We start from the raw sequence: 57,671 nt of genomic DNA, 5'->3' as shown, positions 1-57,671 counted from the left end.
GAGGGTGGGATTGATCCAGGCGACGTAGCGGCCGTGGTGATCGAATCCGAAATCCTGGTGCTTGAGGTTGCTGAGACTTCGGCCAAGCAGTGCTGCCGCAGAGAGCAGAACGATGGACATGACGACCTGACCGATGACGAGTACCTTCTGCGTGATGGAGCGGTTGCTGCCCACGGAACGATTGGCCCCACGGAGAGCTTCCGCCGGATCAGCATGGGATGTCATCCATGCGGGAGCAACGCCAAAGAGGATGCCGGTGAGTACCGAGATGCCGAGGGTGAAGAAAAGCACAGGCCATGATGGGGTGGAACTGATGGGGACGTAGTTATCCTTGCCGCCAACCTGGACGGCGAGATAGAGGATGAGGCGTGTTCCCCAGATGGCGACGGCTATGCCGCAGGCTCCGCCGATGACGGCAAGTGTGACCGTCTCAACCAGTGCTTTGCGAATGAGGCGTGCGCGAGAAGCACCCATCGCGACGCGGATCGCAATCTGGCCACGATCTTTGAGGCCGCGGGCGAGCATGAGATTGGCGAGGTTGCCGCAGGCTACAAGGAGAACGCAGGCGGCGGCAACAAAGAGGAGCCTGAGGCCATCCTTGTAATCATTGCGCATGGAGGTGACGCCGTCTCCACCTGGGATGAGGTGAAGCGTCTGCTTCTGCCAAAGCTGCAATTCACCGGGTTCCATCTCGGGTACATGGCTGCCAAGCCAGTCATGTAGCTCGACACGAAGTCTGGCTTCCAGCTTTTGCGGATCCGTGCCGGGGCGGACACGGCCGATGATGTCAAGATAGGCAGCGCGGGATTTCTTCATACGGGCCTGAGTGCCGGGAAGCGCCTGTTCTGAGGCGATGGGGAGCCAGAAATCGGGCATGCCCCAGCCGGAGAGCTTTGCGCCATAAAAGCCCGGCGGAGCCACACCAATGATGGTGAAGGCGTAGCCGTTGATCTGAAAGCTGGAACCAATGACGGAGGGATCAGCGCCATACTTCTGTTGCCAGACGCGATGGCTCATGACCGCGACGAGTGGCGCGCCTTCCTTGTCGTCCGAGTCGGACAAGAGACGACCGATCCATGGCTGAACGCCGAAGGTACGGAAGAAGTTTCCGGAGACGTACTGACCATTGTGTGTGTCGACAGGGGTGTGGGCTCCTGCACGGCGGACACCCAGCGGGGCGTTGCCTGCCTGCAATGCGGCGAGGTCTGTGAACTCCGGGCTGTGCCTGCGGAAGTAGTCATACGCTTCCCAAGAAAAGAGGGAGAAGTTGTTGTCGTCGCCCTGAGTGTAGCCACCCCAGTTGCAGCAGCGGATCTTGTCACCGACGCGCCAAAGCTCCTCGGGTTTGGCAACCGGCAGCGATTTCAGCATGACCTGGTGAACGAGCGTGAAGATCGCAGTGGTGGCGCCGATGCCCAAGGCAAGGGTCAGAATTGCAGTGGCGGTAAATCCTGGAGCCTTCCGAAGTTGGCGTAGGGCGTCGCGCAGATCTGTAAGCATGGGTCCTCTTGTCGATGGGCTGCACCCTGGAATACGTATGCGAGAGGTTGTGTGGTTCCAAAAAATTAAGAAAAGTGAAAAGTACGTATAGCGAAGTGTGCGCTTGTGCGATGGTCAGATTCGATTCGGGAACCTGGGGCACCGCGCTTCGCTTTGCTCAGGATGACGGTCTTCGACCGTACGAGCTTCGCTTTGCGAAGCTGGTGTGTGGGTTCTTTGGCTGAAAGTGTTTGGCAGTATTGCTGGCGTCAGCCTTTGTTGGGATTCTTCGCTTTGCTCAGAATGACGGCCTTTGGCCGTATGAGCTTCGCTGAAGCGATGGTTTTCGACCGTCCGAGCTTCGCTGGTGAAGTTTGCAAACGCAAGCAGAGAGGCCGGGCATTTGCCCGACCTCTCTCGTGTTTGGGTTGTGCTGCTTTGGTTTTGTTTTACGGGAGCTTGCCACCGACGAAGCTGCTGCCGTTACGGCTGTTGACCGGGCGGACTACGAAGACCACGTCGTCGCCAGACTTCAGCTTTGCGATCGTGGCTTCGAATTCCGGTAGCGTCGGGGTGGCGTGGCGGTTCACTTCGGTGATGATGTCGCCCTTTTGCAGCGGCAGGTCATCGGCGAAGGAGCCGGGTTTGATGTTGGTGATCATGACACCGCCGGAGATCTTAAGGCGGCTGAGGATCTCAGCGGGCACAGCCTGAACGGACATGCCGAACTTGTCCTGCGAGACGTTGGGTTTGGGCGGGGCGTTGGGGCTGCTGTCGTCGTCGGAGTCGCCGTCCATGGCTGCGGTGGTCTGGGCGCGGTCGCCGATGGTAACGGTGACGTTGCTTTCCTTACCGTCGCGCAGGTAGGTGAGACGTGCTGTCGAGCCGGGGTGGCGGGGCGAGACGTTGGAGACGAGATCGTCACCGTCCTTGACCGGGGTGCCGTCGATGGCGGTGATGACGTCCTGCGGCTTGATGCCAGCCTTGGCTGCCGGACCACCGGGGGTGACGGTGGAGACCAGGACGCCGCCCTTGGAGAAGCCGTAGATGCGGCTGACCGCGGAGGAGATGCCAGGCTGGAAGCTGATGCCGATAGAGCCACGAACCACCTTATGCTCTGGCGAGATGAGGTTGTTGTAGACGTTGATGACGGTGTTGGACGGAACCGCGAAGCCCACACCGACGGAGCCCATCGACTGCGTGTAAATGGCCGTGTTCACACCGACGACGGAGCCGGACATGTCAAGCAGCGGACCGCCGGAGTTGCCGGGATTGATGGCTGCGTCGGTCTGGATGAACTTCTGGAACTGGCTGCCTGCGCCGGATGGGTCGGTGCGGTTTTTGGCGGAGACGATGCCGGCGGTGACGGTCTGCGAGAGGGAGAAGGGGCTGCCGATGGCGAGCACCCAGTCGCCGACCTGTGCGCCGTCGGAGTTGCCGAGCTTCACGGTGGGCAAGGAGTTGGGGACATCGATCTTGATGACGGCGATGTCGGTTTCCTTGTCGACACCGATGACGCGGGCGGGGTGGCCGGGGTCGTTTTCGGGGTCGGTGGTCAGCTTGACGTAGATGCGGTCGGCCTTATCGACGACATGGTTGTTCGTGACGATGTAGCCGTGCGAATCGACGATGAAGCCGGAGCCGAGGGCATGGCGTTCGGCACCCATTGGGCCTGCCTGATCGTCATCGTCATCTCCACCATCGCCCTGGCCCTGGCCGTTGCCACCGAAGAAGCGGTTGAAGAAGTCCTGCATGTCGTTCTGCTGCTGGTCGTCATCGCCCTGGCCGCCGCGGCGGTTTCCGCGACGGTTGCGCGGATTGGTGACCTGCTTGGGCAGCGATTCGGTATTGATGTTGACGACCGCAGGACCCACTTCCTTGGCGATCTTGGTGAACTGATTCGGCTCCGCAACCATGCCGGGGATTTTCAGCGGCGTTGCGTCGGAGGTGTCGTTCTTCTTCTGCTGCATTGCGCCGTGAACGGTGCCGGTCATCACTGAGCCAGCGATGACGCCGACAGAGAGCGTTCCGAGCAGCACGAACGACGTCGCAAGCCGGTTGTTGCGAATCCGTTCTGAAAGGGTCTGGTTCGATGCCATGAAAGGGTATTCCTCGTTCTTCCTTGGAGCGTACGTGTCGCGGATGCGGCACCTCAGCGGATTAGACGCCTCCGCATAGAAATTGTATGCGCGAAGAGGGGTGTTATGCAGCGTTGGCTTCGGGTTGCTCAGAGACTGGTTGTGATGACAGCAATTCGCTGGCGATGAGGCTGATGAGGATGAGCGTCGCGCCGAGGCCGGAGCGGAGGGTAAGTCGCTCTCCGAAAAATATCAGCGCGGTCAGCAGAGCGAAGGCTGGTTCGAGTGCGAGGAGTAATGCAGTGTGGCTGGCGGCGAGATGCTGCTGCGCCCACGACTGGATGTAAAATGCTGCGGCCGTGGCGACCAAAGAACAGAGCAGGAGGGCGAATACGAGGTAGCCGGTCCAGTGCAGATGGGGATGTTCGACGAGCGGTGTGACGATGGCCAGGAAGACGGTGGCAAAGCCTATCTGCAGGGTGGCGAGATGGGATGTGGGGATCTTCTTTGCGAGATGCGCGAGGGAGAGAAGATGGCCGGAGAAGGCGAAGGCGCAGAGGAGACTGAGGATGTCGCCGATGCGGAAGCCGTGGGTGAACTCGGTGAGCGGGAGGTTTGCAGGTGTAGTGAGAAGGACGATGCCGATGAAGGCTCCGCATGCGCCGAGGAGGGGTGTTGCGGCTTCCCAGGAGGTTGGAGTTGCGTGAGGGGAATGCGGGTCCCCTTCGCTTCGCTCAGGATGACGACCTTCGACCGTATGAGCTTCGCTGGAGTGACGGTCTTGGGTTGCAGGTGCTTCGCTTTGCGAAGCTGGTGTGTGGGTTCTTTGGCTGAAAGTGTTTGGCAGTATTGCTGGCGTCAGCCTTTGTTGGGATTCTTCGCTTCGCTCAGAATGACGACCTTCGGTCGTTTGAGCTTCGCGGGGGCGGCGGTTTTCAGTCGGTTGAGCTTCGCTTGAGCGACGGTCTCTGGTTGCAGGTGCTTCGCTTGTGGGGCGGAGGGCGGGGATGAGGCAGAGGATTGGGACGATGACTACGACGAGACCGGTGAGGAAGGCGGAGTGTGTGGCCGTGGTGGTCATAAGGCCCGCGGTCTGCAGAGCGTAGCCCGTGGCGAGGAAGAATCCGGCGATGGCTCCGGCGGCGATGGTGGTGCGGGACATCCGGCGGAATTCGTGACGGTAAAAGATGGCCAGTGCCGCGAAGGCGAGTGCCATGCGGATGAGGACGAAGAGGAGCGGTGAGCAATCGCGCAAGGCGTCGTGGACGATGCCAAAGGTGGCTCCCCAGACGGCGACGACTGCAAGCAAAAGTCCGTGGGCCAGCAGCGATTGGCGACGAGCGCTGCTCAAGGCTGGGTCTCCGTGTCGCAGTCGGCGAGATTTGTACCGGCGTAGCCGCAGAGGTCGAGCAGAACGAGAAGGACTCGGCGGAGGGCGAGGTCGCGGCCCCGGGTGTCGTGCCATTCGTTGGTGGTGTGGACGCCTCCGGCGAGGCCACCCGCGCCGATGGCGACTGCTTCGCGGCCGAGGGAGAGCGGAATGTTGGCGTCGGTGGAGCCGAGTCGTTCTTCGGTGCGGAGGCGCAGGTGGCGGTCGGCGGCGTGGATGCTGGCGAGGAGTCGCGAGTTGGGTGCGAGTTCGCCGGCAGGGCGGTCGCCGATGAGTGTGATGGCGGCTTTGAGGGTGTTGCGGTGGGAGCGCGGGATGGAGAGCATGGCGTCTTCGACGGCGCGGTACAGGCGGACCTCCAGCGAGAGGATCTGGCTGGCGTCGGTGGAGCGGATGTCGAAGGTGGCGGAGGCGGATTGCGGGACGGAGGTGACCGATGTGCCGCCGCGGATCTCGCCGATGTTCAGCGTGGTGCGGGGGCGTGCGGGAAGCTTCAGAACGGCGAGTTCGCTAATGGCCTGCGCGAGGATGACGATGGGGTTGGGCAGCGCGGAGTCTGTCCATGCGTGGCCGCCGGGGCCGGTGATTTCGACACGGAAGCGGCGGCTGCCAAGGGCTCGGGGGACGACAGTTTCGTTGCCCGCGCCTTCGAGTGCGAGCGATCCACAGATGCGTGATGCGAAGGGTGACGTGTGGAAGAGATGACGCATGCCGCGGAGGTCGCCCTCGGCTTCTTCGCCGGTGTTGGCGGCGAAGAGAATGTTGGCGGCGGGGTCGATGTCCGCGTGGCGCATGGCGGCGGCAATAGCGAGGAGTGCGGCGAGTCCTGCTCCGTTGTCCGAAATGCCGGGGCCGATGAGGAGCGATTCGTCTTCGCGGATGTCGAGTTCGGTTTCCGCGGCGAAGACGGTGTCGAGATGCGCTGAGAGCAGCACGACGGGGGAAGCGCCGTCGTTTTCGTGGAGCAAACCGAGCGCGTTGCCTGCTTCGTCGATGTGGACGTTGGCGAGGCCGAGCTCGTTCATGCGGTCGACGAACCATGCGGCGCGTGTGGCTTCACCAAACGGTGGTGCGGGGATGGCAACGCACTCCTTCTGCCATGCGCGGATGCGCGGTTCGTGCAGATGGAACCAGCCGAAGGCGCGATGCACGGCGCGATCCTGCGCGATTTGCGCGATGCGGGCGAGGGGGAGGAGTTCGCGGTCGCGAAGAATCATGTGGTGGCCCCCTCTGTGGTTGGATGATCGCGATAGACCACCTGCATCATGTGCAGGCCCTGCGGCGGTGCGGTGACTCCGGCGGCGCCACGTTGCTTTGCGGCGAGGATGGCGGAGATGCTGTCAGCGGGAATGCGGCTTGCGCCGATTTCAACACAGGTGCCGACGATGTTGCGCACCATGTGATGCAGGAAGCCGGTGCCGGTGACGCGGTAGATGAGCAAGTTGTCTTGTTGCAGCCATTCCGAGGCGAAGATGGTGCGGATATTGTTCAGCGGCTCGCCGGATTCTTCGGCACGACGCGTGCGGTCAGGGTCGCGAGCGGCGAAGGAAGAGAAGTCGTGCGTGCCGATGAGTGCTGTTGCGGCCTGTTGCATGGGTTCCAGTTGCAGCGGCCAGCGGCAGTCCCATGCGAAACGCGCGATGTGCGGCAGGCAGATGCGTTCTTCGCGACTGCCGGGTGTGCGGCGCGGGAAGACGCGGTACTCATAGGTTTTGTTGAGGACCCCCGCGCGGGCGTGGAAGCCAGGTGCCGCTTCGCAGGTGAGGATGCGGATGGCAGAGGGAAGCCGCCGGTTCAACGCGCGGTGAAGGCGATCTGCGGGGACGTCGGCTGTTAAGGTGAGGGAGACGGTCTGACCGAAGGCGTGGACGCCGGTGTCAGTGCGACCGGAGCCCTGGGGCAAGGTCTCTTCGCCGATGGTTTCGCGGATGACTCTGGCGAGGGTGCCCTGGATGGTTCGGCGTTCTGGCTGGATCTGCCAGCCGAAAAAATCTGTACCGTCGTAAGCCAGCGTGAGCCGGAAGGTGTGTGTGGCGGCTTCAGGCTGGGGCGTGGGATCGGACATGGCAAGGGGTCCGCGGGAACATTGCGGATGTTTCGAACGTACCATGCACGACCATGCCGTGTGGCGTGGCCGGTGGTTGGTATACTTTGACTTCCGAAGGGAACACGGGCGCACAGGTAGCCTGCAAACGGGATCAGACAGGCAATCCAATGGGATTGAATTGATCTGATAACCGGTTGCATGGAAGAAAGGTGCGTCCGAACGGGTTCGGTGAACGTCTTCCTTAGGAAAGACTTTTCCTCACAGTTGTTGGAGAACACAGGCGTGAAAGCAGGAACATTGCAGGGAGCGGCCGGAGTTGCGCTGCTTTTCATGGGAACACTTGGCCAGGATGTGGCGTTGGCGCAGGCTGGACAACAGCAGGCCCCCCCGGCGGGTGTGCCGGCAAACGCTGCCACGACACCAGCCGCCCCCCAGGCGCAGCAGATAACCACGACTGGCACACCGGGCATTCCGCAGGCTCCTGAACCGGCGCATCCGGGACCGTTGTTTCTGCGTGAGACGGGCAAGGATTACAGCAACCTGAAGAGCCATTGGAAGAATCCGATTGCGCCTTACACGGCTACGGATTACAATGCTCCACGGCTTAGCAACACGCCGCACCTGAATGACCTGCTGCGTGACGGGAAGGTGTACCTGAGCCTTTCCGACGCGGTGCTGCTGGCGCTGGAAAATAACTTCGACATTGAGATTGCCCGTATCAACCTGGACATTGCAGATACCGATATCCTGCGCGCCAAGGCAGGAAGTACGCTGCGCGGTGTGTCCACCGGCCTGGTGACGAATACGCTGGGCGGAACCTCATCCACCGTAACGGGTGGTGGTGGTCCTGGCGGTACGACAACTTCGTCGGGTGGTTCCGGTACCGGTGCTTCCGGCCTTGTGCTTTCGACCAATGGCGGCGGTCCTGTGCCGCTGAACCGTGACCCTCTGGTGACGGGCACGCTGCAGTACGAGAGCGCGATCGCACCCGGTGGTACGAGCATCTTCAATCCGAATTCCACGACGACCGATACTGCGACGTATAACTTCGGCTACCAGCAGGGATTCCTGACCGGCACGCAGCTCAATGTGAGTTTCACAAACTCGCGTGTGACTTCGACTTCGTTCCTGAGCGCTTACACGCCGCAGTTCAACTCGAACTTCAAGGCAACTGTGACGCAGAACCTGCTGCAGGGCTTTGGCCCCTGGATCCAGGGGCGCTTCGTGGTCCAGGCGAAGATTAATCGTCGCATCACGGATTCGGCCTTCCGTCAGCAATTGATCTATACCATCACGCAGGTGGAGAGCATCTACTGGAACCTGGTGAGTGCGTATGAAGACGTACAGGCGAAGACGCGCGCACTGGAACAGTCCACGAAACTGGCAGCCGATAATCGCCGCCAGCTTGAGATTGGAACGCTGGCACCGCTGGATGTGGTGAACAGCGATCAGGCTGTGAGCACAGATCGTCAATCGCTGGTGACCTCGCAGTCAAACCTGGAGTATCAGCAACTGGTGATGAAGCAGGCGATTGTGCGTGATCTTAACGATCCGCAGCTTGCAACCGCTCCGGTGGTTCCAACGGACCGCGTCAGCCTGGATCGTCTGCCGGAAGAAGATACGCCGATAGAAGACCTGGTGAAGCAGGCTTACGTGAACAATCCATCGATTGAGCAGGCCGTGCTCAACATGCAGACCAATAAAATCACAATTCGCGCAGAAAAGAATGGTCTGCTGCCGACGCTGAATGCGTATGCCTTCTACGGCGGCACGGGTATTGCCGGTACGGCAAATCCTGCCAGCTCTGCATGTACGAACAATCCCACGCTGCCGAACTGCGGTCTTGGTAACTATGGCGCGTATGGGACAGCGTTCTCTGGCGCATTCAACAATAGCGCTCCCGATCGGGGCGTGGGTGCAACGCTGAGCATTCCTATCCGCAACCGTCCGGCGCAGGCTGATCAGGCGCGTTCGCAGATGGAATATCGCCAGGCACAGATGCGTTTGCAGCAGCTGTACACTCAGACGCGCATCCAGGTGATCAACGGTCAGTACGCGTTGACCAATGATCGCGCCTCCGTAGTGGCTGCGCAGGCCACGCGCGACTACCAGGCACAGGCGTTGGAAGCAGAACAGAAGCGCTTCCGGCTGGGTGCATCGACGACTGCCAATGTGTTGCAGCAGGAACGTAACCTGGCAACGGCAGAGAATACATTGATTACAGCAACGGCTGTGTATGCGCGTGACCGCGCATCGCTGCAGCAACTGCTGGCTAATACGCTGGAGCGCTACAACATCAACCTGGAGCAGGCTGCTTCCGGCACGATGAGCAATGCGCCGGTGATTCCCGGATTGACGGCACCAAAGGATCCGGAAGCGCCGAAGCCGCTGACCAACACGCCACCACCGTTGCCACCGTTCCAGACGCCGCAACAGAAGTAGCGTACACAACACCAAATGCAGAAGAGGCAGAGGACATAACGTCCTTTGCCTCTTCTGCATTTGCGCGCAAAGTACACTGGATACGATGTCTGAAATCGTTGCAAACGCGCTTTCCTCCTCGTCTTCGTCGTATCTGCGCTCCGCTATGCATCAGCCCGTGCAATGGCTTCCATGGGGGCCGGAGGCTTTTGAACGTGCACTGGCGGAGGACAAGCCGGTGTTGCTGGATGTGGGTGCGGTGTGGTGCCACTGGTGCCATGTGATGGACCGCGAATCATATGAAGATGCGGAGACCGCGGCGCTCATCAACGAGCACTTCATTGCGGTGAAGGTGGACCGTGATGAACGGCCGGATGTGGACACGCGTTATCAGGCGGCGGTGGCTGCAATCAGCGGCCAGGGCGGATGGCCGCTTACGGCGTTTCTTACGCCGGATGGGCGGCCTTACTTTGGCGGCACGTATTTTCCGCCGGAAGAGCGCTACGGACGCCCTTCGTTTCGGCGTGTGTTGATGACGATGGCAGCTTCGTATCAGAACCAGCGCGACGATGTTTTTGAGTCTGCATCAAGTGTGATGGAGGCGATTGAACAGGGCGAAACGTTCTCCGGCGCGATGAGCAATCTGGAACGCGATGGGGCAGGGATTGCATTGCTGCATCGCATGGTGGATTCAGCGTTGAAGCTATTTGATCCGGTGCATGGCGGCTTTGGATCGGAGCCAAAGTTTCTTCATCCTGGAGCGCTTTCGATGCTGACGGATGCGGCGTCGCGCGGTGAAGCGAATGCAGCGCAGAGTGCCGAAGCGGTGCTGACGACCCTGAAGAAGATGGCGCGCGGTGGTATCTACGATCAGCTTGGAGGCGGGTTCCATCGGTACTCAGTGGATGAGAGATGGATCGTGCCGCACTTCGAGAAGATGAGTTATGACAACTCCGAAATGCTTAGGAGTTACTGCCATGCCTTTCAGACGTTTGCGGATGCGGAGTGTGCGGCAGCGGCGCGCGGCATTGTGCAGTGGATGGATGAATGGCTGTGCGACCGTGAGCATGGTGGGTTTTATGCTTCGCAGGATGCAGACCAGTCATTGGATGATGATGGCAACTACTTCACATGGTCGCGCGCAGAGGCTGCGGAAGTTCTAACGCCGGAAGAATTGAAATTCGCTGAAGTGTATTACGACATTGGCGCGGTGGGCGATATGCATCACGATTCTTCGCGCAATGTGTTGTTCCGTCCGATGACGCTGGAGAAGGCTGCGGAACATGCGGGTGTGGATGCGGCGCTGGCGCCGATGATGTTGAAGATGGTGCGCGCGAAGCTGTACCAGGCGCGGTTGAAGCGGCCTATGCCGTTGATTGATCGCACGCTGTACACGGGATGGAACGCGATGTGCATCTCCGCGTTTGTGACCGCGGGGCGCGCGTTGCAGATGCCGAAGGCGATTGCGTTTGCGAAGAAGTCGCTGGATCGCGTGCTGGCTGCTGCGCTGCAGGATGGTGCGGTTTCGCATGTGGTGGCGTATGCCGAGTCAGCGCAGAGTGCGCAGCGTGTGCCGGGTGTGCTGGATGATGCTGTCTTCCTTGCGCACGCTTGCCTGGATGTGTGGGAGACGTGTGGAGAGCAGGCGTATTACGTTGCTGCCGAGCAGATTGCGGAGACGCTGTTGCGGCGCTTCTATGACGGTCGCGGTGGCGGATTCTATGACACGCCATCAGATGCGGCGGAATTGATTGGTGCGCTGATCACGCGGCGTAAACCGATTCAGGATGCGCCTACGCCTGCTGGTAATCCTGCGGCTGCGATGTTGTTGTTGCGTCTGCATGAGTTGAGCGGGAAGCAGATGTATCGTGACAATGCGCTGGAGACGCTGGAGACTTTCGCGGGCATTGTGGAGCACTTCGGTTTGTATGCCGCGACGTTTGCGCTGGCGCTGGGGCGGCTTTCGCGTCCGCCGGTGCAGGTGGTGATTGTGGGCGATGGAGAGGAAGCCGCGCGGTTGGAGTTGATTGCGCTGGCGCCGTTTGCGGTGAATCGTGCGGTGATTCGCGTGAAGCGGGAGCAGATGGATGCGTTGCCGCCTGCGTTGATGGAGACGGTGGCGAAGATGCCTCGTGAGGATGGTGTGTATGCGTTGGTTTGCAGCGGTATGACTTGTCATCCGCCGATACGTGATGTGGAGGAGTTTGTTACGGCGCTCAACGCTTAGTGGTTCGTATCGGAGTGAGGTTCCCCGTGGCATCGTAGTGGACAGAGAAGAATGCAGGTCCTTCCGCTCCGCTTCGCTTCGCTTCGCTTCGGTCAGGATGACGGTCTTCGACCGTATGAGCTTCGCTTTGCGAAGCTGGTGTTGGGTTCTTTGGCTGAAAGCGTTTGGCAGTATTGCTGGAGTTAGCCTTTGTTGGGATTCTTCGCTTTGCTCAGAATGACGGCCTTTGGCCGTAGGAGCTTTGCTGGTTTGGTCAGGATGACGGTCTTCGACCGTATGAGCTTCGCTGGTTCGCTCAAGATGACGGTCTACGACCGTATGAGCTTCGCTGCGATAGAAGAATGAGGCTTGTGTGTTGTGAGCCTGTAAACGAAAGAGGCCGGGTGATATTCACCCGGCCTCTTTCGTTTACTTTGTTGTACGAGTTACTGCCAGCCGCCACCGAGTGCCTGGTAGAGCGTGACCAGTGATGTTGCCTCGTTCTGCTGCGCGCTGATGAGGTTCAACTGCGCGGAGAAGAGTGTGGAATCGTTGGTCAGCACTTCCAGATAGGTTGCGGCGCCTGCCTGATAACGAACGCGTGCGAGACGGGTTGCGTCCTGTGCCGCGGCTACGAGCTTCTGCTGTTCCTCGCGCGTGGAACGCGTCTTGTTGACCGCGATCAGCGCGTTGGAGGTGTCGCGGAAGGCGGTGAGGATGGTCTTCTGATAGGTGAGGACCAACTCTTCCTTCTGTTGTTTCGAAAGCTCATACTGCCCGCGGATTTTGCCACCTGCGAAGATAGGCTGCGCGAGCGAGCCGATGCCGTAGATGGTGCGACCAGAGGGATCGAAGAGATTCGAGAAGCTATCTCCGCCGAGACCTGCGGAGAAACTGAGGGAGAGCGACGGGAAGAATGCCGCTTTGGCTACGCCGACGTTTGCGTTGGCTGCCTTCAGTTGAGCCTCAGCCTGCTGGATATCCGGACGGCGTTCCAGCAGCTGCGAAGGAACACCTACGGGAAGATCCTGCGGCACAGGCGCGAGTGCAGACGCGTCTGTGTGCGTGACCGGACCGGGAGTCTGGCCCAGCAGAAGACGCATCGCGTTCTCCTGTTGTTCACGCTGCTGTTCCAGTGCCGGGATGGCAGAGGAAGCAGTGTAGAGGAGCTGTTCCGCCTGACGAAGATCCGAGAGCGGCGCGCGGCCACCGTCGGTCAACGTGCGTGTGAGTCGAACAGAATCCTGTCGCGCCTTCAGCGTGTTCCGCGCGACGAGAAGTTGCTCGTCGAGAGCGCGCAGCGTGAAATACGTGGTGGCCACCTGACTGACGAGCGAGATGCGAACGGCTGCACGTGCCCAGTCCTGCGCGATCAGTTGATCACGCGAGGCCTCTGTCTGCTTGCGATAGAGACCCCAGAAGTCAGGAATCCACGCAGCGGAGAGATTGAGGCTGCCTGCAGTGAGCGGGGAGCCAATCTGATCGCTGAGCGAATCCGGTAACTCCGCACCAAGACCGGAACCGCCACCGTTGAGAGTGGGGAACTGGCCTGCGCGTGTGATTTTCACCTGCGATTGTGCTTCCAATACTTTCTGCGCTGCGATGCGAAGATCGTAGTTGGCGGCGAGTGCCTGTTGAATGTACTGCTGCAGTTCCGGCTCACGGAAAATCTCGCTCCACTTGCGATCACCGATGGATTGGGTGGGATCGCTGGAGACGGCTGCTTCATCCGCGCCGCGGAATGCCGGTGGTGCCGGCACCTGCGGGCGTGTGTATTTGGGACCGACGTTGCAACCGCTGATGGCAATGAGCGCCAGAGCTGCGATGCCGGCTTTCGATGCCGTGTTGAGAACGGAGTACGTGTTCATCAATGGCCTCCTTCCGAGTTGGCTGCGGCCCTCGGATCGAAGTCCGTGTTGGAGTCCATGGAGGTTCCTTTACCGCCTTTGCGGAAGCGATGCGTGATGTATTCGACCACGGAGAAGGTGACGGGCACCATGAGGATGCCGATGATGGACGACAGCAACATGCCGCCGATCACCACGGTTCCCAGGATGCGTCGCGATACCGCGCCCGACCCCGTTGCTGTCCACAAGGGAAGGCAACCGAAGACGAAGGCGAAGCTGGTCATCAGAATGGGACGGAAGCGAAGTCTTGCAGCTTCCAGTGCGGAGTCTGCGATGGACTTGCCTTCTTTGTAGCTGATGACGGCGAATTCCACGATCAGGATGGCGTTCTTTGCCGAGAGACCGATCAACATAATCAGACCGATGGTGGCAAAGATGTCGTTCTCCATGGAACGCACGCTGAGCGCAAGATACGCACCCAGAATGGCGACCGGTGTGGAGAGCAGAACGCTGAAGGGAAGGCTCCAGCTTTCATACAACGCCGCGAGGATGAGGAAGACGAAGAGCAGTGACAGACCGAAGACGACCCATGCAGGCACGCCTTGCGCCGCCTTCTGTTCCTGGTAGCTCATGCCGGTGTAGTCATAGCCCATGCCGGTTGGCATGGATTGCTGGAAGGTTTCTTCCAGTGCTTTTCGCACCTGTCCTGAGCTGTAGCCTGGAGCGCCGGTGACGTTCAACTGTGCGCCAGGGTGTTCGTTAAAGCGGAGAACAAACTCCGGTCCATTGATCTGTTTTACGTGGACCAGCGATGCAAGTGGTACCTGGCCTCCGTTTGCGCTGCGCACATAGAACTGATTGATGTTGTCAATCTTCGTACGCGATGAGCCTTCGGCTTCCACGTAAGTCTGCCACTGGCGACCGAAGCGGTTGAAGTAGTTGACCAGGTAGCCGCCCATGAAGGTGGACATGGTGTTATAGACACTGCCCAGATCCACCTGCTGCTGGATGACCTTTTCGCGATCGACTTCGGCGTAGAGCTGCGGTACGGCAGGCAGGTACGAGGGGATGGCCGCGGCAATCTCAGGACGTTTCTTCAGCGCACCAAGATAGGCGTAAAGGTTCTGGGTGAGGAAATTAGGATCATCCTTGCCAGACTGATCCTCCACCACCATGGTGACACCACCCGAGGTTCCGATACCGGGAATGGCGGGTGGCGGGAAGCTGAATGCCAATCCAGCCGGATTGCCCATCAGCTTCTGTCCGACGGAAGCCTGAATCGCCTCGATCTGCTCTTCCTTGGTCTTTCGATCGTCCCAGGGTTTGAGAGAGACGAAGAAGAAGGCGCTGTTGGTGCTTTGTACCTGCGTTAGCAGGCTGAAGCCGTTGACGGCGACTACACCACCGATACCAGGCGTTTCAAGAAGAGCCTTCGTGATCTGCTGCGCGGCTTCGTCCGTTTTCTGGAGACTGGTGGCATCCGGTAACTGCAGTGCAGCGAAGAGATACCCCTGATCTTCCTGAGGGATGAATCCGGTGGGCAGGCGTGAACCCATGAAGACGGCGACCACGGCGATGATGGCAAGCGCAATCATGGAGAGGCCGGATTTGTGGATCAGGATGCGGGATGTACCCACATACTTGTCGGTGGTGTGGCCAAATACACGGTTGAACCAGGTGAAGAAACGACCGAGCAGACCCGGCTTCTTCTCTTTGTTCTTCGGCTTCAGCAGCAGGGCAGACAGCGCGGGCGAAAGCGTAAGCGCGTTGAATGCCGAGATGAGAACCGAGATGGCAATGGTGACGGCGAACTGCTGATACAGTCGCCCCGTGATGCCGGGGATGAAGGCCGTGGGGATGAACACCGCTGCGAGGATGAGAGCAATGGCGACGACGGGACCGCCTACCTCTTCCATCGCCTTGATGGTTGCATCCGTTGGTGACAATCCCTGCTCGATATGATGTTCGACGGCTTCGACCACGATGATGGCGTCGTCGACGACAAGACCGATGGCGAGCACCAGACCGAAGAGCGACAACGTATTAATGCTGAAGCCGAGCAGGGGGAAGAGCACGAACGTACCGATAAGTGAGACTGGGACGGCGAGCAATGGAATCAGCGTGGCACGCCAGCCCTGCAGGAAGATGAATACCACCAGGATGACCAATGCAAGAGCGATACCAAGCGTAAGAACGATTTCGTGAATACCTGCGCTGACGGCCTTGGTGGTATCCAGGGGTACATCGTACTTAATGCCTGGGGGGAAGGTCTTCTGCAGTTCGTCCAGGCGCTTGCGCACCTGCTCTGCCACCTGTACCGCGTTCGAACCGGGGAGCTGGTAGATACCCATCATACCGGCGGGGGCGCCGTTGTAGCGTGCGGAAAGGCTGTAGAGCTGCTGTCCGAGCTCAACGCGCGCGACGTCTCGCAGATGCAGCACCGATCCGTCAGGATTGGCACGCACCACGATATTTTCGAATTCCTTTTCATCCACCAAGCGGCCCTGGGTCCGTACGGTGTAGGTGAACTGCTGTCCGTTAGGAACAGGTTCTCCACCAATCTGCCCCGCCGGGTTTACGGTGTTCTGAGTTCCCAGGGCAGTGATGACATCTGTCGCGGTGACGCCAAGGTTTGCAAGTTTGCTGGGATCGACCCAGATACGCATGGCGTACTGGCCACCAAAGACCTGTACGCGGCTTACGCCGGGCACACGCGCAATTTCGTCCTGCACGTTGATGATGGCGTAGTTGGTGAGGAACTCCTGATCGTACTTCTTGTCGTTTGAGTTAATGCCGACGAGCATCAGGGGCGACGTAAGCGCCTTCTGCACCGTGAGGCCCGCCGTGTTTACCTGTGCGGGAAGCTGTGCCTGTGCCTGTGAGACGCGAAGCTGCGACAGGATCTGATCTGTGTCTGCATTCGTCTTGACGTCGAAGTCTACGAAGACCTGCGTCTGGCCGTTGTTTGCGTTGACCGAATACATGTACAGCATGTTGTCCACGCCGTTCATCTGCTGCTCGAGCGGTGTGGCAACGGCCTGTGACAGGGTTTTCGCATCGGCGCCTGGATAGGTGGCCTGCACCAGAATTTCAGGCGGAACGATGTCAGGGTATTGCGACGTGGGCAATGTCAGCATGGAAACCACACCAACAATGACCGTAACAATGGCGATCACAATGGCGACAATGGGTCGCCGAATGAAGAATTTTGACACGAACTTACCTCGCTTCCGCGGGTGTTGCGCTCGCAGGAGCCAGGGCGTGCGGCGCGACGGGCGCACCTTCGCTCAGCTTCTGCAGATTGTCCACGATGACGCGGCTTCCCGGGGCCAGGCCGGAGTTCACGATCCAGTTGGTTCCAGACTCGGAACCAAGCTGCACCGTTACGGCGTGTGCCTTGTTGCCCGTGTCCACGATGAACACCTGCTTCATGCCCTGCACATCCGTCACTGCCGTTTGCGGCACGGTGATGGTATTGTTGCGGAGCTGTGTGGTCGCAGAGACGCGACCGAACTGGCCGGGGCGCAGGACATTGTTGGGATTCGGGAAGACGGCAGCGATGCGGATGGCGCCTGTCTGCTGATTCATCTGACGATCAATGAAGGCGATCTTGCCCTTGTGCGCATACGTGTCGCCGTTGGCAAGTGTCAGTGTCAGCGGAACATTGGCCGCGCTCTTGAGCAGATCGGAATCATTGGAACCAGTGCGACCGATGAGCGCGAGGTATTCGCTATCGCTGAGCGAGAAATACACCTTGATGGGATCAAGCTGCGAGACGGAAGTGAGTGCGGTTTGCGGTGAGACGAGATTGCCGATCTGCGTGACGGCCTGACCAGCAACACCGGAGATGAGCGAACGCACCTTTGTGAAGCCGAGGTTAATCTGCGCTGTCTCTTCCGTGGCGTGTGCCGTTGCGATCTGCGCCTGTGCCGCCTTTACATTGGCATCGGCCTGCGCCATTGTCTGGACTTCCTGGTCCAGCTGGCTCTGTGCAATCGCCTTCTGTTCCGCGAGTGGCGTGTCGCGCGTGACGTTGATCTCTGCGAGCTTCAACGCAGACTTTGCCTGGCCGAGTGCAGCTTCTGCCTGTGCGACCTGGCCTTTGGCCTGATCAACTGCTGCCTGAAATGTGCGTGGGTCAATCTCAAACAGGACCTGGCCCTTGCTGACGACAGAACCTTCGCGGTAGTTCTGACGGATGAGGTAACCCGTCACCTGTGGCTGGATCTGCGCGTTCACAAAACCATCCAGTGTGCCGACCCACTGGTTGTTTAAAGCAACGTCGGACGGCTGTACCGTAACCACCGACACAGGCAGTGCGCCCATCGGTTGCTGTGGGGCGTGTTTGCTTTCACAGCCTGTTGCCAGCAGAACGATGCCTGCTCCGGCAAAGAGAAAAGCCGCACGGGAAACGGTCTGTGCGAGGGGAGTGCGTTGGTTCACGCGGCGGACGGCCGGCATGGTCATGAATGCTCCTTGGCGAAAGATCCTGCGCCTGGACGTTCTCACAGAAAACATACGCGCATGTATCTTTCACATACGATGATGCGTCCAATAGCGGGGATTCAATAAGTTGCCTGCGAGAAAAGTTACTCCCGAACATCGTACGCAAGAACGAGCCGTACGGACACGGAAAGATTTGATGGTTGCGGCCCGGCGCGTCTTTGCGCGCGATGGGTTTGAAGTGGCTCGTTTGCAGGATATCGCGCAGGAGGCAGGTAAGACACGCGGTGCTCTTTATGACCACTTTGCAGATAAAGAAGATCTTTTTTTTGCTTTGATCGAAGAGAACGTTGAAGCGGATGGAGAATTCTACCGGACGCGTCTTACACCTGAGTCATCACGAGAAGAACGTGTGGCTGCCCTTGTGGATCACATGGAAGCGATGTTGTGTGATCGCAAACGCGTGATGCTGTACCTGGAATTCAAAATGTATGCGATTCGGCATCCGCATAAACAGCAGCGGCTGGCAGAACTGCATGAAGCGCTTTGTGTGAAGGGCATGGACTCGAAGCTGCAGCTGGTGCCGGAACTGTTTGAACCGAATTCACAAAGGCGACGCGCTGTGATTGCAGCATTTGGTGCTGTGCTGGATGGCCTTGCACTGAACCTTTATTTCGATCCCGGGGCGCTGTCGCCAGAAGAAGTGCGCAAGCGCATTGAGCAGATCGTGCGCGAACGCGTTGCCTAGTGCGCTTTGTAGGCCTTGATGGCGATGGCAACAGGATGTGGTCCGGCGGGCAACATGGTGAACAGCTCAGGACCGCGCGAGGCTCGTGTGCGAATCACGGCGACGTCTGCACCGCGCGAGTCGGCTACGAGCAATACAGGCTGTCCCGGCGACATGGCCATAGCATCCGGGCCGGGGCCGGTGTGGATGCTGTTAGACATGCGGCCATCGTCGATGGAATAGAGGCTGACGGAGTCTGATCCGTTGGCAGCAACCCATAACGAACTGTTGTCCGCACCGACCATGCCGTGTGTTGGTTGTGTGCCGATGAGGTAGGTGGCGCCTACTTCGTTCGTATACGTTGAGATTTCACTGATGCTGTCCGAGCCGTAGTTGCTGACGAAGATCTCACCGCTATCAGGCTTCAGGGCAATGTGTCCGGGCTGTTTGCCAACACGCAGCCGCGCCAGCAGATGGTCCTGCATGGATGCGGGATCCTGCCTGGCTTCCCACGAACCCGGTGCGGAGGAAAGGCTTACGGCCAGGACTTCATCGTTGCCGGGGCAGGTGATGAATGCCTTGGAGGAGTCGCCGAGGATGGCGATGTCGGATGCGCCGATGCATTTGCCGTAGGTGGAACGAAGCTGCAAGGGATTGTCTTCGCCGATGGCATAGACGGAGACAGAACCCGCTCCACGATTGGCTACAAGCAGCGAACGATTGTCAGGTGAGACACGCACGGTGGCGGGCTGAATGCCCGCGGCCACTGTTGCAATACTGCGATGGGTCGTGAGGTCGATGACACTGACGGAGTTGGAGTCCGCATTGGTGACATAGGCGCGCTTGCCGGTTGGATCAACTTCGATGCCGGTAGGGCCGCGCTGCACGCCGATGGTGGCGGCGATGGAGTTGTTGTCCGCGTTGATGGCGGTGACGGTGCTGCTGCCGGAGTTGGTGACGTAGACTTCGTTGCGCGCCGGGTTCACGGCAATGGCGCTGGGCGACGCGCCTACCTGCAATGTTCGGTCGGCACGAAAGTTCACCAGATCGAGAACGGTGACGGTGCCAGCAGCGTTGTTGGCGACGTAAGCGTATTCGCGATAGTTGTCCGCGAGCTGCGGGAAACGCATGCGGCGGCAACCGGCTGCAAGTAACAGCAGCGGCAGGGAAGCAAGAGCGATGGAGCGGCTTACCTTCACGTTACGATTGCTTCCGGTTCACGGCTGACCAGCGTGCCGCAAGCCAGATGACAACCGCAATGTTGCAGAAGGCGACAAGAAGATACGCGGCCCAGAGGAAGTGGATGCTGTTGACAGTGGGTTCCATGCTTATGCCTCCAGTGCTTCCATGGCTGCGCGTTCGGCGATTTGCTGTTCGCGACGGACGATGGCATAACGCGCCCAGATGAGGGTGCATCCCCAGAAGAACCACGCCACCATGTTCCAGAGAAAAGCAGGCCACATGCTGGGATCCAGAGAACCTTCGCCTGTGAGCACAGGTGCTGGGTGCTGGGTCCGCCACCAGCGGATGCTCATGAAGACGATGGGGACGTCGATGCCAGCGAATACGCTGAGGACCGCGGCAATGACGGGCCCCTGGCCGCCGGACGAAAAGCTGCGAACGAGGAGATAGCTGACGTAGAGCAGGAACAGCATGAGCGCGCTCGTGAGGCGGGCATCCCATGCCCACCAGATGCCCCATACCGGGCGTCCCCACAACATGCCGGTCGCAAGTCCGAGACCGACGTAAAGCACTGTGATTTCTGCCGTCGCGATGGCAAGCGCATCCAACTTCAGAGCGAGGGGATGGTTCTTACGACGTGCCAACAGATAACCGATGGACGCGACCATATTTACGTATGGGAATATCTCGGCGGAGATATTGATAGGGACGTGCCAGTAAAAAATACGGTAAATCGATCCCATCGTGGCTTCCACGGGGGCAACGAATACCGCTTCGTAGAAACCCCACGCAAGCAGGGCCACGCTCAGACCGCACAACATCCAGAAAAGGCGCTTCATGATCGTCTTACAGTCTATCGCGAAGGAGCCGGAGCGAACGCAGTGTCGCGGCGATTCCGCAGCGTTCGCTCTTTATTCGGCGTGGAGAACCGTTTCGAAGAGGAGGAGGCAGGCGGTGGTGAAGATGACGTCGAACCCGAAGATGAGGCGAACCCACATGCCGGGTTCGAAATCGCCGGTGATCACCGCGGTGGTTGCCTGCGTGACGCCGAGCAGTGCCGGGATGGAGATGGGAAAGAGGATGGCCGGCAACATCAGAGCACGGTTGCGGCTGCGCAGGCCCAGCGCGGCAAAGAACGTGCCGTTGGACACGATGGCCCATGTGCCCAGTGGCAGGATCAGCCAGAACCACCTGAGTTCGCCCAGCGGATGCAGGTTGTAAAAGACGATGAAGACCGGCGCGAGAACGGCTTCAATGAAAGCAACGAAGAGGAAGTTTGCCAGCGCCTTGCCAAGGAAGAGTGCAGACGGCGGTGCGGCGCTCATGCGGTGCGCATCCATCACCTGATTGCGGCGTTCGCGCTCCCAGGAGATGTTCAGCGAGGTGGTTGCGGCGAAGAGCAGGCCTACCCACAGGAGGCCGCCGCTCATCTGTCGTGCCATGGCGGGATAGCCAGTTGGGTCAAAGGCCATGGCGAAGGCTACGGCAATGAGCAGCGTGAAGAAGAGCATACCCGCGACGGCTTCGCGGCTGCGCCACTCGAGTCGCAGGTCTTTCTTGAGGTGGAGCCAGACGGTGCGAAGGTAGATCATGCTTCCACTTTCATGTTGCAGGAGCAGGTCGCGCTGTCGCGCGATACCCATGTAAGCTTCGCGCACATGGGGCACCCGGATTTGTGGCAGAGGGTCACTCGACGGTGACTCCGTCTTTGGTCAGGTCGGCGACTTCTGCTTCTGCGGCGCGAAGGTAGTCGGCGGGTGCGAGAAGGAGTTGCAGGCCGCGCGTGCCTGCGGAGACGCTGACGGTGTCGAAGAGTTCGATGGATTCGTCAACGAATGCTCGGTACGCTTTCTTTGCGCCCATGACGGTGACACCACCACGGATGTAGCCGGTGAGCGGTTCAACATCCTTCAACGACGCGAGTTCGGCCTTCTTGGCTTCTGCTGCTACGGAGAGTTTCTTCAGGTCGAGTTCGCTGTTGCCGGGAACGACGCCGAAGACGTATTCACCGTCATTCAGGCGGCAGAGAAGTGTCTTGAAGACCTGCTCCACGGGCATGTCGATCTTGCGCGCTACGGTGCCTGCGGTAAGGTCGTCGGGGTTGACCTCATACTCGCGGGTTTCATAGCGGATGTTGAGTTTGTCCAGCAGCCGCGCGGCGTTCGTCTTCATGCAGCCGCCTCATTCTCCGGCGTCACAATACTGCCGTGGCGCATGTGGATGACGGAATCGGCGGCGTGGGCCACAAGTTCGAACTGGTGCGTGGTGACGATGACGGTGCGCTTGCGACCGCCGGCCAGCGGCCATGTGCGGAAGTCCAATAGCAGCGTGACAAGTTCCTTTGCGCCTGTGACGTCCATGTTGCTGAAGGGTTCATCGAGGAGCAGAAGTTCGGGATCGCTGACGAGTGCGCGCGCCATGGATACTCGCTGGCGCATGCCCTGGGAGAACTGCGATACAGAACGCGTGAGAAACGGATCGATGCCGACTGCGCGCAACGCCATCTCCGGCGAACCGACACAATCGCAGGTGGCGCCGGGGTTCTGCAGACGCAGGAAGTAACGGAGGTTTTCCATGGCCGTGAGCTCTTCATAGAGCATCGGCGCGTGGCTCATGTAGGCCATGCGATGACGCTCGTGGAAGGGCGTTCCGCCAAGTGTTTGTACGGTTCCCGATGTGGGTGTGATGAGTCCGGCCAGTGTTCGGAGGAGCGTGGATTTGCCTGCGCCGTTGGGGCCGAGGAGGACGTGGAAGCCGCCTTCGGTAAAGGTGCAGGAGACACGCTTGAGCGCGGCGAAGCTGCCGTAGAGCCGGGAGAGGTTGGTGACCTCGGCTGCCAGATTGGGAATGGACTGCATCAGCTTTAAGTATAAAGTGCGGAATCCGCTTGAGCTTGTACTGGAGTATCGCTAGAGTGTTGGCCATGCCAGAAAATAAGCCTTCACTCGATCCTCGGATCGTACTTCCGCCTCCACGTCTTCATTGGGGCTGGGTACTTGCGCTATCTATCCTTACCCGCAGCTACTTTAATTCGATCTGGATGGTCGTTCAGGCAAACTGGGTCCGTAAGGTAACAGGGCGACAGGATGCATTTATCTGGTCCATTGTGAATGTCGCCGTGATACCGGTGGTGCTTCTTATCGCGGTGATGGTGGGAGCCACCATTGGCATCATGTCGCGAGGGCAAGATGTTGGGGACACCCATATGCTTTCAACGGCCGTCAGTGTATTCGCAGTCATTGCCGTGCTAGGCAGCTACACCATGGCGGCGTTCAAGCTGCGCAGTGCGCTTCAAGAGGCAACCGTTGGGCTTGCATTTGGCGGTGTGATGACATTTCTCTTTAGCGGAACGTACTTTCAGTACTTCCTGTATGACTACGTAGTGCCAGATGCTGAAGAGCTTTATGGGGCTCTTCCTTCTCCGCCCGCGTATGTGTCGCCACCTACGGTATAACGCTATTTCAAGGGTGCAACCAGCGCAGCGGCGGAGGCTGCGTTTGGCATCGCTGCCGGTTGTGCGCCCGGCTTGGCTCCGTTGGGGGCGGGGGCGTACTTGCTGGCGCACTTGGCCTGGAGTTCGGTGGCCTGGAAGACGCCGTCGCGGCCCAGGTGGCCCATAGCGAGGGCCTGGGCGTCGTCCTTGAAGGTGTCTGGTGGGGGCTCCGTGCCCTCGTAGTTCACAGAGAGTTCCTTGCCCTGTTCCAGCAGGACGAACTGAGCGTGCGTGCCCACGCGCTGGATGGAGCCGGGCTTCACGTTACCGGCCACGCGCAGGTTGCGCTTGAAGGCCTTGTTGCCCATTGTCTGGAGTTCGCTGATGGTGCAGTAGTAGCTGGTCGCCTTGCTGTCGCGAGCACCCGCAATGGCGAGGAACAGGACAGCCCCGACGATGACGACGGTGGCGACGATGACCTTGACGGAGGAACGACCGGACTGGGACATAAGCTACCTCAGATTCTACTCCTGCACCTGCGGGCGGTGCTACGGTTACCGGACTGAGGAAGGCTGTGTCTGGCCGGCATTGACGATATACTTCGCCTTACAGCTATGCCGAAGAATGGCATCTGGGCAGGAGACACATCCATGAGCACATCGACGAACGGGCACAAGCATAACGGGAACGATTACACCGTTCCAAAGCCGCGCGAGCAATGGATTGTGAACCGCAAGGCCGAAGCCGCCAGGACCGGCGACTGGAACATGAGCCAGATGCACTTCGCTCGTCTCGGGATGATCACCGAGGAAATGGCCTATGTGGCGCACAAGGAGAAGCTGGAGGCCGAGTTCATCCGGCAGGAGATCGCCAAGGGAACGATGATTATCCCGGCGAATATCAACCATACAGAGCTGGAGCCGATGTGCATTGGCGTGGGTTCGCTGTGCAAGATCAACGCCAATATCGGCAATAGCGCCATCACCAGCAATGTGGATGAGGAACTGCGCAAGCTGCATACCGCGGTGCATTATGGCGCGGATACGGTCATGGACCTGTCGACCGGTGGCGACATCCCGATGATCCGCGAGGCCATTCTGCGGCATTCTCCGGTGCCGATTGGAACGGTGCCGTTGTACGAGGCGCTGAGCCGTGTCAAGCGTGTTGAGGACCTCAACATCGACATCTACATGGAGGTACTGGAAGAGCAGGCGCAGCAAGGTGTGGACTACTTCACGATCCATGCAGGGGTGCTGATCCAGTACGTGCCGATGGTGTCGAAGCGCATCACCGGCATCGTGTCGCGTGGCGGCGCAATCATGGCGCAGTGGATGACGAGCAATCACAAGCAGAACTTCCTGTACGAGAACATCGAGCGCATCCACAAGTTGATGGCGAAGTACGACGTCAGCTACTCCTTTGGTGACGGTCTGCGTCCCGGATGCGTGGCAGATGCCAGCGACGAAGCGCAGTTTGCCGAGCTGGCGACGCTGGGCGAGTTGACGCGCAGTGCGTGGAAGCACGATGTGCAGGTGATGATCGAAGGCCCCGGACATGTGCCGATGGACAAGATCAAGGAGCAGGTGGACAAGGAAGTGGAGCTTTGCGACGGCGCTCCGTTTTACGTGCTTGGGCCGCTGGTTACGGACATTGCTCCGGGTTATGACCACATCACCAGTGCGATTGGCGCGGCGATGATCGGTTGGCATGGCGCGGCGATGCTTTGCTATGTGACGCCGAAGGAACATCTCGGTCTGCCGAATGAGAAGGACGTGAAGGACGGCATCATTGCATACAAGATTGCGGCTCATGCGGCAGACATTGCGCGGCATCGTCCGGGCGCGCGCGATCGTGACGATGCGATCTCGCACGCTCGCTACACGTTCGATTGGGACGCGCAGTTTGACCTGTCGCTTGACCCTGAAACCGCTCGCGGGATGCACGATGAGACGCTGCCGGATGACTACTACAAGGAAGCCGCGTTCTGCAGCATGTGCGGTCCGAAGTTCTGCTCGATGAACTGGTCTTCGAAGGTCGACAAGTACAACGAGGAAGTTCATGGGCTAAAGAAGCCGGAACTGACCCAGATCATGACGGAGCAACTGGTTTCTTTGCGCGGCTAGTTCTCTAGATATTCAGGGGGGTACCCCTTGTTTTCTCTGAGCTCCTATTTCTATTAGGTCTATGGGTTTTGTGTCGCTAAAATCGTCTGCCTGTGGGGGTAGGGGTAAATCGTCTTTTTAAATGTGTTAGGGCCGCGCTTTGCGCGGCCCTTTTCTTTCCTGTTTCTGTTTGGTGATTTGGTGGAAAATACCATGCCAAGTCTCTTTGGTTTGTTGGAGTTGGGTGGTTTGAGGGCCTTGACAGCACTTCGTGCCGTTCTCGACGAGCGGCCAGCCATGGTCGTTCCGTGGGCGCGCGGGGGTTGATTCATGCTCCTGTTTGTCTTTTTGGCCGCGCGGTTTTCTTGGTTTGGGTTTCTTATGGCACGGCTGAAGCCGTGCCCCTCCAAAGAAGACGCGCTTTGCGTGTATGAGCTTCGCCTTGCGAAGCTGGGTTTGGAGTTGGGGCTGGAAGCTTGTTGCGGTCTTGGCGGGATGAGGGTTCGTCGGGATTCTTCGCTTTGCTCAGAATGACGCTCTTTTGACCGTATGAGCTTCGCTGGACGCACGTTATGCGTTGGATCGCTCCCTTTGGAGCGATGCCCAGGTTAGCTTCGCGAACCTGGGGCACCCGGCACCCGGTTTGGTGGCTGGTGGTTGGTTGGGTTTCCTGGTGCTTTGTAGAGGGTGTGGAAGAATGCAGGTCCTTCAGCTACGCTTCGCTTCGTTCAGGATGACGGTCTTTCGACCGTATGAGCTTCGCTGGGGATGGTCTTTGACCGTTGGAGCTTCACTGACTGTCTTTGGACCGTGGGCGCTTCGCTGGACGGTCTTTTGAGTGTTGGAGCTCTGCTGGAAGGCCTTCGATCTCGTTCTTTACTTTTGTTTTGATTTGCGGGCTTCGGCCTTGGTGCGGGTGATTTCTTCCATGCGCTGGCCGAGTTGGCGTTCACGGCCCTGGTCGGTGGGCCGGTAATAGCGGCGGTCTTCGAGGCCTTCGGGGAGGCATTGCATGTCAGCGACCTTGCCCGGGAGGTCGTGGGCGTACTGGTAGTCCCTGCCGTAGTTCAGGTTCTTGAGCAGGCGCGTGGGGGCGTTGCGCAGGTGCAGCGGGACGGGTTGTGCGCCGGTGGCGTTTACGTCTGCGGCGGTCTCGTTGAAGGCGACGTAGACGGCGTTGGATTTGGGTGCGAGCGCGAGGTAGACGACGGCCTGCGCGAGTGCGAGTTCGCCTTCGGGGGACCCCAGGAGGTGCATTGCCTGTTGCGCTGACAAGGTGAGGTTCAGCGCTTCTGGCGCGGCTAATCCGATGTCTTCTACTGCCATGCGCACGACGCGGCGTGCGACGTACATGGGGTCTTCGCCTGCGGCTAACATGCGACGGAGCCAGTAGAGCGAGGCGTCGACGTCGGAGTTGCGCACGCTTTTGTGGAGGGCGCTGATGAGGTCGTAGTGCTGCTCGCCGTTCTTGTCGTAGAGGAGCGTGCGCTGTTGCAGCGCGTCGCCGACGGCTTCGCGGGTGAGCGTGGTTTCGCCGCGGCCGATGAGGAGCGATGCGGCGGTTTCGAGCGCGTTGAGGGCGTAGCGGGCGTCGCCGTTGGAGAAGGAGGCGATGGCTTCGAGTGCGCCTTCGGCTGCGGTGAGCTGGAGGCTGGCGAGGCCGCGATCTTCGTCGATGAGGGCGCGCTGGAGGAGTTCTACGATCTCGCTGTCGGGGATGGATTGCAGAACGTAGACGCGGCAGCGGGAGAGCAGCGCGGCGTTGACTTCAAAGGATGGATTTTCGGTGGTTGCTCCGATGAGGCGGATGGCGCCACGTTCGACGAAGGGCAGGAAGGCGTCCTGCTGGGCCTTGTTGAAGCGATGGATCTCGTCGACGAAGAGGATGGTGCGAGAACCGGAGGCGGCGGCGCGTTCCGCGTCGGCCATGACCTGCTTGATTTCCTTGATGCCGGCGGTAACGGCGGAGAACTCAATGAAGGTGGCGGAGGTGGCACGCGCGATGATTTTGGCGAGGGTGGTTTTGCCGGTGCCGGGCGGGCCCCAGAAGATCATGGAGCCGGGTTCGCCGCGTTCGATGGCGAGACGCAGGGGCTTGCCCGGGCCGATGAGGTGCTTCTGGCCTGCGAACTCGTCGAGGTTGCGCGGGCGCATACGCTCTGGTAGCGGTATATCGCGGCGGTTGAGCGGTGTTGCTGGTTCGAGATTGGCGAAGAGACTGCTCATCGGAAGTTCCTTTGTTGGGATGCTTCGTAGAGCAGAAGGGAACCTGCGACGGCGGCGTTGAGGCTCTCCGTGGGACCGGTGGTGGCTAAGGTGATCTGCCTGTCGCAGAGGGCGAGCATTTTCTCTGACACGCCCGCACCTTCGTTGCCGATGACGAGGGCGATGGTGCCTCGGAGATCGGTAGCGTGGGCAGCTTCGCCGTCTTTGGCTACGGCGGCCAGGAGTTGGGTGTCTACGGCTTTTAATGCCTGGATCAACGTGTTATCGCAACGAGGTAGCGGGATGCGGAAGGCGGCACCTGCGGCGGCGCGGAGGCATTTGCCGTTCCAGGGATCGGCGGTGCCGGGCGTGAGTGCGACGGCGGAGGCTCCGAAGGCTTCGGCGGAGCGGATCAGGGTGCCGAGATTGCCGGGGTCCTGCAGGCCGTCCGCGATGAGGAGCAGGTCGCCGGTGCGTGGGGCATAGGGAAGTTCGGGGCGTTCGAGCAGTGCTGCTGCGCCCTGCGCGTTTTCGGTTTCGGTGGCGCTCTGGAAGGCGTCGGGCGAGAGGAGGAGGATTTCGCGGGCGGCGTCTTCAGGAAGGTCGCGCAGGAGGTGCGCGTGGTCTTCGCGGAGGTAGAGGGTGTCGAGCTGCAGGCCGCTCGTGATGGCCTCGCGGATGAGATGGAAGCCTTCGATGCCGATGTGATCGGACTTGCGCGTGGTCAGCGCGGCGCGGAGGGCTTTGACGCGGGCGTTGGTGCGGCTTGTGATTCGTTCGGGCATTGCTCTGGTAAGTGTAGCGGGGCTTGCGCTCTGGCATTTCCGCAAGGGAGAGGGATGCAGGTCCTTCAGCTTCGCTTTGCTTCGTTCAGGATGACGACCTTTGGTCGTTTGATCGCACTTTGTGCGATACCCAGGTTAGCTTCGCGAACCTGGGGCACCCGGTTTTGGGGCTGGAAGGGTTGTACGGTTGTGGTGAGGTAGAGTTCCTCGGGATTCTTCGCTTCGCTCAGAATGACGGCTTTGGCTGTATGAGATTCGATGGATGACGGGATTCGTTTAAGGTCGGCTGGGTCAGGAACTGATTGTTGGGGGATTAAGTTGTTGTGGCTGCTTGCGTTCCGGTGTGGTTTGGGCGATGCTGCGGTTGAGGTTCTTCGCGGGATCCTGGGAGTGTGCATGTCGGCAGAAGTGTTGCGGATTCATCCGGATGAACCAGAGGCTGAGCTGGTGGGCTATGTGGCGCAGTGTGTGGAGCGTGGGCAGGTGGTGGCGCTGCCGACGGATACTTTCTACGGTCTGGCCGTAGACCCGGTGAATCTGCGTGCGGTGGAACAGATTTACGAGTTGAAGAGCCGCGCGAAGCATAAGCCGCTGTCGCTGCTGATTGGAAGCATGGCGCAGGGATATGAGCTGGCGCGGGGACTGGACAGCGCGTTTGACAGGCTGGCGGAACGGTTCTGGCCCGGGCCGCTGACGATCATTGTGAAGGCGGGGTCCAAGCTGCCGCTGCGGGTGACCGCGCACACCGGCAATGTGGCGATCCGCGTGCCGGAAGCGCCGATTGCGCGTGCGGTGGTGGAGCACCTGGGATTGCCGATTACGGCGACGTCGGCGAACCTGGCAGGGCATCCGGAATGCACACATGCGCGATGCGTGCGGGAGCAGTTGGGCGATAAAATTCCGCTGATTGTGGATGGCGGGCCGACGGCGCGGACGGTGCCGACGACGATTGTGGATCTGAGCGGCGGCGGGAACTCGTGGATGATTCTGCGTGAGGGTGCGATTCCCACCCATGAGATTGCGCTGGCTTTGCAGCACTAACACGAAAGGCACATGGCACGACGACACGGAAGACGGCAGGGCAGCAGCGGACATCCGTTCCGAACGCTGCTGGTGGTGATCGCGCTGATCGCCGCGGTGTGGTTTGCCAGTTTGTATATGCGCATTGACCGCGTGGCGCAGGAAGATCAGGCAGCGCCCTCGGATGCGATTGCGGTCTTTGGAGCGGCGCAGTATGTGGGGCATCCGTCGCCGGTGTACCATGCGCGGCTGGACCATGTGGTGAGTTTGTATAACCACGGAATGGCGCCTTACATTGTGACGCTGGGCGGGACCGCGGATAAGAAGAACGGACTCAGCGAAGGTGATGTGGGGCGAAATTATCTGCTGGCCAATGGCGTGCCGTATGACCACATTATTGCGGAGACGGAGTCGCTGGATAGTGGGCAGCAGGTGGATCAGCTGGCGCGTATTGCACGTGAGAATGGATGGAAGCGCGTGATTGTGGTGAGCGATGGGACGCATCTGTTCCGCATACGGGCGCTGTGCGAACGAGAGGGGCTGGATGTGTTGACTTCGCCGCGGGCGCCGTATGGAAATTTGTCTGCGTGGGGACACTTCCGGCGGATTGGGCATGAGATGTTGAGTTATACGTTCCTTCGGCTGCATGTGGAGGCTGGATGGGCGAAACGATGGATGGAAGGGAAGGAAGAGGCGTAAATGTTGTTCTTCCGGCGTCTGTTCGATGACGATTTGAGGATGACTTCGTCTCTCGGTTGAGGAATGCAATACAGGCATCTGCAAAGGTGCCGGGGTTGTGGCCTTGTTTCCGTTACAATCTGAAGATGGCGGGGCCGCAGTGCTCCCGAAGCAGGAGCAGCGTTTGGTTTCACTTCCACGTCAGGTATTTCGCGTAAGCGCGGCTGGTCTGAGCGCAATTGCGGTGTTGGCCGTTGCCGGTTGCGGCAATAACTATCGGCCAGTTGTCAGTGCGATCAATCCGGTTGGGCCTTCAACCCAGCCGCAGGTATATGCCACGGCGGTCGCCGATCCGGGCAACGGTAACGATGGCCTTGCCACGGTGATTAACGTCTTTGGTGAGACGGTGGCCGCAACGGCGGCTGTCGCTCCGAGTCCGCTGTACTTTACCGTGGATTCCGGCGGCCAGGCGTACGTTCTGCATAGCGGCAATTCTGTTATCGACTCATTTAGTGCTGCGGAAGGCCTGATGACGACGACGGTGAAACATTCGTCGCTGGCGCAGGGCGTGAACCCGCTGCAGATCACCACGAACGGTACCGCAGGGCCGGTGTTCATCATTGAGCCGTCAGTGGACAAGGTGGCTGTGATGTCGGCGGGAACGCCACCGACGATCCGGCAGGAACTGCCTGTTCCGGCGAATCCGGTGTACACGATTGCAAATCCCTCGGCAACGCGCGTGTATACGCTGAGCCAGGGCGACACCCCGGGTACGAGCCTGGGCTGGGCCTCGGCGATTGAAGCGGGTACGGGGACTTCGAATAATGCTGTTTCCGCAACACTTCAGGTTGGCGTCAGCCCGGTTTACGGCGTGATGACTCCTGATGCACGCCGTGCCTTTGTTCTGAACCAGGGCAGCGGCACCGTGACCGTGATCAACACGGTGGGCAATAACCTTGATAAGACCATTACGGTGGGATCGAACCCGTTGTGGGCTGACGTGGCTCCTGCAATTAATGAAATTGCTGTTCTGAACCAGGGCACTGGGACGTCAGCCGGCTCACTGAGCATCATTAACGTGGCACTCTGCAGCCAGATCGCGCTGCCGGGCAACGCTGCTTGCGATCCTAATAATCCGGCGGATGCTGTAAATTTCGGCCAGGTACTGGCGACGGTTCCCGTGGGAATCAAGCCGGTGCAGGTGGCGATTCTGTCCGATCTGAGCAAGGCTTACGTGGCGAACTCCGACGGTACGGTTACAGTGGTGGACATGAACACCATGGTGGCTACCAAGACGATCACCGTGGGCGGTAAGCTGAACTGGATTCAGGCTGTCGCGGGTAATCCTACCGGCAAGGTGCTGGTGACCGCAGCCGATACGCAGGTATTGACCATGATCCGCACCGATACGGACGTTGTGACGTCGACCATCCAGCTGCAGGGTAAGGGTATTGGAGTTCGCGTTTCGCAGTAGTTTGATTGTTGGATTTTTGGTGAGAGGGGGCCTTCGGGTCCCCTTTTGCTTTTGGGTTTCCTGATGCGTTGTAGAGGATGTGGAGGAATGCAGGTCCTTCGGCTCCACTTCGTTTCGCTCAGGATGACGGTCTTCGACCGTATGAGCTTCGCTGGGTTCGTGCTTTGCACGAATACCCCAGGTTAGCTTCGCGAACCCGGGCACCCGGTTTTGTGGCTGCTGGTTCGTTTTGGGTTTCCTGATGCGTTGTAGAGGGTTGAGAGGAATACAGGTCCTTCGGCTTTACTTCGTTTCGCTCAGGATGACGGTCTTTGACCGGGGAGCTTCGCTGGTTCGTGCTTTGCACGAATACCCAGGTTAGCTTCGCGAACCTGGGGCACCCGGTTTTGTGGCTGGAAGCTTCCAGAGGCCATGGCAGGATGAGAGTCTGTCGGGATTCTTCGCTGCGCTCAGAATGACCGTCACGTGTATTTGCTTTGTGGGCAATACGCGTGAGAGCTTTTGGCTGTCTTGTGTTGCTTATGCGCCGATCATGAGGATGGGCAGCGTGGGATTGTTGGCTCCGCCCTCTTCTTCCATCGTGACGCCGAAGGTGCCTGCGACGACGCCCTTGGGGATGTCAGGCAGGACGACGCTGGCGTAGCCGCGTTCGTCGGGACGGAAGGTGCCGGCGGGGATGGGTGTGCGACCGTCGCCTACAGGGATGAGCCAGAGTTCGTAGACTTTGCCTGCGGGCAACTGGTCAAGATTGGCACCCTGGAAGATGAGCGAGCCTGTTTCCGATACGTAGGTGACGCGGGCGTTGGAGATGGGCTGCGAGCTTTGCTTCGTGAGTTGGAAGCGCTGGGCGGCGCTGTTGCGCAGGACGTCCAGCGCGCGCAAGGACTTGTCCGACTCCGATGCGATGTGTGCCGCCTTCGCATTGGCAGCGGCAGTGGTCCCCTGAAGTATTTCGGCCTTATGCCACATGGTCCATGTGCTGACGGCGAGCCCCACAGCCAAAGCCCATCCTACCCAGGGCAGAAGTGTGGCGAGGAGGCCGCGTTGCGGTTCTTCTGCCTGGAAGGAGCGGAAGGGAAACGAGGTTTCCGGCGAAGGTGTGTAGCTGTCGTCACGGATAGGGCTGAGGCGATCAGGCGCGGGTTCCGGTGCGAAGATCGGCTCTGTGGCAATGGCGTGCTGCGCCGTGGCGCGGTCGGCGACGGAATGAACCGCAGACTTCTTGCCGCGCGCGACCTGTTTCAGCAGGCGCTGACGGCAGAGTGCGGGCGGTGTGTGCTGTTCCGGTGTCAGGGACAGCAGGATGAGGTCGCCGCGGACGTTGGCCAGTTCCTTGCGGGCTTCGGGCGAATGCTGCAGAAATTCCTGAAGGCGGGTTTGCTCTTCCGGCACCAGCAGTTGCAGGGCGTACAGGTAGAGGTCTTCCGCGGTGACGGGTGGTTGCCGGGTCATACCTGCATCGCCTTTCTGAGCTGAAGGAGGCCTGTGCGGATGCGCGTCTTGACGGTGGCCGCGGGTTCGCCTGTGAGTTCTGCAATCTCAGTGTGGGTGAGGCCATCGAAAAAGGCCATGTCGAGCGCTTTGCGCTGGTCGAGCGGCAGACGCAGCAGGGCGGCATGGGTGCGTTCAAGTGTGGCGCTGCGCTCCGATTCTTCGGAGAGACGGACTGCGGAGGGCAGTTGGAATTCCTGCACCTGCGGGTCGGTTTTTTTGCGGCGCAGCGTGTCCAGCGAGCGGTGGCGTGCTGCTACAGCGAGCGATCCGCCCAGCGATGCGGTTACGTCCTGAAATGATTCCGATTGATTCCAGAGATGCAGGAAGACTTCGTGCAGAACGTCTTCAGCAGCCGAAGGATCGCGCAGAACGCGGAGAGCGACCGAGTAAACGAGTTTGGAGTAGCGGTCGAAGAGTTGCGCCATGGCAGCTTCATCGCCGCGCTGAATGCCACGCAGGAGGAAGTTGTCGTCGCTGGCTGGCAGCACTTCGCTTTCGCGGACGAAGGAACGCGCGAAGGGTTCCGCGGGATTGGGTCGCGGTGTGATATTGCCGAAAGAGAATTCTGATGGCGCCATGGGTATGGATGAAGTCAGCGCGTCCTCAGGCGGTGTGCGTTTCCAGAACTGGATGCGAATCCGCAAAGGCGACCTGACCTCCCGTTGAGTTTAACCCGCAGGTGCGGGCTTTGTGCAATCTGCGAGGATGGGAAAGGAGGCTGAAAGATGGCAAAGGTTCGTTTGGATAAGGCATTGGTGGAGCGTGGGCTGGCTCCTTCGCGAGAACGTGCCGCGAGTCTTATCCTGGCCGGCCGCGTGCTGGTGGACGAGCAGAAACAGACCAAGGCGGGGTTTGCGATGGCCGAGGATGCGGCGATTCGTATTCTGGGCGAGGAGATGCCGTATGTCAGCCGCGGTGGATTGAAGCTGCGCGGTGCGCTGGATCACTGGAAGATGGAGCTTGCGGGGCGTCTGTGCGTGGACATTGGCGCCTCTACTGGCGGCTTTACGGATTGTATGTTGCAGGCGGGTGCAGTTGCGGTTCTTGCCGTGGATACGGGGTATGGGCAGCTTGCGATGTCGTTGCGTAATGATGCGCGCGTGAAGCTGCTGGAACGCACGAATGCGCGGCTGCTGGAGCCGGGTGTGTTGTTGCGAGAGGCTTCTTCGCTGTCGGCTGATGTTGCGCCGAGTTTTTTCTGCATGGATGTTTCGTTTATCTCTGCGTCGCTGGTGATTGGGCCGGTGGTGGCTTCGTTGACGAAACCGGAGTCGCGCTGGGTAGGCGAGTGCGTGGTGCTGGTGAAGCCGCAGTTTGAAGCCGGACGCGAATGGGTGGGCAAGGGCGGCATTGTGCGCGATCCGCAGGCGTATGGCATTGCAACGGAGCGCGTGAAAGAGGCGATTCGTGTGGCAGGTGGCGAGACGGTGGAGGTGATTGATTCGCCGATTACAGGGATGGAAGGGAACCGGGAGTTTTTGTTGTATGCGCGGTTTGCGTGAGGTGGCTTCGGGGACACATTCTTGTGAGGGAGAAGAATGCAGGTCCTTCAGCTCCGCTCCGCCTCGTTCAGGATGACGGTCTTTGACCGTATGAGCTTTGCTGGGTTCGTGCTTCGCACGAATACCCAGGTTAGCTTCGCGAACCTGGGGCACCCGGTTTTGTGGCTGGAAGGCTTGTGGCGACCTTGGCAGGATGAGGGTTCGTCGGGATTCTTCGCTTTGCTCAGAATGACAAGCCTTGTTTGTACGATCTGCGTTTGTACGATCTGCGGGGAATGACGGATTTTGTTTGTCTGAGTTTTGATGACAACGACGAACTTTGTATGAGTCGGGCTTTCGCGGAGCCGGTTGGGGGCAAGTACACTAAACAGGCATGCAGCACGTTGCCATTATTTCGAAGCCGCAGAAACCGGAACTCGCAACTTTGTTGCCGGAACTTATTTACTTTCTCAAAGAGCGTGGCTTTGAAGCGCATCTGGATGAGACCAGCGCGGCGTATGTGAAGGAACATGGCATGGCGCGGAACACCATGGCGGGTTGTTGTCCGTCGCTGGTGATTGTGCTGGGTGGGGATGGGACGCTGCTGTCCGCGGCACGGGCGTTTGCGAAAACGGATACGCCGATCCTGAGCGCGAATCTTGGTTCGTTAGGTTTCCTAACGGAAGTTCCGCTGTCGGAAATCTATAAGACATTTGATGCCTGGCAGGAGGGTTCCTGCTCCGTGGACCAGCGAAGCATGATGCATGCGGAGCTGTGGCGCGATGACGAGGTGTACCAGGCGTGGGACGCGCTGAATGATGTGGTGATCAGCAAGGGCGCGATTGCGCGTATGGGCGATTACTCCATCCAGATTGGCGGTCAGAGTGTGGCGCGGTTTCGCGCGGATGGTGTGATCGTTTCCACGCCGACGGGGTCGACCGCATATAGCCTGGCGGCGGATGGGCCGATTGTGATGGGCAGCGTGGAGGCGATGGTGGTAACGCCGATCTGTCCGCACCTGCTGACGCTGCGGCCGATTGTGACACCGGCGGATACGGAGATTCGCATCTCCGTTGTGGGGATTGCGGACCAGACGTTTCTCACAGTGGATGGGCAGGAAGCTGTGGAGCTGAAGGTGGCAGACGAGGTGCATTGCCGCCGTTCGCAGTATTCGGTGCGGCTGGTGCGGCTGGGCGAGCATGGTTTGTTCAATGTGCTGCGATCGAAGTTGAAGTGGGGCGAGCGGTAAGAGTTTCCCTCTGGGGCTAAAGACCCATTCTCCTTGTCTGCTTTTTATGGCAGGGCTGAAGCCTCTGCCCCTCAAAGAAGACGACCTTCGGTCGTTTGATCGCGTCTTTGACGCGATGCCCAGGTTAGCTTCGCGAACCTGGGGCACCCGGTTTTGTGGCTGCTGGTTCGTTTTTGGGTTTCCTGATGCGTTGTAGAGGGTTGAGAGGAATGCAGGTCCTTCGGCTTCACTTTGTTTCGCTCAGGATGACGGTCTTTGACCGTGGGAGCCGTACGTTCTGCATGACGGGCGTTGGCGTGGTTGCTGCTGTCGTGGCAGGATGTAGCATCAGTGCAGACGCGAATTTCTTTGTACGCCTCGCGTATTTTCCTTTCGAGTTTAGCCTTTCATGCTGAAGAGTTCCCGCAGTCTTGTTGCCGCCGCAGTGCTTGCGTGCGGTGTGTCCCAGCTTCATGCGCAGAAGACGCCGATCCAGATCACGGCTGATCTGACGGAGGGCGTTCGCCACCTGTATCACGCGGAGATTGATATTCCGGTGAAGCCGGATTCGACGGTGGACCTGATCACGCCGAAGTGGATTCCGGGAACACATGCGCCGGGTGGGCCGCTTGGCTCGATCACGGGCGTGGTGTTTACGGGCAGTGGCGAGACGCTGAAGTGGCGTCGCGATGATGTGGAGCTGGCCGAATTTCACGTGACGGTGCCGAAGGGCGTGACGTCGATCCATGCGCATCTGGACTGCATTATTCCGGGGCGCGTGACGTCGAAGATGAGCGTGCTGGAGTGGGAGCACCTGATGCTGTATCCGGCGCATGTGCCGGTCAAAGAGATTGCGATTCAGCCGTCGGTGACGGTGCCCGCGGGATGGGGAACGGGCACGGCGCTGAAGCCGGTGGGTACTGTTCCTACACCGAAGACAACGGGCGTTCTGGAAGGTGCGCACACGCCGCCTGCGGATGCAGTAACGACGAAGTATGACGTGACGAACGTGGAGCAGTTGGAAGATTCGCCGGTGATCACGGGCAAATACTTCCATGAGTTCGCGCTGGCTCCGGAGATTTCGCCGAAGCACTTTCTTGACGTGGTAGCGGATGAGCCGGAGGACGCGAAGATGCGTCCGGAGACGCTGGCGGAGATTGGGAACCTGGTTCGTGAAGCGGATGCGAATTATGGTTCGCATCATTACAACGAGTACCACTTTTTGCTGACGCTTTCGGATCGCGCGGGTGGCGAGGGGCTGGAGCATGGCCAGTCTTCCGACAACGGTGTAGGCGAGAAGGGATTTGCGGATGACGTGCATCAGTTGGCCGAGGCCGACCTGCTGGCGCATGAGTTTACGCATTCGTGGAACGGCAAGTATCGGCGTCCTGCGCGGCTGTATCAACCGGATTTTGCCACGGCGCAACAGGGCGACCTGATGTGGGTGTACGAGGGCATGACACAGTACTGGGGCAATGTGCTGGCGGCGCGCGCGGGGCTGAAAAATGCTGAGGGATATCGCGATCTGCTGGCGATGTCGGCTGCGTCGTTGGATTACAAGCGCGGCCGCAACTGGCGTTCGACCGAAGATACGGCGATTGCGGGAAGCCTGATTCGCGGCGGCAATCCGCAGTGGATGAACTGGCGTCGTGGGCAGGACTATTACCAGGAAGGCGAGCTGGTCTGGCTGGATGCGGATACGCTGATCCGCAAGCTGACGGATAACAAGAAGTCGCTGACGGATTTTGCGAAGATATTCCTGGGCAAGGGCGGCAACACGGGGCCGCTGATTGTCGGGTATGAGTTCCCTGAGATTGTTGCCGATCTGAACCAGGTGGTGAAGTACGACTGGGACAAGTTCCTGCGCGACCGCATTAACGGCGTGAACCCTCAGGTGGATCTGGACGGCATTGAACGCGGTGGCTACAAGCTGGTGTATCAGGATCATCCGAGCAAGGGTGAGCGGATGTTGTCGAGCAGCCGTCGCGGTGGTTTGAATGTCTGGTATTCACTGGGTATTCGCATTATCGGCGAGGGCGTGATCGGCGATGTGTTGTGGGATGGGCCTGCGGACCGCGCGAAGCTGGGGCCGGGAGAGAAGATTGTCAGCGTGAATGGGCTGGCGTTCTCCGGCGATGCTCTGAAGTCGGCGATTGTGAAGGCGAAGACTGATTCTGCGCCGATTCACCTGCTGGTGCAGCAGGAGGATACGATTCGTCCCGTGGATGTGGACTATCACGATGGCGAGCGTTATGCCGTGCTGGTGCGACAGGAAGGCACGCCGGATTATCTGGGCGACATTCTGAAGCCGTTGACGACACCACAGACTGCAGCCAAGTAGCGCATAGACAGTAGGGGCCCGTTCGCGAGATTCGCGGGCGGGTCCTTTTCTGTTGGGCGCCGGCGCAGGTTTTCGTCTGCTGGCGGTTGTTCGTGTGGTGATGTGACATAATCGCAACTTCCTGCTGTGAAGTGCGTTCTAACGTATACGGGCAGGCCGTAATGGTTGAGGGGCCGCAAGCCCGGCGGAGTTTGAGTTATGCAGTGGAACCTTGCCGCACGTACTTTGGGATCGCTCGCTTTGGCGGCGGTCCTTGCCGCGCCTGTCGCGGGATTTGCCCAGTCTGAAACCGCTTCAACCGTTACGCAGAACGGGAAGTTGAGCGATGCGCAGGTGGAAGCGAATGTTTTGAAGGCATTTGCCGCGGATAACAATCTGGCGAACCAGTCGATTAATTCCTCCACCGTTTTCGGAACAGTGACGTTGACCGGAACCGTGACGGATGAAGCTTCGCGTGCTGCGGCGGAGCAGGTAGCCGCGCATGTGGACGGTGTGAAAAAGGTGGTCAGCCAGTTGACCGTGGGTGCCCCGGCTACCGCGGCTGCTGACCCTGCCGACGCGAACATGCTGCCATCGGATGGCTCGTCGATCCCTGCGGCACAGGGCCAGATCATTGCTGCGCAGCATCCGCAGACGGACCCGGCGAATGGAAATCAAACTCCTCAGCAACAGGGGGATGTCCAGTCGCAGGATGGACAGCAGGCATCTTCGCAGATGCCGGATAGCGACCCGAACAGTTATCCGTTGCCGGGGCAGGAGAATGCTCCGCAGCAGGCGCCGCAGCATCGTTTGTACTATCGCGATTATCAGCGGCAGATGGCGCAACAGCAGCAGGGTGGATCGCAACAGCAGGGTTATGCGCAAGGCCAGCCTGGCGGTGTGCAGGTGATGGTGCCGGATGGAACGGTGCTGCCGGTGCGTATCAATCGCTGGCTCTCCAGCGGCAATGCGCAGCCGGGATCGACGTTTGACGCGTTTGTGACCAGCGATATTCTGGCCGGTGGGCAGATTGCAATTCCTCGCGGCGCGACCGTTGAAGGAACGGTGGTGGATGCTAAGGGTGCGGGTGTGCTGAAGGGACGCGGCGAATTGACGCTGCAACTGACGGCGCTGAACCTGGGCGGGCAGCGGATTCCGTTGCAGAGCCAGCCATTTGTAATCAATGGACGTGATAAGGGCCTGCAGTCGGTCAATTCGACGCTGATCGGTGGCGCTGTTGGTGCGTTATTTGGCGCGGCGATCGGCGGTGGAACTGGCGCAGCCATTGGCGCGGGTGTTGGTGGAGCGGCTGGTCTGGGTACGTCGGCGGCTTCCGGTGGCGGCAATGCGAATGTTCCGGCGGAGGCGGTGTTGCAGTTCCGGCTGACGTCGCCGGTGCAACTGGTGACCGTGTCAGAGGCCGAAATGCAGCGGCTGGGCGGCTATGCGGGACCGGCGGGTGCGTATCCGCAGGGGCCTGGGCCGTATGCACGGCCGTATCCAGCAGTGCGTGTCTATGCGTATCCGGGATACCCGTATGGGTACTATCGTCGCGGATATTGGGGACCGCGACCGTACTGGTACTAAGTCTGGTTCATGAGAAAGGGCCGCAGCGAAGGATGCTGCGGCCCTTTCTGTGTCTTCGCTCGGCTATACTTTCGTAAGCGTTCGTCCGGGAGGACGGAGGCATGCGCGCGTTTGTACCTGTACGCGCAACACATCCTGATTCACTCTTTGAAGGGTTTCCGTCGAAAGCCAATGATTCGTTCTCTGCAGAAGGATAACCGTGTAACAAAGGCGATTTTCGCCGTAATCATCGGCGTCGCCACGCTTTCGATGGTGCTCTACCTGGTGCCGGGTCTGTATGACGGCATCTCCGGCACGCCACAGGGCGTGTATGCTTCGGTGCGCAAGCCGGGTTTCTTTGGCCGTTTTAGCGATGCGACGGAGATCAAAGCCACCGAAGTGTCGCAGGTGGCGCAGAACCTGGCGCAGCAGCAGAACCTGCCCGCGCAGTATCTGCCGTTCCTGATGCCGCGTTTTGAGGCGCAGGCACAGCAGCTGCTGATTGCACAGGCAATTGAAGATCGCGAGGCCGACCGCCTTGGCCTGAGCGCGAGCCCGGCTGATGTGCAGAAGGAATTGCAGACAGGTCAGCTTGGCCAGTTCTTCTTTCCGGATGGCAAGTTCATTGGCGACGACAAGTATCGCGAGTTTGTGACGACACGCCTTGGCTTTGCGAGCATTGCGGAGTTCGAGGAAAAGATCCGCCAGGAGCTGACCGGACGCAAGCTGCAGGAGTTTGTGACGGCAGGCGCGGTGGTGAGCGACAATGCGGTGCGCGAAATGGTGCGCAAGCAGGACGCGAAGGTGAAGTTCGACTACGTGACGGTTTCGTCCGCGGACATTGCCAAGACGGTAAACCCGATCGACAGCGACTTGGAGAAATGGTTCAACGCGAACAAGGCGCGCTATGCGACGGCTGTTGCGGAGAAGCGGCAGATTCAGTACATCCCTGTGACGCTGGCGAACCTGCCGGGCGGCAAGCCGCAGGTGACCGATGCCGATGTGCAGGCCTACTACAACGCGCACAAGGCTGACTATCACGTAGACCAGCAGGTGAAGGTGCGCCACATCCTGATCTCGGCTCCGCAGGGCGACGCGAAGGCGGATGCAGCGGCGAAGGCCAAGGCTCAGGGGATTCTGGATAAGATCCATGCGGGTGGCGACTTTGCGAAGCTGGCGAAAGAGAACTCGGACGATCCTGGCTCGAAGGAGCAGGGCGGCGAACTGGGTTATGTGAAGTCCAATGGCCAGATGGTGAAGCCGTTCCAGGATGCCGCAATGGCACTGAAGGCGGGTGAGACCTCCGGGCTGGTGCACACGACGTTTGGCTATCACATCATTCAGGCCGAAGCGCGCGACGAAGCACATGACAAACCGTTGAGCGAGGTTGCGGGTGAGATTCGTCCGATTCTGGAACAGCAGAATGGAGCGAAGGCACTGCAGGCGCTGACCGGACAGATTGCCAATCAGGCTGCGAAGGACGGCATGGACAAGACCGCTGCCGCGCACAACCTGAAGGTGACGACGTCGAACTGGTTGACCAGCAGCGATACCATTCCGGGCTTGCCGGACAGCGCGCAGATGATGCAGGCGGCATTCACGGGCAAGAAGGGTGATTCGCCGCGTTTCGCACCTGCGGGTGAGGGCACGTATGTTGTCTTCCAGACTGCCGATGTGCAGGCCGCGCATGCGCCCACGTTCGCGGAGTGGAAGGACAAGCTGCTGAACGACTATCGCAGTGAGCAGGTACCGCAGATGTTGCAGGCGAAGCTGCAGAAGCTGAGCGATCAGGCGAAGCTGCTGGGTGATCTGCATGCGGCTGCGAAGGAAATGGGTCTGCCGGTGAAGTCGTCGGACCTGGTCGGCCGCACGGGCAATGTGCCGGATGTGGGGCCGATGAGCGGTGGCGCTGCAGTGGTGTTTGACCTGGCGAAGGGCGGCATCAGTGCTCCCATTGCAAATGGTGAAACCGGCGTGGTGGCGCAGGTGACGGACAAGCAGGAGCCCTCGGCTGAGGACATTGCGAAGTCGTTCCCGGCGCAGCGTGACAAGCTGATTGAACAGCAGCGCGCGGAACTGTTTGGCGTGTACATGCAGACGCTGATCGATGAGTACACGAAGAAGGGCGCTGTGAAGATTCATCAGAAGCCCACACAGCCGAGCCTGCCGATTGGTGGATAAGGTTCTTCAAGAACAAAGGCCGGACTCATCACGAGTCCGGCCTTTTTCTTTTGGCCATCTCAACTTTCGTCATCCTCTCAATGCTCGTCATCCTGAGCGGAGCAACGCGTAGTCGAAGGACCTGCATTCTTTTCCTGCACTACGATTTCGCTGGGAAAATGAAGATCTCGCTTTGTGAAGGTGGAATGGCTTCCATGGGGGCATTGCAGAGGGTTGAGGGGAATGCAGGTCCTTCGACTGCACTCCGCTACGCTTCGTTTCGCTCAGGATGACGAACTTCGTTCGTATGAGCTCCGCTTGTGGATTCACCGGATAACGAAGTCTGTTCGTTTGAGCTTTGCTGTTTAGGATGACGAACTGGGTGCGTTTGAGCTTGGTTGCCGCGTCGTTGCACCGTAAAATCGCATCACACATCACGGACATGATTTCTGAGCGACTTTCCGGCGTTTTGCTGCACGTGACCTCTCTGCCTTCTCAGGGTGGCATTGGCGATTTCGGCCCCGCGGCCTATGCATTTGTCGACTTTCTTGCCGCGGCAAAACAGAGGCTGTGGCAGGTGTTGCCGCTGAATCCTGTGGGGTATGGCAATTCGCCGTATTCCGCGGTGTCGGCATTTGCGGGGAACCCACTGCTGATCAGCCTTGAGCATCTGCAACGCGATGGATGGCTGTATGCCGGTGAAGCGGATGGTTTGGCGGGTGCGCATGGGCCAGTGGACTTTGCGCGTGCACATGCCGATAAGCTGCCGCTGATTGAACGTGCTGCGAAGAGGTTTCTCAAGCGTTGCAGCGCAGCGGATTGCCAGGCGTTTGAGGCATTCCGTGAGAACAGCAGCAGCTGGCTATTGGACTACGCGCGCTTTACGATTCTGCGGCAACGGTTCGATTACCGGCACTGGAACGAATGGCCTGGGGAACTTGCCGCGCATGATGAGGCCGTGCTGCAGAAGTTTGACGAAGAGAACCACGAGGCAATGCAGATTGTGTTCGCGGTGCAGTTTCTTTTCATGAAGCAGTGGGAGACGCTGCGCGCATTCTGCACCAGTCGCGATATTCGCGTGATGGGCGACCTGGCGATCTTTGTGTCGTATGACTCGGCGGATGTGTGGGCGAACAAGGAAGTCTTCGACCTGGACGAGCAGTACAAGCCGATTGCCGTGTCAGGCGTTCCGCCGGATTATTTTTCTGAGACGGGGCAGCGGTGGGGCAATCCGCTGTATCGGTGGCGCTACCTGGAACAGCAGGGATTCCAATGGTGGATTGATCGTGTGAAGCGGCAGATGGAGTTGTATGACCTGCTGCGGCTGGATCACTTCCGCGGATTTGAGGCGTACTGGCGCATTCCCGCGGAAGAAGAAACGGCGATGAATGGTGAGTGGATAGACGCGCCGGGATTTGCACTGTTCGATCGTTTGAAGTCTGCACTGGGAGGTTCGCTGCCGTTCATTGCCGAAGACCTTGGCGTGATTACGGACAAGGTGGACAAGCTGCGTTGTGACTTTTCCATGCCAGGTATGCGCGTACTGCAGTTCGGATTTTCGGGACGCGGCGCCCATCTGCATTTGCCGCACCGGTACGACCGCAATACCGTCTGCTATACCGGCACGCATGACAACAACACGACCCTGGGATGGTGGCTGGAAGCGCCGGAGATGGATCGGAAGAACCTGCTGACGTACCTGGGGCCGCTGGTGCATCCGAACGATTGCGTCTGGGCAATGATCCGGTGCGCGGAGCGATCGGTGGCGGCGATCTGCATTGTGCCGTTGCAGGATCTGCTGCATCTTGGGTCGGAAGGCCGTATGAATACGCCGGGTATTCCAGAGGCGAACTGGACATGGCGGTATCTACCGGAGCAGTTGCATCCCGACATCAGCCTCCAGTTTCGCCACATCACAGAAGAATGCGATCGTGATGCGTATATTCCGGAAGAAGTGCTGGAGAAAATTGATTCGCCTCCGCCGCCGGAGGCGCTGCATGACCAGAGCGGAGAGCAACAGGGAACCCAGCCAGAGACGCTGGCCAGCGCATAGAGCGCCGTAATCGAATAAACTTCTTAGGAAGGAGTTACCTACACGATGCCGCTGTCCGGTGAAGCGATCCGCACCATGAACTACGTTGACGATATTTCGGTAACGCTGCGCCGCATTCTGGCCGTGCTGCCTTCTCTTACAGAAGATGAGCGCACCCGCGTTGCAGAACACATCAAGAAGGCTGATCCCAGCTATGCTTCAGTTGTTTCAGCGATTGAAGCGAAGTAACCAGTTTTGAGCTTTGGAACAAACACGCACGGCCCGCTGACACTTGCACTGATTGGTGCAGGCAAAGCGGGCCGTTCGCTTGCCGCTGCGGCGGTGAAGGCTGGGCATCGCGTGGTGCTGGAAGACGTAATGCCGGCGAAGCTGCGTGAAGCCCTGGATGAGATTCCGACCGAAGGTATGCCGGGCACGCTGGAGACGGTGACCACCATAGAAGATGCCGTGCGCGAGGCCGATCTGGCGATTGATTTTGTGCCGGATGAGTTGGAATCGAAGCTCGAAATCGTCTGCATGGTGGACCGCATGGCTCCTCCGAAGACGATTCTCTGTATTCAGACACGTGCGTTGAATGTGACCGATCTGGCGGCCTGTACGTATCGCGCGGACCGCTGCGTGGGACTGGCATTTGATGATGCTGGCGCGCTGATTACGCGTGGTGCGAAGACTTCCGATGAGACGCTGAAGCTGGTGGAGGCGTTTGCGCGGTCGTGCCGGGAGACGGTGGCGCTGCGGGATGAGTCGCCGGTGCTTACTTAATTTGACCGTACGAGCTTCGCGGGTTCGTGCTTCGCACGAATACCCAGGTTAGCTTCGCGAACCTGGGGCACCCAGTTTTGTGGCTGGAAGGCTTGTGGCGACCCTTGGGCAGGATGAGGGTTCGTCGGGATTCTTCGTCGCTTTGCTCCTCAGAATGACGGAGCATCGATTCCTAGAATGAACTACAAAAGCAAAGGCCCTGAACGTCTTCAGGGCCTTTGCAGTTTGGACTCAATCTCAGTCCTGATGTTTTAACGGTGCGATGCTGTGGACTGCTGTCCGGTGGGCCGCGGCGAACTGTCGTGGCGAGTGGGTGCGCTATCGTGAGTGCCCGGCGAGCGGTCGTGCTCCTGGGCTGCAATTGCGATCGGTGCGGCGAGGGCAAGCATAATTGCGGCGATACGAAACATGAGGTAAGACCCTTGGTGAGTCGGGGGCCGTCGAGCGGTCGCGGCCAGTGCCAGACTCGGCTTGGGAAGCGAAATACTACGCATCGGATCCGTTCAAATACACGATGCGGTTGGCCTTATGCCAAACTCTCGAAGCCGGTGTTCCGGGTGTCGACGCCCCGGTCCTGACCAAACTTCGGTACATATTTCTAGACGCGAGAGTTCGTCCCGGGATTCAGGTTTTTGGGTGGGTATTGTCACTTATGGCACACGAAAGGGGACGTAACATTACGCCACGTCCCCTATATCTATGAAGCTAAATAATTAGTCCGTGGCGCGGGGGCGCTCGTAGGGTTTTTGCAGCAGCGCCCGGGCTTCATTGATAGCGCCCTGTGTGTTGTCATTGGTCTGCACGGCGAGGCGGTATTCCTGTACGGCGCGATCGCGCTGGCCGGTGATGTCAAAGATTTTACCGAGGCCAATGTGGCTCCAGACCTGCGTCCAGCGCGGGTCGCCGTCGCCTCGCAAAGCGTCGCGATAACTGTTGGCGGCGGACTGATAGTTGCGCTGGGTAAAGAAGATTTCGGCGATGCGATAGGTGGCGAGCGAGGAGTTCCTGTTGGTGTCGAGTGCCTTCTGATATTCAGCGAGAGCGCCGATGAGGTCGCCCTGTGCAACAAGCTGCTGGCCCTTCAGCACGGCGACACGAACGGCAAGGTCGGGGGTGCTCTTGAGAATCCAGTTATCGGGGTCGATGACGATGCGACGGGGGCGGCCGAAAGTTTCGATGGTGTAGGCAGAGTCGGTTCCGGAGACGTCGATCTTGCGTGTCTCCGTTTTGCCGTCGGTTTCAACGCGGAGATCCACGGGCATGCGGAAGAGATCGAGGTCCTGGGCTACGGTGCCAACGGTGCGGAAGCCTTTGCCGCCGCCGACACGGTAGACGGTGTACTTGTTCTGAAAGGTGGGCGAGCCGGTGCCGTCCAGCCATTGCGCGAAGAACGGGGTCAGATTGGTGGAGTCCGTGGCGGTGAGCTTGGCGATGTTTTCCAGGTCGGCGGTGCGCACAGGCTTGTCGCGATAAGTGGAGAGCAGGTTCTTCAGGAAGGTGAGGAACTTGTCGTCGCCGAACTGGTAACGCAGCATGTGAAAGACCATCGCGCCCTTTTCCAGCGTCATGGACTGGAACTGCGGCGAGAAGGGATCGATGCGGGCGAGGGTGGTCAGCGGTTGGGTGTCGTAGGCGAGCGCGCCTGCCTCAATGTCGAGTATGGCGCTCTGGAGTGCGGTTTTGCCGCCGTTTTCTTCCAGGTTCATCAGCTCGCCGTAACGAGCCATGCCGTTGGTGATCCAGGCGTCGTTAAGTGTAGCGGGGCTGATGGCGGAACCGAACCACTGGTGCGCGATGGTGTTGGCAAGGAGACGGTGGCTGTTCTTATCGCCGATACGGTTGCCAGCGATGGCGATGACTTCCGGGCCCCAGGAAGCGCTGACCGCGTCGTCGGGGATTTCGACGATCTGGAGGATGCCGGATTCCGGTGCACCAAAGCTCTGGGTGAAGAACTCCTGCTGCTGCGCGGCGGTGGAGGCGTATTCGGCGGCGTTGGCCTTGTGTTTTTCGGTTACATAGATGGAGATCTGACGAGCATCCGCGGGCTTGATCGCGGGAAGGAACTTACCGATGACCAGCGTGCCGGGCAGGCCGGGCTTGGTCCATGCGAAATCAAACTCGGTCTTGTTGCCGGGCATTGCCTTCTTGGCAACAAAGCCGCTGGAGACAGCCGTTTCACCCTCCGGTACGGTGACCTTCAGGTCCATGGTGAAGCGGTTGGTGTACAGGCCGACCATGGGAAACCAGCGGCCGGGATAGAGCAGGATGGAGACGGGATCGGCGATGGCAGCCAGCTTGATGCCTTCGACCGGACTTGTATCCTCGTCTTTCAGAATGCCTGCGTAAGTAAATGTAAAGGTGGCAGTTGTGCCGCTGGCCATGGGGGCCGGAAGGGACACAGTTACGGTGGATCGGCGGGCATCACGATCGCTGTCGAGCGGCTTGGGACCCGGGCCGGTGATCTTGGTAATCCGCAGACCGTTGTTCAGCTCGAAGGTGGCGGATGTGATGTCCTGGTTCGCGGTGAAGGTGACCTGCGCGGTGGCGGTGAGGCGCTGCGCCGTGGGGTCGACTTCCGCGGTGATGGCATAGCCTGTGACGTTGATGGGCTGTCGCGTGGAACTCTGCCCAAAGGCAGCGGAGCCAAGCGCGAAGAGGGCGGCGCTGGCAAAGGCGAGTGTCGTGCGAATCGCAGGCATGCTGGCAGGAATCCTTTTGGTGCAGGGACAGACTAGAGCATATTCCCTGATGATGTGGCGTATCGGAATTCATCGAATGCCGTTTTCTTTGAAGGAGAACGGCGCTTACAGTTATTGCTTCGCTGTACATCTTCAGAAATGCTTTAGCCGGTTCTCCCGAGCTGTCAAACGGTTAGACGCAATTCCGCCGCTGGTGTTGTGAAGGATCAGGGCAGCGCCTCCAGAACGGCGTCGCGCAGGCTTTCCATGGCGGTGCGGCTGGTGGGGCTGAGGAGACGTCGGCGGACCTCGGCGAGCGCTTTGATCTGTTCTTCGCGCTGGGGTGTATCTGCGAGAAGCGGTTTCAGGGCCGCGGCTATATTTGCGCCGGTGAACTGCTCCTGCAGAAGCTCCGGGACCACGCGGCGGCGAGCGATGAGGTTGACCATGCCGATGGGCAGGTTACCGTGGGCATCGACTTCAGCCGGGATCTCTGGCGGATATTGAACCAACGCTCTGGCCATGCGGAAGGTGAGATTTGAGACGCGGTAGACCACGACAAAGGGTGTGCCGATGACGGCGGCCTGAATGGTTGCGGTGCCGCTGGCTACGACTGCGGCTCGGCTGTACATGAGGGCTGCTCGTGCGTCTTCTACCAGATGGATCGCCGGAAGATTCGCCACACTTCGCATGTGGTGGCGCCGTTGATGGCTGACGGTGGGCGCTACAGGGATGAGGTATTCGTAATCGTCTTTGAGAAGCTTTGCCGCCGCGACAAGTTCGGGCAGGTTGGCGTCGATTTCACCGCCACGGCTACCTGGCAGAAGCGCGATCCATTGCTTATGCGGGTTCAAGCCGTGCTTCGTGGCGTAGTCCTCGCGCGAAATCGTAGACAGCGGTTGTTCTGCGAGCGGGTGGCCGACGAACTCGGCATCGACGCCGCGGTTGGCATAGAAGGGTTGCTCGAAAGGAAAGATGGTCAACATCTTCGCGACGCGTTGCTGCACCCAGCGCAGACGTTTGCGCTTCCATGCCCAGAGTTGCGGCGAGACGAACCAGATGACGGGAACGCCCATGCGCTTGAGGTGTTTCGCGAGGCGGAAGTTTACATCGGGGAAGTCGATCAGGACCGCGACGTCGGGGCGCTGCTTTTTGATCGACTGGACGAGTGTGTTGTAACTGTGCAGGATCTTCGGGATGTGCGCGAGGATCTCCGTGATGCCCATGACGGCAACATCTTCCGCGCGGATGACGCGCTGCTGTCCGGCGGTCTCCATCGCGGTGCCACCCAGTCCGGTGAAACGGGCTTCCGGCACAACGCCGCGAAGGGCTGTGATCAGCTCTGCGCCGTAGTGGTCGCCGGAGGCTTCGCCTGCTGACAGAAAGATGAGGGGACTCTTCACGCACCTTCAGTCTAGTGGGTGGAGTACGAAAGTGGTGGTGGTGGGAAGAATTGGCAACAGTACAAAGAAGATTTTTCTTTGCAACATCCCCAATACAGCCGTGTCTTCACGTTTGTCCCGCAGCGAGGCTGCGAACAAAGGGAGATTCTGATGAAGATGTTCACACGCACTGCGACTCTTGCAGCCGTTGCTGCTTTCGCTGTTGCCGTTCCGTTGGCACAGCATGTATCCGCGCAGTCTTTTGCGATTGGGATTTCCATCCGCACCGCACCGCCGGCGTTGCCCGTGTACGTGCAGCCGCCCTGCCCGCAGCCGGGTTATATGTGGACACCCGGATATTGGGCATGGGGGCCGGAAGGTTATTACTGGGTTCCGGGTGTGTGGGTGGCGCCGCCGCGCGTGGGTGTGCTGTGGACGCCCGGCTATTGGGGCTATAACGGTGGGGTTTACATGTGGAATGCAGGCTACTGGGGACCACACGTCGGTTTCTATGGCGGCGTGAACTATGGCTTCGGTTATGGTGGCGTGGGCTTTGGCGGCGGCATGTGGTCCGGCGGAGCTTTCCGTTACAACACTGCCGTGATGAACGTGAATACGACAGTCATTCGCAACACGTACATTGACCGTACGGTGATCAACAATACCGTGGTCAACCGTGCAAGCTTCAATGGTCCCGGAGGCATTGCCGCGCGGCCTACACCGCAACAAATGGCCTTCAACCGCGAGCAGCATTTTGGCGCGACGGTGAACCAGCAGCAGCACCAGAACTTTGCGGCGCAGGATCGGAATGCGTTTGCAAGGAACAATGGCGGACGCCCGCAGACGGTGGCGATGACCAATGTTGGCGGCAATCGCTTTGGAGCGCAGGGACGCCCTGCTGTTGGCCCCGCCATGAATCCGGGAGCACGTGGCGGACCAGTGAACGCAGCTCCGGTACAGCGTGGCTTTGCCAACAACACGGTGAACAATCGTGAGGTGAATCAGCAGCAGCGCATTGCCAATGGCATTGACAGTGGTCGCATGTCACCGGGCGAGGCAGCGCGCGCCGAGAACCGGCAGCAGTCGATTGATCGTCAGGTGCGGCAGGACCGTGTTGCCAATGGCGGACGGATGACGGCTCCGGAACGGCAGCAGGTGAACCACGAACAGAATGCCGCCAGCCGGCAGATCAGCCACGAAAACCACAACGATGCGCATGGACCCCGTCGTTAAACAATGATGGAACGAAAGAGGGCGCGCTTCTCAGCGCGCCCTCTTTGCATGTTGTCATCGCATTTTTTAGTGGATGGCTGCTGCGCCGCCGACCCAGGCTTCCAGCGTGAGGTGAAGCACGTAATACGTGACCGCACCGACGATGCCTGCACCCGGGAAAGTGAGAATCCAGCCGTAGACGATGCGCTTGGCCCAGATCCAGCGGACGGCATGGACACCGCGTGTGGCTCCCACGCCGGAGATGGCCCCGCCGATCGCGTGCGTTGTTGAGATGGGCACCTTGGCGAAGGTCGCCAGGGCAATGGTGACGGCTGCGGCCATTTCCGCCGAGAAGCCACCCATGGGGCGAAGGTGTGGCGTGATGCGCGACCCCATCGTCTTGACGATCTTCCATCCGCCGATCATGGTGCCGAAGGCGATCGCTGCGTGGCAGCTCAGGATGATCCAGATGGAGATTTCGTGATGACGGCCGAATAGAACGGCGTTCCCGGTGGCGTATTGGCCGTAGCCGGTGGAGACGAGCAGGGCGACGATGATGCCCATAGTCTTCTGCGCGTCGTTGGTGCCGTGGCCGAGGGAGTAAGCACCCGCACTGACAAGCTGCAGCCGGCGGAACCACCGGGCTGCGCTTTCGCGTGGCGCCTTATGAGCAGTCCAGGCAGCGATGTGCATGAAAACGTAGCCCAGGACCATGCCGATGAGCGGCGACAGGAGGAGAAATTCCAGCACAGGAATCCAGCCAGCGGCAACGATGGCGGAGAATCCTGCTTTTGCGATGGCGGCTCCGGCCAGCGCTGAAATGATGGCGTGCGACGAGCTGGTGGGCAGCGCCAGGTACCACGTCAGCAGGTTCCAGGCGATGGCTCCAATCAAACCTGCAAGGACGATGTAAAGGTTCATCACCTTGGGGTCGATCATGTTGCTGCTGATGGTGTGCGCTACGCCCGTGCCGAAGACGAAGGCAGCCACAAAATTGAAGATGGCGGCCCATAAAACGGCCTGTGGCGGCGTAAGCACGCGTGTGGTGACGATGGTGGCGATGGAGTTCGCCGCATCATGCACACCGTTGAGGAAGTCAAACCCCAGAGCGATGACGACCGTAATGATGACCAGAAGCAGAGGTGCTGCGTGCATGCGTCAGTCGTTCTTCAGAAGAATGCGCTCGATGGTGCGGCCAAGGTTGTCGAGGAGATAGATCGCCTCAAGCATCAGGTCATGCACTTCGCGCTTTTTCATCACGGAGATGGGATCCGGCTGGCCGCTGTACAGCTCCACCAGAAACTTGTCGCGGCTCTGGCGGGCTGACTCTTCCTGGCGACCGATTTCGTCGAGGTTGCCGCGGAGTTCGCTGAGCTTTGCCTTTTTGCGCAGGCGGTTCAGCGTGGCAGAAATCTCAGACGCCATGGTGTCGATGGCCGTGGTGTGTGCGCGCAGCGAGGGGTGCATCTCTTCCAGGCGGTAGAGTTCCATGCGACGACCGGCGGTGGAGATAACCGCGATGGCTTCGTAAATGCGGCTGGTGAGTTCGAGGATGTCTTCGCGATCGAACGGGGTGATGAAAGCCGTATCAAGCCTGAGCAGCGTTTCGCGCATGACGCGGTGCGCTTCATGGCGGCTCTGCTCCATCTTGGCCACGTGACCATTCGTGCCGGGCCAGAGGTTCATGCTTCCAGCGAGCTGGTCAGAGACCACCACCAGGCATTTGCCAAGCTGTTCAAAGTGGTCAAAAAAACTTCTGTCCTGTGGCATCACGCTGAACATGCTTGCGTTCTTCTCCTCCTGCGTTGCGATTCCGGGCGCAGGCACCCGGGCAAGAATAGCGCACCGGGAGGGGGAAATCGTAGTGTTGTGTTGGTTATTTGCAGAACTGTAACAAATGTCAGTCGCCGGGCTGGAGCCGGAAGGCGTCAACGGCCAGCGGGACCGCGGTGGTTTCCTGATCCTTGTACTGGAGACGATAGAGACGCCAATACAGGCCGCGGTGGGCCAGGAGCTCGTTGTGCGTGCCGCTTTCGCGGAGTTTTCCCTTGTGCATCACCAGGATTTTGTCGGCGCGCTGGATGGTGGATAAACGGTGCGCAATGACGAAGGACGTTCGGCCGACGATCATCTTTTCCAGTGCGGAACGGACGCGCAGTTCGGTGTCGGTGTCGACGGAGGAGGTGGCTTCGTCAAGGATGAGGATCTCCGGACGGTGCGCCAGGGCACGGGCAAAGCTGATGAGCTGCTTCTGGCCGGTGGAGAGCGTAGCGCCGCGCTCCTGCATGGGTTCGTTGAAGCCCTGGGGCAGGGTGCGGATGTAGTCGCCTATGTTCACCTCGTCGGCGGCGCGTTCCACTTCAGCGTCGGTGATCCATTCGGACCCGAGGCGGATGTTGGACTTGACGGTGCCGGTGAAGAGGAAGGCGTCCTGCAACACGACGCCGAAGCGCCTGCGGAGGGCTTCCAGCGGCATCTGGCGGACGTCCATACCGTCGACGAGCACACTGCCGTGCTGGACATCGTAAAAACGCATCATCAGCGCGGTGATGGTGGTTTTGCCTGCGCCGGTATGACCTACGACGGCTGCAGTTTCACCTTTGGCCACGGAGAAAGACACACCGCGAAGAATCCATTCCACGTCAGGAATGGCGGCAAGGTCATCGTCCGTTTGCGCGAGAGCTATGGCTGCCTTCTGATCGTCGGTCAGGGTTTGATAAGTGAACCAGACGTTACGGAAGTCGATGGAACAGGGTTCGCCGTGGGGTGGTTCGACGGCCGTGGCGGGAGAGACAATCTCCGGCTCGGTATCAAGGAGCTTGAAGACGCGCTCGCTGGCGGCCATGGCGGCCTGCAGGATGTTGTACTTTTCGCTGAGGTCCTGGATGGGGCGGAAGAACCGCTGCGCGTACTGCATGAACGCCAGCAGCACGCCAATTGTGACGGCGCGGCCAAAGAACGTGGCTCCATGCAGGACGCCGAAGCCGCCCTTCCACAGCACCATGGCAATAGCAATGGTGCTTAGCAGTTCCACCGCGGGATAGTACAGCGAATAGGCCTGCACCTGGTCTACATAGGCGTCGCGATGTTCGGCGTTAATCAGGGTGAAGTCGTCGTAGGCGCGCTGTTCGCGGTTGAAGAGCTGCACCACGCTCATGCCGCTGACGTGTTCCTGCGTGTAGGCGTTGATCTTGGCAATGGCAGTGCGGATGCGGCGATAACTGCTGCGTACGGCGATGCGGAAGAGTCGCGTGGCATAGCCGATCAGCGGCAGCACCGACAGCGTAAGCAGCGCCAATGGCCAGCTGAGCCACAACATGATGCCGATGATGAAGACCAGCACGAACACGTCTTCAAAGATGGCGAGGACACCGCTGGTGAACATTTCGTTCAGAGCATCAATGTCGCTGGTGACGCGGGTGACGAGGCGGCCTACAGGGTTGCGGTCGTAAAAGCCGACGTGCATACGCTGCAGGTGGCGGAAGATCTGCGAGCGCATGTCAAACATGATGCGCTGGCCGGTCCACTGCATCAGATAGGTCTGCAGGAATTCCAATGCGTAGCTGAGAAGCAGGGCGCAGAGATACAGCGCGGCGCATTCGCTGATGCCGATGATGGGTTGCGGGCTGAGATGCCGTGCAAACCACTGTGGCACAAACGTGGTGTTGTGGCCGGTCATGTAGCGGTCTGTCGCAACCAGAACAAGATATGGGCCAACGACGTCCGCGCTTGCCTTGAGCAGAATGGAAGCGAAGCTGAGGGCCGCATGGCCCGCGTAGGGGCGCATGTAGGTAAGCAGACGCCGCATCAGGCGGCTGTCATACGCTTTGCCCAACACCTCTTCATCGTGCACGGACTTTGCCGCAGGCTTCGGCTTCTCTTTGCTTTTTCTGGCCATGCGCTTATTTGATTGTAGATGTGTTTGTGGCACGCTTCGGTTCACGATTTTTTACGGCACATACATGGGAAAATAGAAGCTATGCGCTCCCACGACGCCACGCTCGGCCTGTATGTGTCTGTGCCGTTCTGCCGGCAGAAGTGTACTTTCTGTAACTTCGCGTCGGATGCGTTCCCCCCCGCGCGGATGGCGGCCTATGTCGACCGGCTGGTGGCGGAGATTGAGGCGTCGCGGGAGTTTGCTGCACAGCACCGGCTGGAAGTGCCGCCGCGGGTGGATTCCGTGTTTCTGGGCGGTGGCACGCCTTCGCTGCTGGAGCCGGAGCAGATGGCGCGAGTATTTGCGGCTTTGCACAGGGCTTATCCCATGGAACAGGATGCTGAGATCACCGTGGAGGCTGCTCCGGGGCAGATTTCGGATGCGTTGCTGGAAATATTGTTGCGGAGCGGTGTGAACCGCATTTCGCTGGGCGTGCAGAGTTTTGTGGATGCGGAATCACGTGCCGTGGGGCGTACACATACGGGCGATGCGTGCCTTGCGGAACTGGAACGGTTGCGCGCTGCGGGGATTCGTAATCTGAATGTTGATCTGATTGCAGGATTGCCGCACCAGACGGCTGCGTCGTGGTCGCATTCGTTGCAGACGGCGATTGGCTCTGATGTGGAGCATGTGTCGGTGTACATGCTGGAAGTGGATGAGGACTCGCGACTGGGGCGTGAACTCATTGGCCCGGGTGTTCGCTACGGTGCGCATGCCGCACCAACGGATTCGCTGGTGGCAGATTTGTATGCGCACGCTTGTGAGACGTTGGGGGCCGCGGGGCTCGCGCAGTATGAGATCTCCAACTTTGCGCGTGGGGGCTGTGCGTCTCGACACAATTTGAAGTATTGGAAGCGCGATGCGTATTTTGGCTTTGGACTCGACGCGCATTCCATGCTGCGTGCGCAGGCGGATAGCCGTGCTTCGCGATTTGCGAATGGTGATGCACTCGACCCGTACATTGCAGGCAGTGAAGTCGTCGAAGTGGAACACATCGACATGCTGGGCGAGTGGGAGGAGAGTATCTTCCTGGGGCTGCGACTGGTTGAGGGCGTTTCGATTGCGGAATTGCAGCAGTCGTTTCCGGCGGCGTGGGTGGACGCTCTGGTTGAACGCGTTCAGAATTTGCAGCGCGACGGGCTGATGCGGTTGGAAGATGGCCGCGCCATGCTGACCCAGCGCGGGCGCATCGTGTCATCAAGCATCTTTGGTGAATTGCTGGCCGATGAACCAGCTGTGGCATGAGTTCTCCCAAAGGATTAGGAGAAGTGACGATGGAAGTGATTGATCTGCGCAGCGACACCGTAACCAAACCCACGCCGGAGATGCGTGCGGCGATGGCATCCGCCGAAGTGGGCGATGACGTGTACAGCGAAGACCCGACGGTGAATCGCCTGGAAGAGCGTGCCGCGGAGGCCTTTGGCATGGAGGCGGCCATCTTTGTTCCCACGGGATCAATGGGGAACCAGATTGCGCTGCGCATGCACACGGAGCCAGGCAGGGAAGTTGTGTGCGAATCGCGCGCGCATGTGCTGGATTGGGAGATGGGCATGGCCGCGATGTTCAGCGGATGCCAGCTTCGCACGGTGCAGGGGCAACGCGGGATACTTCGCTGGAAGGATATTGAATCTGCGCTTGCTACGACAGGCTTGTATTACAAGGCACAGACTGGCCTGATCTGGGTGGAGAACACGCACAACATGGCAGGCGGATCGGTTACGCCGCTGGCGGTGATGCGTGAGCTTCGTGATGGTGCGCATGGTCGCGGCCTGCCCATTCATCTGGATGGCGCGCGTGTTTTCAATGCTGCTGCTGCGTTGAATGTCGATGTTGCTACTTTGACTGCCGGTTACGACTCTGTGAACTTCTGCCTGTCGAAAGGGCTGTGTGCGCCGGTGGGATCGTTGCTGGTCAGTTCACGCAAGAACATCGACAAGGCGCGGCGTATTCGCAAGGCGCTTGGTGGCGGCATGCGTCAGGCGGGTGTGCTGGCTGCGGCTGGATTAATTGCGCTGGACGTAATGTCGAAGTGGCTGAAGGATGACCATGCCAATGCAAAACTACTGGCGCAGAGGATTGCCGGCGTTGAAGGCGTCCTGATTGATCCTGCTGAAGTGGAGACAAACATCGTCATCTTCCGCACGGAATTTGATGCGCCTGACTATGTGGCTTCATTGAAAGAGCGTGGTGTGCTGGCCAGCGCAATCAATGGAAATACAGTTCGTTTTGTTACGCATCATGATGTAAGCCGGGAACAATGCGCACTTGCTGGTGAGATCGCCGTTGAGGTTGCTGCGCAGATGCTTCTGAAAACCCCATAAAACAAGCGTTATTGCAGGTACACTGGCAACACACGTTTTGTTGCAGTCCTGCAGAGGATTGCTTTCTTCAACACAAGCGCAGAGGAATGCCTTGGGAAGCGCGGTGAAAGTCCGCCACTGCCCCGCAACTGTAAGCGCGCATCTTCGAATAGCTTTCGAAGACACATCCTTTCGAGACACAAGCTATCACTGCGTAAGTGGGAAGACAGCCTGTGCGAGATGCGAAAGTAATGTGCGATGCGCGTAAGTCAGGAGACCGATTCCGCTGCTGGTTGTAAACCATGCTCCCGCGGGGGAAGCAGAGGAGAATTCTGATATGTATTGCATCGCTCAAAAGCGACGCGTGGCGGCGCAATTGTGCGCAGTTGCCGTGTGCGCCCTCACCGCATCGGTTGCACACGCTGTTGTTGTTCGTGGCATGGTTCGCGATCCGCTGGGACGTCCTATCTCTGTTGCCCATGTGCGGCTGGTGAAGGGGACGCAGGTGGTGGCATCGACCACTACGCTGCCGGATGGTTCGTTTGAGATTCGTTCCAGCGAAGATGGCCGCTTTCTCCTGATTGCGGATGCGCCCACATTTTCTGCACAGGTAAGCGATTCGTTTTATGGTCGGTCGCTGGATGTGGTGCAGAAGAATCTTCAACTGACGATCAGCCCCATCAAGCAGGACATTACTGTAACGGCTACCGGCGAGCCGATGCCTGTTCAGCAGGCCAGCGGAAGTGTTTCTTTGATTGACGCTGAGGCACTGAGCACGCGCGTGGGTGTGGTGAATGAACTTCGCCTGCAACCCGGCGTGGCGATGGTACAGACCGGACAGTATGGCGGTGTGACATCGATGTTTGTGCGTGGCGCAAACTCTGACGCTAACAAAGTTCTGATTGACGATGTGCCTGCAAACGATGTCGGTGGTGTGTTTGATTACGGCACTGTATCTTCGACTGCATTTACCTCGATCGAGACACATCGTGGGCCAGACAGCGTTCTGTACGGGACCGACGCGCGTGCAGGCGTAATACGATTTGAAACGCCGCATGGCACGTCTCTGAGGCCAGTGCTGACTTACTCGGGCGATGCAGGCAATCTACACACGTGGCGTAACGAAGGCACACTGTCCGGTACTTACGGCAAGGCCGATTACTTCGGAGCGTTTTCGCGTTTCGATAGTTCCAATGCGTTGCCGAATGATCGTTACCATGCCGCCACTTCAGCAGCGAATCTTGGTTATAGCTTTAGCGCGACCACAAGCGTTCGTGGCACTGTACGCAATGCTGTAAGTGCCACTGGAACTCCGGGCGCATGGGACTTCCAGGGTCTTGCGCAGAACGGCAAGCAGGGGGATCAGGATACTTACATCAGCGGTGTGCTGGACGACACACGCAGCAACGGTTGGCACAACACCTTCCGTTACATTGGCGCGCGGAAGCGTGAGCAGGCCCGCTACTTTGCCGCTGTAGGAACACCGGACGGTTATGGCGAATACTTTGGCAACACCGTGACGATTCGTGGCGCCAACGGAACCAGGGCCACCGGTCAGGTCATTGTTGGTTATGATCCGTT

45 protein-coding genes and 1 riboswitch (2 of these 46 cut by a window edge) are annotated in these 57,671 nt (G+C 59.4%); of the genes, 20 read left to right on the top strand and 25 right to left on the bottom strand.

Features of this window, described 5'->3' with window-relative positions:
* The 5 genes from AB6729_RS04525 to truA all read right to left on the bottom strand — a co-directional run.
* Window positions 1-1,500 carry the 5' portion of an ABC transporter permease gene (locus AB6729_RS04525; RefSeq protein WP_371080373.1) on the bottom strand. The gene continues 1,068 nt to the left of window position 1, outside the view, so only the first 1,500 of its 2,568 coding nucleotides appear in the window; it begins with the start codon at window positions 1,498-1,500; the stop codon falls past the left edge of the window.
* Window positions 1,501-1,928: 428 nt separating this feature from the next.
* The gene (locus AB6729_RS04520) at window positions 1,929-3,578 is read right to left on the bottom strand and encodes a trypsin-like peptidase domain-containing protein (RefSeq protein ID WP_371080372.1); all 1,650 of its coding nucleotides are present in this window, start codon (window positions 3,576-3,578) and stop codon (window positions 1,929-1,931) included.
* 103 nt (window positions 3,579-3,681) lie between these two features.
* The gene (locus AB6729_RS04515) at window positions 3,682-4,908 is read right to left on the bottom strand and encodes a DMT family transporter (protein ID WP_371080371.1); all 1,227 of its coding nucleotides are present in this window, start codon (window positions 4,906-4,908) and stop codon (window positions 3,682-3,684) included.
* Window positions 4,905-6,164, bottom strand: coding sequence for a M20/M25/M40 family metallo-hydrolase (locus AB6729_RS04510; RefSeq protein ID WP_371080370.1), 1,260 nt, complete (start codon window positions 6,162-6,164; stop codon window positions 4,905-4,907). The genes AB6729_RS04515 and AB6729_RS04510 overlap by 4 nt, the downstream gene beginning before the upstream one ends.
* Window positions 6,161-7,012: a tRNA pseudouridine(38-40) synthase TruA gene (gene truA, locus AB6729_RS04505; protein WP_371080369.1), complete on the bottom strand. Its 852-nt coding sequence runs from the start codon at window positions 7,010-7,012 to the stop codon at window positions 6,161-6,163. Before truA ends, AB6729_RS04510 begins: the two co-directional genes overlap by 4 nt.
* Before the next feature lie 264 nt (window positions 7,013-7,276).
* Between truA and AB6729_RS04500 the strand changes: the two genes are divergently transcribed.
* Window positions 7,277-9,436, top strand: a complete 2,160-nt coding sequence (locus AB6729_RS04500) for a TolC family protein (RefSeq protein ID WP_371080368.1) — start codon at window positions 7,277-7,279, stop codon at window positions 9,434-9,436.
* A gap of 85 nt (window positions 9,437-9,521) precedes the next feature.
* Window positions 9,522-11,642 (top strand): thioredoxin domain-containing protein, encoded by a 2,121-nt coding sequence (locus AB6729_RS04495; protein WP_371080367.1) that lies wholly within the window; start codon window positions 9,522-9,524, stop codon window positions 11,640-11,642.
* Window positions 11,643-12,067: 425 nt separating this feature from the next.
* On the opposite strand, the gene AB6729_RS04490 is transcribed toward AB6729_RS04495, so the two are convergent.
* From AB6729_RS04490 to AB6729_RS04480, 3 genes are read right to left on the bottom strand one after another with little or no spacing between them, the layout of a single operon-like run.
* Entirely contained in the window at window positions 12,068-13,489 is a 1,422-nt protein-coding gene (locus AB6729_RS04490; protein WP_371080366.1) for an efflux transporter outer membrane subunit, read from the bottom strand.
* Window positions 13,489-16,683 carry an efflux RND transporter permease subunit gene (locus AB6729_RS04485; RefSeq protein WP_371080365.1) on the bottom strand — a complete coding sequence of 1,065 codons (3,195 nt, stop codon included), beginning with the start codon at window positions 16,681-16,683 and terminating at the stop codon, window positions 13,489-13,491. The genes AB6729_RS04490 and AB6729_RS04485 overlap by 1 nt, the downstream gene beginning before the upstream one ends.
* A 4-nt stretch (window positions 16,684-16,687) precedes the next feature.
* Window positions 16,688-17,935 carry an efflux RND transporter periplasmic adaptor subunit gene (locus AB6729_RS04480; protein ID WP_371080364.1) on the bottom strand — a complete coding sequence of 416 codons (1,248 nt, stop codon included), beginning with the start codon at window positions 17,933-17,935 and terminating at the stop codon, window positions 16,688-16,690.
* A gap of 175 nt (window positions 17,936-18,110) precedes the next feature.
* Here AB6729_RS04480 and AB6729_RS04475 point away from each other — a divergent pair, with 175 nt between their 5' ends.
* On the top strand, window positions 18,111-18,659 hold the full coding sequence (locus AB6729_RS04475; RefSeq protein ID WP_371080363.1) for a TetR/AcrR family transcriptional regulator: 549 nt from the start codon (window positions 18,111-18,113) through the stop codon (window positions 18,657-18,659).
* Here AB6729_RS04475 and AB6729_RS04470 read toward each other — a convergent pair.
* From AB6729_RS04470 to AB6729_RS04445, 6 genes are all read right to left on the bottom strand, one after another.
* Window positions 18,656-19,837, bottom strand: a complete 1,182-nt coding sequence (locus tag AB6729_RS04470) for a beta-propeller fold lactonase family protein (RefSeq protein ID WP_371080362.1) — start codon at window positions 19,835-19,837, stop codon at window positions 18,656-18,658. The two genes, AB6729_RS04475 and AB6729_RS04470, sit on opposite strands and share 4 nt — an antisense overlap.
* Window position 19,838: 1 nt before the next feature.
* Window positions 19,839-19,964 carry a hypothetical protein gene (locus AB6729_RS04465; RefSeq protein WP_371080361.1) on the bottom strand — a complete coding sequence of 42 codons (126 nt, stop codon included), beginning with the start codon at window positions 19,962-19,964 and terminating at the stop codon, window positions 19,839-19,841.
* A 2-nt stretch (window positions 19,965-19,966) separates the two neighbouring features.
* Window positions 19,967-20,659, bottom strand: a complete 693-nt coding sequence (gene ccsA, locus AB6729_RS04460; protein WP_371080360.1) for a cytochrome c biogenesis protein CcsA — start codon at window positions 20,657-20,659, stop codon at window positions 19,967-19,969.
* A gap of 72 nt (window positions 20,660-20,731) precedes the next feature.
* Entirely contained in the window at window positions 20,732-21,412 is a 681-nt protein-coding gene (locus AB6729_RS04455) for a heme exporter protein CcmB (protein WP_371080359.1), read from the bottom strand.
* 94 nt (window positions 21,413-21,506) lie between these two features.
* On the bottom strand, window positions 21,507-21,992 hold the full coding sequence (gene ybaK / locus AB6729_RS04450; protein WP_371080358.1) for a Cys-tRNA(Pro) deacylase: 486 nt from the start codon (window positions 21,990-21,992) through the stop codon (window positions 21,507-21,509).
* Complete coding sequence (locus AB6729_RS04445) at window positions 21,989-22,678, bottom strand: ABC transporter ATP-binding protein (protein WP_371080357.1); 690 nt, start codon at window positions 22,676-22,678, stop codon at window positions 21,989-21,991. The genes ybaK and AB6729_RS04445 overlap by 4 nt, the downstream gene beginning before the upstream one ends.
* 65 nt (window positions 22,679-22,743) lie before the next feature.
* Here AB6729_RS04445 and AB6729_RS04440 point away from each other — a divergent pair, with 65 nt between their 5' ends.
* Window positions 22,744-23,274 carry a hypothetical protein gene (locus AB6729_RS04440; protein ID WP_371080356.1) on the top strand — a complete coding sequence of 177 codons (531 nt, stop codon included), beginning with the start codon at window positions 22,744-22,746 and terminating at the stop codon, window positions 23,272-23,274.
* Between the two features lie 2 nt (window positions 23,275-23,276).
* Here AB6729_RS04440 and AB6729_RS04435 read toward each other — a convergent pair whose 3' ends face one another.
* Window positions 23,277-23,762, bottom strand: a complete 486-nt coding sequence (locus AB6729_RS04435; RefSeq protein ID WP_371080354.1) for a cytochrome c maturation protein CcmE — start codon at window positions 23,760-23,762, stop codon at window positions 23,277-23,279.
* Between the two features lie 141 nt (window positions 23,763-23,903).
* Here AB6729_RS04435 and thiC point away from each other — a divergent pair, with 141 nt between their 5' ends.
* The gene (gene thiC / locus AB6729_RS04430) at window positions 23,904-25,376 is read left to right on the top strand and encodes a phosphomethylpyrimidine synthase ThiC (RefSeq protein ID WP_371080353.1); all 1,473 of its coding nucleotides are present in this window, start codon (window positions 23,904-23,906) and stop codon (window positions 25,374-25,376) included.
* Window positions 25,377-26,231: 855 nt separating this feature from the next.
* Here thiC and AB6729_RS04425 read toward each other — a convergent pair.
* Window positions 26,232-27,581, bottom strand: a complete 1,350-nt coding sequence (locus AB6729_RS04425) for a replication-associated recombination protein A (RefSeq protein ID WP_371080352.1) — start codon at window positions 27,579-27,581, stop codon at window positions 26,232-26,234.
* Window positions 27,578-28,345, bottom strand: coding sequence for a TrmH family RNA methyltransferase (locus AB6729_RS04420; protein WP_371080350.1), 768 nt, complete (start codon window positions 28,343-28,345; stop codon window positions 27,578-27,580). The genes AB6729_RS04425 and AB6729_RS04420 overlap by 4 nt, the downstream gene beginning before the upstream one ends.
* 396 nt (window positions 28,346-28,741) lie before the next feature.
* On the opposite strand from AB6729_RS04420, the gene AB6729_RS04415 reads away from it, so the two are divergent.
* The 3 genes from AB6729_RS04415 to AB6729_RS04405 all read left to right on the top strand — a co-directional run bounded on the left by AB6729_RS04415 (window position 28,742) and on the right by AB6729_RS04405 (window position 31,517).
* Complete coding sequence (locus tag AB6729_RS04415; protein WP_371080349.1) at window positions 28,742-29,386, top strand: L-threonylcarbamoyladenylate synthase; 645 nt, start codon at window positions 28,742-28,744, stop codon at window positions 29,384-29,386.
* A 12-nt stretch (window positions 29,387-29,398) separates the two neighbouring features.
* The gene (locus AB6729_RS04410) at window positions 29,399-30,064 is read left to right on the top strand and encodes a YdcF family protein (RefSeq protein WP_371080348.1); all 666 of its coding nucleotides are present in this window, start codon (window positions 29,399-29,401) and stop codon (window positions 30,062-30,064) included.
* Window positions 30,065-30,227: 163 nt separating this feature from the next.
* On the top strand, window positions 30,228-31,517 hold the full coding sequence (locus AB6729_RS04405) for a YncE family protein (protein ID WP_371080347.1): 1,290 nt from the start codon (window positions 30,228-30,230) through the stop codon (window positions 31,515-31,517).
* 519 nt (window positions 31,518-32,036) lie between these two features.
* Here AB6729_RS04405 and AB6729_RS04400 read toward each other — a convergent pair.
* Window positions 32,037-32,969, bottom strand: a complete 933-nt coding sequence (locus tag AB6729_RS04400) for an anti-sigma factor domain-containing protein (protein WP_371080346.1) — start codon at window positions 32,967-32,969, stop codon at window positions 32,037-32,039.
* Window positions 32,966-33,655, bottom strand: coding sequence for an RNA polymerase sigma factor (locus AB6729_RS04395; RefSeq protein WP_371080345.1), 690 nt, complete (start codon window positions 33,653-33,655; stop codon window positions 32,966-32,968). The genes AB6729_RS04400 and AB6729_RS04395 overlap by 4 nt, the downstream gene beginning before the upstream one ends.
* A gap of 81 nt (window positions 33,656-33,736) precedes the next feature.
* Between AB6729_RS04395 and AB6729_RS04390 the strand changes: the two genes are divergently transcribed.
* The 8 genes from AB6729_RS04390 to AB6729_RS04355 all read left to right on the top strand — a co-directional run bounded on the left by AB6729_RS04390 (window position 33,737) and on the right by AB6729_RS04355 (window position 44,581).
* Window positions 33,737-34,513: a TlyA family RNA methyltransferase gene (locus tag AB6729_RS04390; RefSeq protein ID WP_371080344.1), complete on the top strand. Its 777-nt coding sequence runs from the start codon at window positions 33,737-33,739 to the stop codon at window positions 34,511-34,513.
* A gap of 373 nt (window positions 34,514-34,886) precedes the next feature.
* Window positions 34,887-35,741, top strand: a complete 855-nt coding sequence (locus tag AB6729_RS04385) for an NAD(+)/NADH kinase (protein ID WP_371080343.1) — start codon at window positions 34,887-34,889, stop codon at window positions 35,739-35,741.
* A 388-nt stretch (window positions 35,742-36,129) separates the two neighbouring features.
* Window positions 36,130-38,061, top strand: coding sequence for a M61 family peptidase (locus AB6729_RS04380; protein ID WP_371080342.1), 1,932 nt, complete (start codon window positions 36,130-36,132; stop codon window positions 38,059-38,061).
* Window positions 38,062-38,259: 198 nt separating this feature from the next.
* On the top strand, window positions 38,260-39,627 hold the full coding sequence (locus tag AB6729_RS04375; protein ID WP_371080341.1) for a BON domain-containing protein: 1,368 nt from the start codon (window positions 38,260-38,262) through the stop codon (window positions 39,625-39,627).
* A 171-nt stretch (window positions 39,628-39,798) separates the two neighbouring features.
* Window positions 39,799-41,787, top strand: coding sequence for a peptidylprolyl isomerase (locus AB6729_RS04370; RefSeq protein ID WP_371080340.1), 1,989 nt, complete (start codon window positions 39,799-39,801; stop codon window positions 41,785-41,787).
* Between the two features lie 361 nt (window positions 41,788-42,148).
* The gene (malQ, locus tag AB6729_RS04365; RefSeq protein WP_371080339.1) at window positions 42,149-43,819 is read left to right on the top strand and encodes a 4-alpha-glucanotransferase; all 1,671 of its coding nucleotides are present in this window, start codon (window positions 42,149-42,151) and stop codon (window positions 43,817-43,819) included.
* 45 nt (window positions 43,820-43,864) lie between these two features.
* A complete protein-coding gene (locus tag AB6729_RS04360; protein WP_371080338.1) occupies window positions 43,865-44,047 on the top strand; it encodes a hypothetical protein in 183 nt (60 codons plus the stop codon).
* A 6-nt stretch (window positions 44,048-44,053) separates the two neighbouring features.
* Window positions 44,054-44,581 carry a 3-hydroxyacyl-CoA dehydrogenase NAD-binding domain-containing protein gene (locus AB6729_RS04355; protein WP_371080337.1) on the top strand — a complete coding sequence of 176 codons (528 nt, stop codon included), beginning with the start codon at window positions 44,054-44,056 and terminating at the stop codon, window positions 44,579-44,581.
* 251 nt (window positions 44,582-44,832) lie between these two features.
* On the opposite strand, the gene AB6729_RS04350 is transcribed toward AB6729_RS04355, so the two are convergent.
* The 3 genes from AB6729_RS04350 to lpxB form a co-directional block, all read right to left on the bottom strand.
* Window positions 44,833-44,991 (bottom strand): hypothetical protein, encoded by a 159-nt coding sequence (locus AB6729_RS04350; protein WP_371080336.1) that lies wholly within the window; start codon window positions 44,989-44,991, stop codon window positions 44,833-44,835.
* Window positions 44,992-45,294: 303 nt separating this feature from the next.
* Window positions 45,295-47,280, bottom strand: a complete 1,986-nt coding sequence (locus tag AB6729_RS04345; protein ID WP_371080335.1) for a M1 family aminopeptidase — start codon at window positions 47,278-47,280, stop codon at window positions 45,295-45,297.
* Between the two features lie 206 nt (window positions 47,281-47,486).
* Entirely contained in the window at window positions 47,487-48,662 is a 1,176-nt protein-coding gene (gene lpxB, locus AB6729_RS04340) for a lipid-A-disaccharide synthase (protein ID WP_371080334.1), read from the bottom strand.
* A 150-nt stretch (window positions 48,663-48,812) separates the two neighbouring features.
* Between lpxB and AB6729_RS04335 the strand changes: the two genes are divergently transcribed.
* A complete protein-coding gene (locus AB6729_RS04335) occupies window positions 48,813-49,874 on the top strand; it encodes a YXWGXW repeat-containing protein (protein ID WP_371080332.1) in 1,062 nt (353 codons plus the stop codon).
* Window positions 49,875-49,940: 66 nt separating this feature from the next.
* On the opposite strand, the gene AB6729_RS04330 is transcribed toward AB6729_RS04335, so the two are convergent.
* The 3 genes from AB6729_RS04330 to AB6729_RS04320 all read right to left on the bottom strand — a co-directional run bounded on the left by AB6729_RS04330 (window position 49,941) and on the right by AB6729_RS04320 (window position 53,751).
* Window positions 49,941-51,008, bottom strand: coding sequence for an anion permease (locus AB6729_RS04330; protein WP_371080331.1), 1,068 nt, complete (start codon window positions 51,006-51,008; stop codon window positions 49,941-49,943).
* A 3-nt stretch (window positions 51,009-51,011) separates the two neighbouring features.
* On the bottom strand, window positions 51,012-51,635 hold the full coding sequence (locus AB6729_RS04325) for a DUF47 domain-containing protein (protein WP_371080330.1): 624 nt from the start codon (window positions 51,633-51,635) through the stop codon (window positions 51,012-51,014).
* Window positions 51,636-51,753: 118 nt separating this feature from the next.
* Window positions 51,754-53,751 (bottom strand): ABC transporter ATP-binding protein, encoded by a 1,998-nt coding sequence (locus tag AB6729_RS04320; protein ID WP_371080329.1) that lies wholly within the window; start codon window positions 53,749-53,751, stop codon window positions 51,754-51,756.
* An 81-nt stretch (window positions 53,752-53,832) separates the two neighbouring features.
* Here AB6729_RS04320 and hemW point away from each other — a divergent pair, with 81 nt between their 5' ends.
* The 3 genes from hemW to AB6729_RS04305 form a co-directional block, all read left to right on the top strand.
* The gene (hemW, locus tag AB6729_RS04315; RefSeq protein ID WP_371080328.1) at window positions 53,833-55,035 is read left to right on the top strand and encodes a radical SAM family heme chaperone HemW; all 1,203 of its coding nucleotides are present in this window, start codon (window positions 53,833-53,835) and stop codon (window positions 55,033-55,035) included.
* Entirely contained in the window at window positions 55,032-56,111 is a 1,080-nt protein-coding gene (locus AB6729_RS04310) for a low specificity L-threonine aldolase (RefSeq protein ID WP_371080327.1), read from the top strand. The genes hemW and AB6729_RS04310 overlap by 4 nt, the downstream gene beginning before the upstream one ends.
* 93 nt (window positions 56,112-56,204) lie before the next feature.
* A riboswitch (cobalamin riboswitch) is annotated at window positions 56,205-56,369 on the top strand.
* A 58-nt stretch (window positions 56,370-56,427) separates the two neighbouring features.
* Window positions 56,428-57,671 carry the 5' portion of a TonB-dependent receptor plug domain-containing protein gene (locus AB6729_RS04305; protein ID WP_371080326.1) on the top strand. The gene runs 1,201 nt beyond the window's last position, so the window shows 1,244 of its 2,445 coding nt (coding positions 1-1,244); the start codon lies at window positions 56,428-56,430; its stop codon lies off the right edge, out of view.

Source organism: Terriglobus sp. RCC_193 (assembly GCF_041355105.1).
In the GTDB taxonomy this organism is placed as follows: domain Bacteria; phylum Acidobacteriota; class Terriglobia; order Terriglobales; family Acidobacteriaceae; genus Terriglobus.
Note: the sequence above shows the minus strand (reverse complement) of the source record. Positions and strands in the feature narration are given on the sequence as shown.

Bases quoted from the DNA above. Each gene is read 5' to 3' on its own strand.
- AB6729_RS04420 (WP_371080350.1), bottom strand. From the start codon at position 28,345: ATGCCCGAACGAATCACAAGCCGCACCAACGCCCGCGTCAAAGCCCTC.
- truA (WP_371080369.1), bottom strand. From the start codon at position 7,012: ATGTCCGATCCCACGCCCCAGCCTGAAGCCGCCACACACACCTTCCGG.
- AB6729_RS04375 (WP_371080341.1), top strand. From the start codon at position 38,260: ATGCAGTGGAACCTTGCCGCACGTACTTTGGGATCGCTCGCTTTGGCG.
- AB6729_RS04415 (WP_371080349.1), top strand. From the start codon at position 28,742: ATGTCGGCAGAAGTGTTGCGGATTCATCCGGATGAACCAGAGGCTGAG.
- ccsA (WP_371080360.1), bottom strand. From the start codon at position 20,659: ATGAAGCGCCTTTTCTGGATGTTGTGCGGTCTGAGCGTGGCCCTGCTT.
- AB6729_RS04425 (WP_371080352.1), bottom strand. From the start codon at position 27,581: ATGAGCAGTCTCTTCGCCAATCTCGAACCAGCAACACCGCTCAACCGC.
- AB6729_RS04310 (WP_371080327.1), top strand. From the start codon at position 55,032: ATGAGTTCTCCCAAAGGATTAGGAGAAGTGACGATGGAAGTGATTGAT.
- AB6729_RS04320 (WP_371080329.1), bottom strand. From the start codon at position 53,751: ATGGCCAGAAAAAGCAAAGAGAAGCCGAAGCCTGCGGCAAAGTCCGTG.
- AB6729_RS04495 (WP_371080367.1), top strand. From the start codon at position 9,522: ATGTCTGAAATCGTTGCAAACGCGCTTTCCTCCTCGTCTTCGTCGTAT.
- AB6729_RS04410 (WP_371080348.1), top strand. From the start codon at position 29,399: ATGGCACGACGACACGGAAGACGGCAGGGCAGCAGCGGACATCCGTTC.
- AB6729_RS04400 (WP_371080346.1), bottom strand. From the start codon at position 32,969: ATGACCCGGCAACCACCCGTCACCGCGGAAGACCTCTACCTGTACGCC.
- hemW (WP_371080328.1), top strand. From the start codon at position 53,833: ATGCGCTCCCACGACGCCACGCTCGGCCTGTATGTGTCTGTGCCGTTC.
- AB6729_RS04330 (WP_371080331.1), bottom strand. From the start codon at position 51,008: ATGCACGCAGCACCTCTGCTTCTGGTCATCATTACGGTCGTCATCGCT.
- AB6729_RS04445 (WP_371080357.1), bottom strand. From the start codon at position 22,678: ATGCAGTCCATTCCCAATCTGGCAGCCGAGGTCACCAACCTCTCCCGG.
- thiC (WP_371080353.1), top strand. From the start codon at position 23,904: ATGAGCACATCGACGAACGGGCACAAGCATAACGGGAACGATTACACC.
- AB6729_RS04455 (WP_371080359.1), bottom strand. From the start codon at position 21,412: ATGATCTACCTTCGCACCGTCTGGCTCCACCTCAAGAAAGACCTGCGA.
- AB6729_RS04390 (WP_371080344.1), top strand. From the start codon at position 33,737: ATGGCAAAGGTTCGTTTGGATAAGGCATTGGTGGAGCGTGGGCTGGCT.
- AB6729_RS04465 (WP_371080361.1), bottom strand. From the start codon at position 19,964: ATGGAACCCACTGTCAACAGCATCCACTTCCTCTGGGCCGCGTATCTT.
- AB6729_RS04360 (WP_371080338.1), top strand. From the start codon at position 43,865: ATGCCGCTGTCCGGTGAAGCGATCCGCACCATGAACTACGTTGACGAT.
- AB6729_RS04350 (WP_371080336.1), bottom strand. From the start codon at position 44,991: ATGTTTCGTATCGCCGCAATTATGCTTGCCCTCGCCGCACCGATCGCA.
- AB6729_RS04490 (WP_371080366.1), bottom strand. From the start codon at position 13,489: ATGAACACGTACTCCGTTCTCAACACGGCATCGAAAGCCGGCATCGCA.
- AB6729_RS04475 (WP_371080363.1), top strand. From the start codon at position 18,111: ATGGTTGCGGCCCGGCGCGTCTTTGCGCGCGATGGGTTTGAAGTGGCT.
- AB6729_RS04335 (WP_371080332.1), top strand. From the start codon at position 48,813: ATGAAGATGTTCACACGCACTGCGACTCTTGCAGCCGTTGCTGCTTTC.
- ybaK (WP_371080358.1), bottom strand. From the start codon at position 21,992: ATGAAGACGAACGCCGCGCGGCTGCTGGACAAACTCAACATCCGCTAT.
- AB6729_RS04370 (WP_371080340.1), top strand. From the start codon at position 39,799: ATGATTCGTTCTCTGCAGAAGGATAACCGTGTAACAAAGGCGATTTTC.
- AB6729_RS04385 (WP_371080343.1), top strand. From the start codon at position 34,887: ATGCAGCACGTTGCCATTATTTCGAAGCCGCAGAAACCGGAACTCGCA.
- AB6729_RS04435 (WP_371080354.1), bottom strand. From the start codon at position 23,762: ATGTCCCAGTCCGGTCGTTCCTCCGTCAAGGTCATCGTCGCCACCGTC.
- AB6729_RS04510 (WP_371080370.1), bottom strand. From the start codon at position 6,164: ATGATTCTTCGCGACCGCGAACTCCTCCCCCTCGCCCGCATCGCGCAA.
- AB6729_RS04345 (WP_371080335.1), bottom strand. From the start codon at position 47,280: ATGCCTGCGATTCGCACGACACTCGCCTTTGCCAGCGCCGCCCTCTTC.
- AB6729_RS04380 (WP_371080342.1), top strand. From the start codon at position 36,130: ATGCTGAAGAGTTCCCGCAGTCTTGTTGCCGCCGCAGTGCTTGCGTGC.
- AB6729_RS04520 (WP_371080372.1), bottom strand. From the start codon at position 3,578: ATGGCATCGAACCAGACCCTTTCAGAACGGATTCGCAACAACCGGCTT.
- AB6729_RS04480 (WP_371080364.1), bottom strand. From the start codon at position 17,935: ATGACCATGCCGGCCGTCCGCCGCGTGAACCAACGCACTCCCCTCGCA.
- AB6729_RS04325 (WP_371080330.1), bottom strand. From the start codon at position 51,635: ATGTTCAGCGTGATGCCACAGGACAGAAGTTTTTTTGACCACTTTGAA.
- AB6729_RS04440 (WP_371080356.1), top strand. From the start codon at position 22,744: ATGCCAGAAAATAAGCCTTCACTCGATCCTCGGATCGTACTTCCGCCT.